This window comes from Geothrix sp. SG200 (genome assembly GCF_022808935.1).
Taxonomy (GTDB): domain Bacteria; phylum Acidobacteriota; class Holophagae; order Holophagales; family Holophagaceae; genus Geothrix; species Geothrix alkalitolerans.
Genome location: NZ_JAKZFR010000001.1, coordinates 337,443 through 393,770, shown reverse-complemented (window position 1 = coordinate 393,770; position 56,328 = coordinate 337,443). Strand labels below are relative to the sequence as shown.

The following is a 56,328-nucleotide window of genomic DNA, read 5'->3' as shown; positions in this document are numbered from 1 at the left end:
GCGGCATGCGCCAGCCGCGCTTCAAAGGTCCTCGTGGGGTGGTCCCCCTCCAGGCGGCGGCCCAGCACCAGGATGAGGTCCGAGGGCTCCACGGGGTCGCCGCCCGCCCCCTGGAGTACGCGCCGCATCCGCCACCAGACCGGCAAGCCCAGCAGCAGCACGGCTGAGCCCGAAGCCAGGAAGAAGGACGCCAATCCCCCCGGTCCCAGCTTCTGCAGGAAGGTGGACCGGGGCGGAGCGGTGTAGGGACGGTCCGGCGCCATGCTTCAGGATGCCATCCCAGCCGGCACTGGGATCAGCGGCGGATGGTGGGCGCCGCCAGGGGAGGCGGCGCGGGGGCCGGCGCGGGACGCAACGCCGGGGCGAGGGGTCGCACCGACTGGACCGGCTCTGGACCCTTGAACAGGATCTGGGCCGGGGCGCTCTTCGCCTTCCCCGCCAGCAGGCTCAGGGACAGGGGGCCGGGCATGGCGCGGCGGTAGCGGTCCGGGATCGTGACGTGCAGCACCTTCTCGCCCGCCTGGAGGCTGGCGCCATCGTCGTCCGCCGTCCGGCCCGCATCCTCGGCGGGGATGGCCAGGGCCTCTTCTCCGTTGAACACCACCTTCGGCACCTCCGGCCCCAGGTGCCTGGCGTAGATCCGGATGCGGAAGGCCGCGGCCCGGTCGCCCACCTTCAACTCCATCGGATTCAGGCGCGTGATCTGCGGCCCAGGGCCGATGATCCCTGGGATCGCGGCGCCCGGATTCGCGGTCCCGGCCTGGGCTCCAGGAGCGGCCGACCGGGCGGCGATCGCCGCGCCCGTCTGGGAGAGGGCGGGGACCGCGGGCCGGGCCGAGGTGCGGACCGGGAGGATGAAGGTGACCACCTTCTCCGGGGTGGCGCCGCTGTCGTCCATCACGGCGATCCGGAGCTGGCCGGGCCTGGCCAGGCGGTAGCGCTCCGGGATGGTCACGTGGATGAGGCCCTCGCCCCCCTTCGTGAAGCTGCCGTCATCGTCGTAGTAGTGGACGCGGTCCTCCGCGGGCACCGCGCCGCCCCGATCGCCGTTGAAGACCACCTTCAGCGCGTTGGGGCTCAGGTGGGTGCCGTAGATCTTCAGCCGGAAAGAGGGCTGGGACGCCCCGATCTGGATGTCGGAGGGGACGATGCGCGTGAGCGCCGCCGGCGCGCTGGGCGGGGGCGTCGTCACCGGCTTCACGGCGCCGGCGGGCGCCACGTCGATGGTCTTGATGGCGGACCAGGGGCTGCTCAGCTGGTGGGACCCGCTGGGGTCGCTCGCCCCGTCCGCGCCGGCCGACACCCAGAGCTTCACCTGGAGGTGGCTGCCCGGCTCGCTGAGGAAGCGCCCGGGATCCACCGCCAGCAGGATGACCGTGCTCGCGCAGGCGCCCAGCACCCGGGCGCCGTTCTCCCAGACCGCGGGCACCCAGGCGGTGGCCCGGTCGCCGCCGGGCGAGACGCCCCGCACGAAGATGTGCTGGTAGCCGCCCTCGGGCCCGGCGGGATGCCCGAGGTCGCCGTCCGGCGGCGCGAGGTTGGCGCCCGTGAGGGTGATCACCACGCGGCCGTAGGCATCCAGCCAGCCGGCGGACTGGGGGTAGACCATCTGGGGATCGGCCTTGGCCAGGATGGGCATGGGCAGATCCTGGGCAAACCCAAGGGTGGAGAGGGCCAGACCGAGGAAGGCGGCAACGAGGCGCATGGGGAACCTCCGGGCCAGAACGTACTTAAAGGGGTTTGCCCCTCAGCCGCGCTCCAAGAATAAAGGGATGAGCCCTGGAGCATATACGCGAAGCGCCCCGGGACTCAAGCCCCGGGGCGCTTGGAGTGCCTGGCCTCAGGCCTCGGTGCGCTTTTCCGACTTCTTTCTTTCGTTGGTGTCCAGCACGCGCTTGCGCATGCGGATGAAGTTGGGGGTGACCTCCACCAGCTCGTCGGCCTCGATGTACTCCAGGGCCTGCTCCAGGGTGTGCTCCCGGGGCGGGGTGAGGCGGGTGGCCTCGTCGCTGCCGCTGGCGCGCATGTTGGACAGCTTCTTGCCCTTGGCCACGTTCACCACCAGGTCGTTCTCGCGGGCGTGCTCGCCCACGATCATGCCCTCGTAGCAGCGGGTGTTCGGGTGGATGAAGATGACGCCGCGCTCCTCCAGGTTCATGAGCGCGAAACCCACGGCCTCGCACGACTCCATGCTGATGAGCACGCCGTTCTTGCGGCCCGGCAGCTCGCCCTTGTAGGGGCCGTAGTGGCTGAAGAGGCTGTGGAGGATGCCCTCGCCGCGGGTGTCGGTCATGAACTCGCTGCGGAAGCCGATGAGGCCGCGGCTGGGGATCTTGAAGTGCAGGCGCAGGCGACCGCCCTCGTTGCCCATGTCCTGCATCTCGGCCTTGCGGTTGCCCATGTGCTCCATCACCACGCCCATGAAGGCCTCGGGGATGTCGATGGTGACGTCCTCGTAGGGCTCCAGCTTCTCGCCGGTCTCGGGGTCCGTGTGGAGGATCACCTCGGGGCGGCTCACGCAGAGCTCGAAGCCCTCACGGCGCATGGTCTCGATGAGCACGGAGAGGTGCAGCTCGCCGCGGCCGCTCACCTTGAAGGAATCGGGGCTGTCGGTGTCCTCCACGCGCAGGGCCACATTGTGCTGCAGCTCCTTCTGGAGGCGCTCGCGGATGCGGCGGCTCTGCACGTGCTTGCCGTCCTGGCCCGCGAAGGGCCCGGCGTTCACCATGAACATCATGGAGATGGTGGGCTCGTCGATGTCCACGTAAGTCAGGGCCACGGGGCTCGCGGCGTCGGCGATGGTCTCGCCCACACGGATGTCGGGGATGCCCGCCAGAGCCACGATCTCGCCGGCGCTGGCCTCCGTCTGCTGGATTCGGGACAGGCCCTCGAAGCCATAGAGCTGGGTGACCTTGTGCTGCTGGACGCTACCGTCGCGCTTCACCACCCCCACGGTCTCGCCCACCTTGATGCGGCCGTTCACGATGCGGCCGATGCCGATCTGGCCGACGAAGTCGCTCCAGTCCATGAGGGTGACGAGCATCTGGAGGGGCGCGTCAGGGCTGCCCTTGGGATGGGGGCAGTGCTTGACGATGGTGTCGAAGAGCGGGTCCAGGTTCTCGCTGGCATCGTTCATGTCCAGCATGGCGTAGCCCTGCTTGGCGCTGGCGAAGACGCAGGGGAAGTCCAGCTGCTCCTCCGTGGCGCCCAGCTCGATGAGCAGGTCGAAGACCTGGTCCTGGGACCAGAGCGGGCGGGCGCCGGGGCGATCCACCTTGTTGATGACGACAATCGGGCGCAAACCGAGCGCCAGGGCCTTGCGGGTCACGAACTTGGTCTGGGGCATGGGGCCGTCGAAGGCGTCCACCACCAGCAGGACCGAATCCACCATGGAGAGCACGCGCTCCACCTCGCCGCCGAAGTCGGCGTGGCCGGGCGTGTCCACGATGTTGAAGCGGTAGCCGCCCCAGTGCAGGGAGGTCGTCTTGGCCAGGATGGTGATGCCGCGCTCGCGCTCCTGGTCGTTGCTGTCCATGGCCCGTTCCTGAACCCGCTGGTTGTCCCGGAACATGTGGGCGCCCTTGAACAGGGCGTCCACGAGGGTGGTCTTGCCATGGTCGACGTGGGCGATGATGGCGATGTTGCGGATCTTCTCGAGCGAGGTCATCTGGCTCCCGGCAGCCCGGGCACAAGCCAGGCAGAACCTTTGATTTTACCAGACGCGAGGCTGATTTCCGAGCCCTGATTGCAACCCCTTCCATTGTCGCGCCAGGGGTCTAAGATAAGCGGACCCTCACCGGGAGAACCCCATGCATATCAACGAACTGCTCACCGTGGTCTGCGAGCAGGGCGCCAGCGACCTCCACCTCAAGGTCGGCAACCACCCCATCGCCCGCATCAAGGGAAAACTCACGCCCATGACGCAGTTCAAGCGCCTGGTGCAGGAGGACACCATCGCCATGGCCTACGCCATCATGGCCAGCGACAAGCAGAAGGCGAAGTTCAAGGAGAACCTCGACCTCGACATCGCCTATTCGGTGCCGAGCCTCGGCCGCTTCCGCTGCAACATCTTCAACCAGCGCGGCACCGTCGGCCTCGTCCTCCGCGTGATCCCCCGGAAGATCTACACCATCGACGACCTGATGCTCCCCAAGGTCCTCAAGACCATCTGCCAGGAGCAGCGCGGCCTGGTGCTGGTGACGGGCACCACCGGCTCGGGCAAGTCCACGACCCTCGCCGCCATGATCGACCTGATCAACGCCACGCGGTCCGAGCACATCCTCACCATCGAGGACCCCATCGAGTACCTGCACCGGGACAACCTCAGCATCGTGAACCAGCGCGAGGTGGAGGCGGACTGCAAGACCTTCGCCACGGCCCTGCGCGCCGCCCTCCGCCAGGACCCGGACGTGATCCTCGTGGGCGAGATGCGCGACCTGGAGACCATCGAGACGGCCCTGCACGCCGCCGAGACCGGCCACCTGGTCTTCAGCACCCTGCACACCCTGGACGCCACCGAGACCATCAACCGCGTGATCTCCGTGTTCCCGCCCCACCACCAGAAGCAGATCCGCCTCCAGATGGCGGCCGTGCTCAAGGGCATCATCTCCCAGCGCCTGGTGCCCCGGGCCGACGGCCAGGGCCGCGTGCCCGCCGTGGAGGTCATGGTGGCCACGGAAACCGTGCGCACCTGCATCGAGGACAAGGACAAGACCAAGATGCTGAAGGATGTCATCGCGGCGGGCACGGCCCAGTACGGCATGCAGACCTTCGACCAGAGTCTCTACTTCCTGCTGCGCCAGGGTCTCATCACCGAGGAGGAGGCCCTGCTGCGTGCCACCAACGTGGGCGAGTTCAAGCTGCGCCTCGAAGGCGTCATGGCCACGGCGGACATGGCCCGGGCCAACATGGAACGCGGCATGTCCATCGCCCAGGGCGGAGGCCGGGAATCCGGCGCCCCGTCGGCCGCGCCCCAGGTCCAGCCCCCCGCCCCGGGCATGCCCATGGCCATGCCTCCGGGCACCGACGTGAAAATCACCCTGGCACGCTGACCGCCCTTCCCCTTATCCTGGCTCTCCCACCCCCGAACCGAGGTCGCCGATGATCAAGATCGACATCGCCAATTCGCTGATGAAGGTGCATCCCTGCTCCCGCGCCACCGCCCTCCAGGTGGTGGACCTCCTCACGGAGCGCCTCAAGGATGCCCTCCTGAACGGGCACCGCATCGAGATCCGGGGCTTCGGCGTCTTCGAGCCCCGCCCCCGCAAGCGCGGCATGGGCCGGAACATCAAGACCGGCGCCAGCGTCCAGATCCCCAAGGGCAAGAGCATCCGCTTCAAGCCCGGGAAGGACCTGCGGGAGATCGAGGTCGGGTAGCCTGCGCACCACGCTGGCGCGTTGCTCGGTAAAAAAGGCGGTGATCAGGCGAACTTGGCCGCTTCCGATTGGAGGCGGTCCAGGGCTTCGTCCACCTGGTCCTGGTGTGTGCGCGCGGCGAGGATGGCCAGGCGCAGGTGGAAGGCGCCGTTCAGCTTGGTGCCGCTGAGGAAGACCCGGCCCTCGGCCGTCAGGCGCTGGAGCAGGGCCTGATTGAAGGCGTCCGGATCGCCGGTCCTGGGCAGGAACCGGAAGGCCAGGACGCTCAGCTGGGGCGCGGGTCCCGGATCCACGCCGGGCATCTCCTGGAGGCGCCCGTAGGCGTGGCGGGCCAGAAGCAGCTTCTCCTCCAGGGCGGCCCGGAAGGCCGCCACGCCATGCACCTGGAGGGGCAGCCAGAGGCGCAGGGCCCGGGCGTGCTTGCTGAACTCCAGGGTGGTTTCCGAGGGGCTCAGCTCTTCCAGGTCCTCCGGCGGCGAGGGCAGGTAGTCCGCCTCGAAGGCGTGGGCTCGCCGCAGGGGCTCCAGGTGCCGTGTCAGCAGGGTCCCCAGGCCCAGGGGCGCGAAGAGGCCCTTGTGGGGGTCCAGCACCAGGCTGTCGCTGCGCTCCAGCCCCCGGAGGGCGGCCTTCCCCAGGTCCGTCAGGGCGAAGGAGGCCCCGTAGGCCCCGTCCGTGTGGAGCCACAGGCCGTGGCGGGCGGCCAGGTCGGCGCAGGCCTCCAGGGGGTCCACCGCCCCGGTGTTGGTGGTGCCGGCAGTGGGAACCAGGAGCCAGGGGCGCAGACCTGCCCGCAGATCCGCCTGGATCGCCGCCTCCAGCGCCTCCGGGCGCAGGCGGAAGTCGACATCCGTGGGGATCTCCCGCACGGGCGCCTCGCCCATGCCGGCCACCCGGAGGGCCTTCACGAGGCAGTGGTGGGCCTGGTCCGACAGATACACACAGGCCTTCGGGTAATCCGCCGCCTTGAGGCCCGCAGCCTCCCGGGCGGTGCAGATCCCGATGAGGTGGGCCATGCTGCCCCCCGCGGCCAGGTTGCCCGAGCTGCCCTCGGGCAGGCCCATCTCCCGGGCCAGCCAGCCGAGGACCTGGTTCTCCATGCGCACCGCCCCGGGCCCGGCGAAGAAATAGGCCGCGTAGCGGTTGGTGAGGGCCGCCAGCAGGTCGCCCAGGGCTCCCGTGAAGAGGGCGGAGGGCGGGATGAACGCCAGATGGCGGCCGGAGGCCCCGTTGGCCCCCACGCCATCCACATGCTCGGCCAGGGCACCCAGCACCTGGGGGAAGGGGCGCCCCGCCTCGGGGATGGGGAAGTCCGCCAGGCCCGCTCCGGGCCGATCCCGCTGTACGAAGGCCGGAGCCTCCGGCAGGGCCCGCAGGAACCCCTCCGCGTAGCCGTGCGTGGCCTCCCACAGCGCCACCCGCGCCTCCGGCCCGGGGTCCAGGCCTCGGGACAGAGATTCGAGATCCTTCAGACGGTCCAGCACGGTCGGCCCTCCGGGCGTCCGGAGCGGGCCGGACCCTTCAGCCTAGCAAACGGTAAGATGGAGGGCATGGAAGTTTGCCGCCGCCCCGACATCACCTACCCCACCCGCATCCCCATGAAGATCATCGGGCGCCAGGAAGAGCTGCGCCCCGACATGGTCATGGAACTGATCCTCGCCCACCTCGGCCCCCAGGCCGACGGCGACGAGCAGCACACCGCCAACTGCAAGGGCGCCTTCATCAGCTACACCTTCTGGGTCACCCTGCCGCATGCCCAGGCAGAGACCCCGCTGCGGGAGGCGATCCAGAAGCTGCCAGGGGTGGTGATGCAGCTGTAGGGCGAGGAGGCAAAATCGCTGCGCGATTTTCGTAGGCGCTCGGGGAAGGTATGCCCGTTCAGAGGGCTGATTGCTACCGTTCAGCGGAAACTGGCAGTTCGATAGGGGCTCCGGGCTACGATCGTCGCTGCCGTGGCAGAGAAGGATTAAGCCCATGCTTATCATGCATCCTTTCTATGTTTTCCTTGCGATCCTGCCATTCCTATCCTTGGCCGCAAAAGGTATTTCAGACAACACCAAGCCCGCTATGCCACGCGTCTTCATCCATTCACGTGGTGATGTCGCGGCTCAGCCCTTTATGGAAACCTGGAGGGAGGGAAATAGCATCCATTTTCGAGATGGGGCCTCGAATAAATCGTTCACCCTCCAGTCTGAAGTTCTCACCGAATCCACCTTCCATCCTCCCGCCCTGCTCGACGGCTGGGCGGGTTTCATCAAATATCGCCGGGGTGCCTGGTGGTTCCTCAGACCGGAGCGGGGGCACCTGCCAGAGCAACGTCTCTCCGAACTGTACCGTTTCGACCCTGAGTCCCGTTCCTGGAAGCTCCTGCACCGCCTGGAAGTCCGGGCCGCTCATTTCGAGGTCATGGACGAGGACAGCTTCCTCCTCTTCGGTGTCTTCGACCCAGTCAAGGGGCGCTATCACCTGGCGGGCACCCTGACCGGCGGGACCCTCGATCTTCTGGATGCGTGCCCTATCCAGAAGCGGTTCCCGGAGTTGTTCTGGAAAGCCTGCGTGACGGGCCTCGACGATCGCATGGCCTACGCCTATTTCCCGATGTCAGGGGATCTCTGCGGCTACGATCTGGATTCCCATACCCTCAGGCGGTTCCGGGTTCCTTGGCCTCTCCTCACGGATGAATCCCTCGACCAGGACATCGAGCGCGCCAAGCCATCTGGAAAAGACATCTTCATTTCGACGGTGGAGCATCCCAGCACTTCAGCCCAATGCTATTTCCTGCCCATCCAGGGCGGTAGCCAGATGGCCTTCATCTACAAATCCTTGGACGTTGAAGAGGAAAAGCAATTCGCGTTTTCAGACGGTTCACGTCCCGTCATCGAAAAGGTCGGCGCCATCATGCTGGTTCCTGACGATCCAAACCTGACCATCAATCTGACTCCCCCCTCTCAAAAATCCTTGGAGCGTTGGTGCTGGAGCAGTGTGGCCAATCGACTGGTCCCGATGGAGAGTCTCAAAAAAGCCCTCGCCAAAGCTCCTAGCACAACTGCTAAACCTGCCAAGCCCCAGCCCCCATCTCCGAAGACGAAGATCCACTAAGGCCACGAAAACCCCACAGCGGTTTTCGATTCCTACGCGCGGGCTGCGCCCGCGCGTAGGAATCGAATCTTCGGCGAAACTACGGCCGCAACGTCTCCATCATGCAGGAGTACGGGATTGTCTCCCGGACCCGCGGCGCGGGGCCCCGCCGGCCCGAGTCGGAGCAGGGCGCAGCCCTGCGGAGGCTGCCGCCCGCGATCGCGCAGCGGGAGCGGTGTCGTGACCGAGCGCTACGGCCTGAGTGTGCCCATCATGCGGGGATACGGAATGGTCTCCCTCACATGCGGCAGCTTGCAGATCCACGCCACGGCGCGCTCGAGGCCCATGCCGAAGCCGGCGTGGGGGACGCTGCCGTACTTGCGGACATCGAGATACCACTCGTAGTCCGCACGGCTTAGGCCCTCGTGCTCGATCTGGTCCAGGAGGTACTGGAGGCTGGAGGCGCGCTCGCCGCCGCCGATGACCTCGCCGTAGCCCTCGGGGGCCAGCAGGTCGGCGCCCAGGGCCAGGCGGGGATCCTGGGGGTCGGGCTCCATGTAGAAGGCCTTGAAGGCCTTGGGGAAGCGGTGCACCCAGAGGGGCTTGTCCGTGGCGTTCATGAGGATGGTCTCGTCGTCGTTGCCGAAATCCTCGCCCCAGTTGATGTCGCTGCCCAGAGCCTTCAGCTTCTCAACGGCCTCGGTGTAGGTCATGCGGTCGAAGGTGGTGTTGAGGGCGGTCTCCAGGGGCGCCGTGTCGCGCTCGAGGATCTTCAGCTCCTCCTGGCGGCCCTCCAGCACGCGCTGGATCAGGAACTTGGTCATGCGCTCGCCGAGCGCCATGACATCGTCCAGGTGGGCGAAGGCCACTTCGGGCTCCACCATCCAGAATTCCGTGAGGTGCCGCCGGGTCTTGCTCTTCTCGGCCCGGAAGGTGGGGCCGAAGCAGTAGGTCTTGCCGAAGGCCGCGATGCCCGGCTCCTGGTAGAGCTGGCCGGACTGGCTGAGGAAGGCCATGCCCTCATGGAAGTACTCGGTGCCGAAGAGCGTGCTGGTGCCCTCGCAGGCGCTTGGCGTGAGGATGGGCGCGTCCAGCAGCGTGAAGCCGTCGCCGTCGAAGAAGTCGCGGATGCCCTTCACCAGGGTGTGGCGGATGCGGAGGATGGCCCACTGGCGCTTGCTGCGCAGCCAGAGGTGCCGGTTCTCCATGAGGAACTCGGTGCCGTGCTCCTTGGGGGTGATGGGGAAGTCCACGCTGCCGCCGACGAGTTCCAGCGACTTCACCAGCAGCTCCGGCTGGCCGGTCTTGGGGTGCTGCTGCACCACGCCCGTCACCGTGATGGCCGATTCCTGGGTGAGCTTCCCGGCCAACTCGTAGCTCTCGGGGTCCGCCTCTGCGGCGCCGACGACGCACTGGACGAAGCCGGAGCCGTCCCGCAGCTCGATGAAGCGGGTCTTGCTGGTGCGGGCATTGCGGACCCAGCCCCGCAGCCGGACGGTCTCGCCGACCTGGCCGGCGAGGAATCGGACTTCGGTGAAGGGCTGGCTGGTCACGGGGGCTCCTGGGCCTAAACCTCTATTGTGCCCGGGGAAAGGAGCCGGCTCCAGGGTCCTATCCCAACAAGGAGTCGATCTTCTCCTTGAGCGATTCCTGCGTGAACGGCTTCACCACGTAGGTGCTCACGCCGGCCTCGAGGGCCTGGACGATGTCCTGGGTGGCGGCGTGGGTGGTGACCATGAGGATGGGCATGGTGGCGCCCCGGCTCCGCACGGCCCTAGCGAACGCGATCCCGTCCATCTCCGGCATGTCCCAGTCGGTGATGATGAGATCCACCCCGCCCCGGTCCAGCTGCTCCAGCCCGGACCGGCCGTTTTCGCCCTCCACCACGTCCGGGTGGCCCATGCGGACGAGGTTGCCGATGATGATGCGGCGCATCGTCGGGGAGTCATCCACCACGAGGATCTTCACGGGGGCTCCAGGGAAGGGTTGGCGCCCGGGGCGCTCCGGGCATTGTCTCCCAATCATGGGGGTTTGGAACGTCGTCAATTCTGGCCCCGGCGGCCCCCGGTCCGGGACCGGGCTGGGATAGACTGGGTCCCGTGCGCGCGCCCCGCGGGGGCGCACCCCGGAGGTTCCATGCCCGAAGCCCAAGGCCCCTGCCCCATGGACCCCGGCCAATTGGAAGCCACCCTCCGGCGCCTGGCCGAGGAACTGCTGGCCCACCTGCGGCCCGGGGAGGAGGTCGTCCTCCTGGGCATCCGCTCCCGGGGCCTGCCCCTGGCCGAGCGCCTGGCCACCCACCTCCGCACCGCCACCGGGGCCGAGGTGCCCGTGGGCGCCCTGGACATCACCCTCTACCGGGACGACCTCACCGAGATGGTGGGCAGCCCCATCGTCCGGCCCACGGAGATCCCCTTCACCCTGAAGGAGCGCACGGTGGTGCTGGTGGATGATGTGCTCTACACGGGTCGCACGGTGCGCGCCGCCCTCGACGCCCTGCTGGACCACGGCCGCCCCCGGCGGGTGATGCTGCTGGTGCTGGCGGACCGCAGCGGTCGGGAGCTGCCCATCCAGGCCGATCTCGCGGGCCTGCGGGTGGAGGTGCCGCCGGGCCATCGCGTGGCCGTGCGGCTGAAGGAAATCGATGGTGAAGACGGCGTGACCGTGGAGGCCTGCTGATGACGTCCGAACGCTACGTCTTCCCCCACAAGCACCTGCTGGGCATCGAGCCCCTCAGCCCCCAGGACATCACGGCGATCCTGGACCAGGCCCGGGCCTTCGAGGAGGTCTGCGAGCGCCCCAGCATCAAGATCGTGCCCGCCCTGCGCAAGAAGCTGGTGGTGAACCTCTTCTTCGAGAACAGCACCCGCACCCGCAACAGCTTCGAGATCGCGGAGAAGCGCCTCTCGGCGGAGATCATCAACTTCGACGCCGACACCAGCAGCCTGAACAAGGGCGAGACGCTCATCGACACGGCCATGAACCTGGAGGCCATGCACCCGGACCTCATCGTCATGCGCCACAGCGCCCCCGGGGCCCACGCCCTCCTGTCCCGGCACATGAAGGCCAGCATCGTGAACGCCGGGGACGGGGCCCACGAGCACCCCACCCAGGCCCTGCTGGACGCCTACACACTGCGGAAGCACTTCGGAGGCCTGGAGGGCCTGCGGGTGGCCATCGTGGGCGACATCCGCAACAGCCGCGTGGTACGCTCCAACCTCTGGCTCCTCACCCGCATGGGCGCCAAGGTGACGCTCGTCGGCCCCCCCACGCTGGTGCCCCAGGAGATGGCCGCCACCTGGCCCGGCATCCGGATCAGCCATGACTTCGATTCCGTGATCCCCGAGCAGGACGCCATCATGATGCTTCGGGCCCAGTTCGAGCGCGGCACTGGCGCCTACATCCCTGGCCAGGGCGAGTACAGCCGCTTCTTCCAGCTCAACCCGGCGCGCATGAAGCGCGCGAAGAAGAACGTGGTGGTGCTGCACCCCGGCCCCATCAACCGCGGCCTGGAGATCACCAGCGACGTGGCCGACGGCCCCAACAACCTGATCCTGGATCAGGTCACCAACGGCGTGCCGGTCCGCATGGCCGTGCTCTACCTGCTGTCCCACCCCCACGGCGAGCAGGTGCCGTGAGCGCCCTCCCGGCGGAGCGCATCTTCCATTCCATCCACCTGTTCCGAAAGGAGCGGGTCATGCTCGATGCGGACCTGGCGGCCCTCTACGGTGTAGAGACCCGGGCCCTCGTCCAGGCCGTCAAACGCAACGCCAGGCGATTTCCGGCCGACTTCATGTTCCAGCTTGATGGGGAGGAATGGGCCGACTTGAGATCACAAACGGTGATCTCAAGTGCCTGGGGCGGTCGCAGAACGGCTCCCTACGCATTCACCGAACATGGCATTGCCATGCTTTCGAGCGTTCTCAACAGCGACCAGGCCATCGCCGTGAACATCGAGATCATGCGAGCCTTCACGCGCCTCCGGGGCATTCTGGCTTCCCATGCCGATCTCGCCAGAAAGCTCGAAGCCCAGGAACGCAAGTATGATGGCCAGTTCCGGGTGGTATTTGAAGCGATCCGGGACTTGATGGAGCCACCCGTCCCAGCCAAGAAGCCCATCGGCTTCCGTCCGAGGAAGTGACCATGGCCGCCCCCGTCGAGATCCTCTCCCGCCTGCTCTGGGTCCGCGATGCCGCGGCCCTCCCCGACCAGGCCCTGGCAGACCAGCTGGGGCTGGAGGCCAAGGCCCTCGCGGCCCTGGTGACCGCCCAGCCCGACCGCTTCCCCGAGGCCCTGGTCTTCCACCTGACCGCCGAGGAGCGCCAGCGCATCCCGGATGCCCCCGTGCTGGCCTTCACCGAGGCCGGAGCCGCCCTGCTGACAGGCCTGGTGCCCGGACACGAGCCGGCCCTGCTCAAGCTCCTGCCCGCCTTCGCCGAGGCCCGGCACGTGATCACGGCCCAGGCGGAGCTGTCCTTGCGCGTCACGGCCCTGGAGCAGAAGCTGGATACGCTCATCAAGGTCATCCAGGGCGAGGAGGTGGAGGGCGCCCCGAAGCAGCGCCCCATCGGCTTCGTCAACGAAGAAGACCTGCCCCATGGGCTGAAGTCCGGGCAGCGCGGGAAAACAGAACGCGAAGAGCGCAAATAGAGCGAAGGACGCGAATGAAGGATCTGGCTCTCAAGGACGAGGTTTTCGCGGTGATCGGGGCCGCGATCGATGTCCATCGGCACCTAGGGGCCGGGTTCCTGGAATCGGTCTACGCTGAGGCGTTGGCGCGGGAGCTTGAGGCCAGGGACATCCCCTTTGAACGCGAAGTGAGCCTGGAGATCATGTACCGGGGAAAGCCCCTGTCCAAACGATTCCAGGCGGATTTGGTCGTCGGAGGCGTCCTGATCGTGGAGCTCAAGGCCGTCGCCAAGCTCGGTCTGCTGGAGCGAGCCCAGGTGGTGAACTACCTGAAGGCCACGGGGCTCCACGTTGGGCTTCTGATCAATTTTGGATCCCATCCGAAACTGGAATGGGAACGCGTCGTCCATCAAGTTCCAGAGTAGGATTCGCCTTCTTCGCCCCCTTCGCGCCCTTCGCGTTCCAAAGGCATTCATGATCCCCGGCCCCATCACCCTCCTCATCCTCGACGGCTTCGGCGATGGACCCCGGAACGCCTTCGACGCCACCTTCGTCGCCGCCATGCCGCGCTTCAACGCGCTGCGGAAGGCCTACGCCACCACCCAGCTCTTCACCAGCGGCGAGGCCGTGGGCCTGCCCGACGGGCAGTTCGGCAACTCGGAGGTGGGGCACATGAACCTGGGCGCGGGCCGCGTGGTATGGCAGGAGCTGACCCGCATCGACGCGGCCATCCGGCGGGGAACCTTCCGGGAGAATGCGGCCATGGGGGCCCTGCTGGCGGGGCTGAAGGCCTCCGGGAAGCGGCTCCACCTCATGGGCCTCGTGAGCGACGGCGGCGTGCACAGCCACCAGAACCACCTCGTGGCGCTGGCCCAGTGGGCCCAGGCCGAGGGCGTGCCCACCACCATCCACGCCATCACGGACGGCCGGGACACGGGCCAGAAGAGCGCCGACGGCTACCTCCAGTGGCTGGCCTTCCAGCTGCGGAACACGCCGCTGGTGACGATCGGCTCCGTCTGCGGGCGCTACACGGCCATGGACCGGGACAAGCGCTGGGAGCGCACGGAGCAGGCCTGGAAGCTCTACGTGGACGGCGAGGCCCCCCAGGCCGCGCCGGACGCCCTGGCCGCCATCCAGGCCGCCTACGCCCGCGGCGAGACGGACGAGTTCGTGGCCCCCACCAAGCTCGCCGCCTTCCACCCCATCGCCGATGGGGACGGCGTGCTGTGGTTCAACTTCCGCGCCGACCGGGCCCGCCAGATGTGCCATGCCCTGGTGCATCCGGACTTCAAGGGCTTCGCGCCGAAGCACCGGCCGGCGGTGAGGCTGGTCACCTTCACGGCTTACGACATCGAGCTGGATCCCTACGTCTCCGTGGCCTACCCGCCCCAGAGCCTGGAGCACATCCTGGGCGAGCTCATCTCCGCCCAGGGCTGGAAGCAGTTCCGCACGGCCGAAACCGAGAAGTACGCCCACGTCACCTACTTCTTCAACGGCGGCCGGGAGGCGCCCTTCGAGGCCGAGGAGCGCCGCCTGGTGCCCTCCCCCAAGGTGGCCACCTACGACCTGCAGCCCGAGATGAGCCTGGCCGACGTGAGCCAGGGCCTCGAATCCGCCATCCGCTCCCGCGAGTACCGGTTCCTGGTCTGCAACCTGGCCAACCCCGACATGATCGGCCACACCGGGGACCTGAAAGCCGCCGTGACCGCCTGCGAGGCCGTGGACGCCGCCGTGGGCCGCATCGCCGACGCCACCCTGGCCATGGGCGGCGCCCTCTTCATCACCGCCGACCACGGCAACTGCGAGTGCATGCGAGACGAAGGCGGCAATCCCCACACCTCGCACACCCTGAATCCGGTCCCCGCGGTCCTCGTGGCCCGGGGCTTCGAGGCCTTCCAGCTGCGAGCCGGAGGCGCCCTCAGCGACGTGGCCCCCACCCTCCTGAAGCTCTTCGGTCTGCCCCAGCCCCAGGCCATGGACGGCGCGAGCCTGTTCTGACGAGATCGCATGACCGACCGGCCCCGCCCCAGGCTCAGCCCGTCCACCTTCATCAAGGGCGTGGGGGCACTGCTGGTCCTGTTCAACCTCCTGGCCGCCTTCACCGCGGCGTGGCTGCTGGTCCTGAGTCACCGGCATTACGTGGAGCGCGCGGAGGCCGCGACGCAGAACCTGGCTGAGGTCCTGGAGGACAACGTGGAGGACACGGTCCACCGGATCGACCTGACCCTCCAGTCCATCCAGGACGAAGCCCACCAGGACCCGGGCCACCACCGGATCGGAGCCCTCGTCCAGACCCAGTTCCGGCGGGTGGGCCTGCTGACCTCCCTGCAGGTGGCGGATGCCACCGGCCGGGTCCTGCAGGCCGCCCCGGTCCAGGCCCCCGGAAACGTGGGGGACCAGCCTTTCTTCGCCCAGCTCAAGGCACTGGCCGGGGATGAGTTGGCCATCTCGCGGCCCGTCCGGGGGCCCTCGGGAGCCTGGGTCATCGTCCTGGCCCGCCGGATGGTCCGCGCCGATGGGCGGTTCGCGGGCGGGGTCTTCGCCATGCTCCCCACGGAGCAGCTGGCCCGGACCATGTCCCACCTGGATGTGGGCCGGCACGGATCCGTGTCCCTGCGGGGCCAGGATCTCAGCCTCCTGGCCCGGTACCCGGACTTCGAGGGCCAACAGCGGATGACCGGCACGACTCGGATCCAGGGAACCTACCTGCGGGCCGTGCAGGCAGGGAACAGCACCTTCCACTTCAGCGAGCGGTCGGTCCTGGATGGCGTGCACCGGACCTACGTCATGCGGAAGACCGGCCGGCCCGTGTTCTACATCCTCGTGGGCCTGGCCCAGTCCGAGTACCTCCGGACCTGGCGCCACCAGGCGGCCTTCGCCGCCGCGGCGGTCCTCGGCCTGGCCGCCCTCACCCTGGCCCTGGGCTGGCAGGCCCGCTCCTCCTGGATCCGCCAGATGGAGGATCAAGCCCAGCTGGCCGCCCAGGAGGCCAAGTACCGGTTGCTGGCCGAGAACCTCGGGGATGTCATCTGGTCCATGGACCCCGAGGGGCGGCTCACCTACATCAGCCCCTCCATCCTCCGCCAGCGGGGTTGGACCCCCGAAGAATTCATGGCCCTCGGTCCCGAGGAGCGAGCCCTTTCCCGGAAGGGCAGCGAAATCGTGCGGGAGCGCATGGCCCGGGCCCACCAGCTCCCCCCGGGGTCCCAACCCTTCGAGGATGACCTGATGCAGGCGACCGTGAGGCGCAGGGATGGCCGGGAGATCCAGGTCGAAGCGCAGTGGCGGATCGTCTGGGGCGAGGATGGACGCCTGCTGGGCTTCCAGGGCGTCACCCGCGACATCACGGAACGCCGGCGCATGGAGGCGGAGCGGGAGCGGCTGATCGAAGGGCTGACCCAGGCGCTGGCCGACGTGAAGCAGCTCAGCGGCATGCTCCCCATCTGCAGCAGCTGCAAGAAGGTCCGAGACGACCACGGCTACTGGAGCCAGATCGAGACCTACCTTTCCGAGCACACGGAAGCCACCTTCACCCACGGCGTCTGCCCCGACTGCGCCCAGAAGCTCAGGGATGAAATGCAGGCACTCCGTGCCCAGAGGACGGAAGGGGACGGATCATGAGCACGGAGCGACAGCGAAGGCTCCATGTCCACGAGCGCCAGCGAGCAGGAGGACTGCGCGGTGCGCTCGCCGATACATGGAGGGCCACTTTGCCGAAGGCGAAGCCCGAAGGGCGAGGCACCGGAGGTGCCGAGTGAGCATGCAGCGACAGCAAAGGCTCCATGTCCACGAGCGCGAGCGCGTGGGAGGACAGCGCGGTGCGCTGGCCGATACATGGAGGGCCACTTTGCCGAAGGCGAAGCCCGAAGGGCGAGGCACCGGAGGTGCCGAGTGAAGATCGCCTTCATCGGCACGCACGGCGTGGGCAAGACCACGCTCTGCTATGAGCTGGCCGCGGCCCTCAAGCGGGACGGGGTCCATGTGGACATCGTGAAGGAGGTGGCGCGCCTCTCGCCCCTGCCCATCAACCAGAAGACCTCCCTCGAGGCGCAGACCTGGATCTTCTTCACCCAGATGGCCGAGGAGATCCGTTCCGCCAGCCAGCATGACGTGGTGGTGTGCGACCGAAGCGTGCTCGACAACTACGCCTACATGATGCTGGCCTTCGGCCGCCAGCTGCCCATCGAGCGCTTCATGCACCACTGGATGAAGGGCTACGACCTGCTCTTCAAGGTGCCGTTCTCAGGGCACCTGGCGGCGGACGGCGTGCGGGACACGGACACTTTCTTCGCCGAGGCCATCGACAAGCTGGTGGACAAGCTCCTGGAGGAACGGTCCATCCCCTTCGAGCGCCTGGATCCCAAGGACCGGCCGGGCTGGATCCACCGGGTCAAGGAGGTCGTCCTGAGCCACCCCAAGGGCCAGAAACGGCTGCTTTAGCCAGAATGTGACCCAGGTCCCCCACTCCCCTCTGGAGGGAGCCTGACTCCGGGTAGATGATCAGGAGGTCGGGAGGTCCGTTATGGCCGAGACCAGCATCCTGTCCGTGCGCGGCGCCAGCTTCATGTTCCACCCCGCGGGCGCCCTGCCCCAGTTCACGCCCGAGGAGAGCAGCGAGGAGGCGCTCGCCATCGCCGAGGCCGCCCGCGACTTCGTCAGCGGCGAAGTCATGCCCCGGGACGAGGCGATCGACCATCTCGACCTCGACCTGAACCGCGAGCTGCTGCGCAAGGCCGGCGAGCTGGGCATCCTGGGCATCGAGATCCCCGAGGCCTACGGGGGCCTGGACCTGGAGAAGAAGACCGCCCTCCTGGTGCTGGAGGAGATGGCCAAGCAGGCCAGCTTCTCCACCAGCTACGGCGCCCACACCAGCATCGGCACCCTGCCCATCGTCTACTTCGGGAACCACGAGCAGAAGGCGAAGTACCTGCCGAAGCTCGCCAGCGGCGAGTGGGTGGCGGCCTACGCCCTGACCGAGGCCGGCAGCGGCTCCGACGCGCTGGGCGCCAAGGCCACCGCCGTGCTGGAGGACGGCCACTGGGTGCTGAACGGAACCAAGGCCTGGATCACCAACGCCGGCTTCGCGGATGTCTTCGTGGTCTTCGCCAAGGTCAACGGCACCCACCTCAGCGCGTTCATCGTGGAGCGCGCCGATCCTGGCGTGAGCACCGGCGCCGAGGAGAAGAAGCTCGGGATCAAGGGAAGCTCCACCCGCACGGTCATCCTCGACAACTGCCGCATCCCCGAGGACCGGATCCTGGGCGGCAAGGGCAAGGGCGCCCGCATCGCCTTCGGCATCCTGAACGTGGGCCGCTTCAAGCTGGGCGCCAGCTCCGCCGGGGCCGGCAAGCGCGTGCTCGAATACACCCTGAAGTACGCCGGAGAGCGCACCCAGTTCGGCAAACCCCTCACGGCCTTCGGCCTCATCCAGCAGAAGCTGGCCAACATGGCCGTGCGGATCTTCGTGGGCGAGAGCATGAACTTCCGCACCATCGGCTACCTGGACGAGGCCCTGGGCCACACGAGCTGGGAGAGCGAGACCGGCGGCGCCGACAAGATGAAGGCCATCGAGGAGTACGCCATGGAAGCCTCCATGGCCAAGGTGTGGGGCAGCGAGGCCCTCTTCGCCACCGCCGACGACGCCCTGCAGACCTTCGGCGGCGCCGGCTTCAGCGCCGAGTACCCGGCCGAGAAGATCTACCGCGACTGCCGCATCAACCGCATCTTCGAGGGCACCAACGAGATCAACCGTCTGCTCATCGCCCAGACCTTCCTCAAGCGCTGCAGTGGCACGGACGGCCTGCCCCTGGTGGAGGCCGGGACGGCCCCCGCCCAGGTGCCGGAGGACGGCCTGCTGGCCACCGTGGCCCTGGCCAAGGCCCGGGCTCTCCGCGTGATCGCCCGCGCCCAGGCGGAGCACGGACCGAAGATCCTCGACAACCAGGAGGCCGCGGCCCACATCAGCAACCTCCTTCTGGAGCTCTACGCCATGGAGTCCGCCGCCGTGCGCGCCGGGAAGATGGCCGCCAGCGGCCACCGCTGGGCCGCCCTGGCCAGGGACCTGGCCGAGGTCTACGCTCAGGAGGCCTGGAACCGGGTTCAGTCCGAGGCCCGCATGCTGGCCGGCGAGCTGGCCGCCGGAGCGGCCCTGGACGCCCTCATGGACGAGCTGCTGGCCATGCGCGCCCCGGCCCCGGCGCCGCTCTCCGTCCTGCGGAACCGCATCGCCCTGGCCCTCATGGATCAGGGGCGGTATCCCATCGGCTGATCGGCCGGCCAATCAGCTACTTGATCCCGGTGTGCAGGGCGGCGATGCCGCCCGTGAGGTTCGTCCAGCCGACCTCGCGGAACCCCGCAGTCCCTAGCTCGGAGGCCAGGGCCCGCTGATCCGGGAAGCCCCGGATGCTCTCGGGAAGGTAGGTGTAGGCCGAGGCGTCGCCGCTGATCCATGCGCCGATGCGGGGCAGCACCCGGAGGCTGTACCAGTCGTAGAGCGCCTTCAGGCCCGGAACCACCGGAGTGCTGAACTCCAGGATGGTGAGCTGGCCACCGGGCTTCAGCACCCGCAGGAACTCCGCATAGGCCAGGGGCCGCGCCTCCACGTTGCGGATGCCGTAGCAGATGGTGATGCCGTCGAAGGTGGCGTCCTTGAAGGGCAGCCGCTGGGCATCCGCGTCGCTGGAGGCCCAGATGCGGTCCGCCAGGCCCTTGCGCTGGAACTTGGCGGGCCCCAGGCGCAGCATGGCGTGGGTGAAGTCCGTGCTCACCACCTCGGCGCCGCGGCGGGCCAGGGCCACGCTGGAATCCCCGGTGCCCGCGGCCACGTCCAAGAAGCGCTTCCCGGGCGCGGCCCCGGCGCGGCGGGCCATGCGCCACCACCACCAGAAGTCCACGCCGCCCGAGAGCACATGGTTCAGGAGGTCGTACTTCCCGGCGATGGCCGAAAACATCTGCTGCACGTGACGGCCTTCCGGCATTCAACCTCCAGGGGTCATTCCATTGAACCAGAGAGGAGACCTACCGGAGGTATATCCCGTGGTACCGGCGTCAGGCCCAGCCTGGCGTCGGCACGAGGGGTCCGGGAGGACTCGCGAGCAGAGCGAGCAGGCGGTCCCCCCAGAGGGCGTTGACCGAAGGTAGAGGCTAGCCAAGAGCCACGGGGACCCCCATCGTGATCCCTACCCAATCTGGAGGACAGAGATGAGCACCGCCGCTGCAGAGCAGGTCAAGGGAGGCAGTTTCCTGCTGACCCCCATCGGGGCGCTGCCCCAGTTCACCGCCGAGGAGTTCGGCGATGACGCCAAGGAGTTCGCCCGGGCCGCCCGGGACTTCATCGAAGGCGAGGTCATCCCCAAGGACGAGGCCATCGACAAGCTCGACCTCCCCCTCACCATCGAGCTCATGAAGAAGGCCGGCGAGCTGGGCCTCCTGGGCCTGGAGATCCCCGAGGCCTACGAAGGCATGGACGTGGACAAGCGCACGGCCATGCTCGTGCTCGAGGAGATGAGCAAGCAGGGCAGCTTCGCCGTGAGCTACAGCGCCAACACCGGCATCGGCACCCTGCCCATCGTCTACTTCGGCACCGAGGCCCAGAAGAAGGCTTACCTGCCCAAGCTGGCCACGGGTGAGTGGCTGGCCGCCTACGCGCTGACGGAAGCCGGCAGCGGCTCCGACGCGCTCGGCGCGAAGGCCACGGCCGTGCTGGACGGGGACACCTGGGTGCTGAACGGCACCAAGATGTGGATCACCAACGCCGGCTTCGCGGATGTCTTCGTGATCTTCGCCAAGGTGGACGGCAAGGACTTCAGCGCCTTCATCGTCGAGAAGACGGACCCCGGCGTGAGCACGGGCGCCGAAGAGAAGAAGATGGGCATCAAGGGCAGCTCCACCCGCACCGTCATCCTGGAGAACTGCCGCATCCCCAAGGACCGCCTGCTGGGCGAGATCGGCAAGGGCCACAAGATCGCCTTCGGCATCCTGAACATCGGCCGGTTCAAGCTGGGCGTGGGCAGCCAGGGCGGCATGAAGCGCATCCTGGAATACACGATCAAGTACACCGGCGAGCGCCAGCAGTTCGGCAAGCCCATCAACTCCTTCGGGCTCATCCAGCAGAAGCTCGCGGATATGGCCACCAAGATCTTCGTGGCCGAGGCCCTGAACTTCCGCACCATCGGCTACCTCGACGACGCCCTCCACGCCACCAGCTGGGACAGCCCCACGGCCGGCGCCGACAAGATGGCCGCCATCGACGAGTACGCCATCGAGTGCAGCATCTCGAAGGTGTGGGCCAGCGAGGCCCTGTTCAACGTGGCGGACGAGGCCGTGCAGGCCTTCGGCGGCTACGGCTTCAGCGCCGAGTACCCGCCCGAGAAGGCCCAGCGCGACTGCCGCATCAACCGCATCTTCGAGGGCACCAACGAGATCAACCGCCTCCTCATCGCCGGCACGCTGCTCAAGCGCGCCATGAAGGGTGAGCTGCCGCTCATGCAGTTCGGCCAGCAGGTGGCCAAGGAGATCTCCAACCCGATCAAGGCCGAGAGCTTCACGGGCCCCCTCGCCCGCCTGAAGCACGGCGTGGAGCTCAGCAAGCGCCAGTGCATGCTGGCCGCGGGCCTGGCGGTGCAGGTGCTGGGCCAGAAGCTCGTGGACAACCAGGAGGTCATGGCCCGCATGAGCAACATGCTCATGGAGATCTACGCCATGGAGAGCGCCGTGGTGCGCGCCGAGCGCATGGTGGAGTCCGGCCACCGCTGGGCCCAGATCGCCCGCGACATGACCGAGCTCTACGTGAACGAGAGCTGGCACAAGGTCCACGGCGACGCCCGCATGCTCTGCGCGGACGTGGTCGAGGGCGAGGCCCTTCGCCACGCCCTGGCCGGCGTGAAGGCCTTCACCGAGTTCCACCCCACCAGCAGCGCCCGCCTGCGCGGCCGCATCGCCTCGGAACTGATCCAGAAGGGCTGCTACCCCGTCGAAGTGATCTGATTCTGCGTGACGGCAGACACGGAATGGGCCCCGACGGGGCCCATTCTGCATTCAGGGAATCAGTTCAGCGCCGGATCTCGCGGCCGCCGCCCCGTCCTTCACCGCCGGAGGGCCGGGAGGGCGCCTGGGTGGGTCGGGACTCGGGAGCCGACTCTCGGCGCTCTTCGCGGGGCGGATCGACCCGCGGCGCGGGGCGGTATTCCCGCTCTGCGGGCCGAGGCGAAGGGTCCGGGCGGCGCTCTTCGCGCTCGATCCGCTGCCGCGGCTCCACGGGGCGCTCCCGGGGGGCGGCTTCCAGGCGTCGGTCCGGGGCGGAAGGCCGGGACTCGTAGCCGCGTTCCCGGGGCTGGGACTCCCGAGGCTGGGACTCCCGGGGCTGGGGTTCCTGGCGCCGATCCTCCACGCGGGACCGGGGCTCCACGGGGCGTTCCCGCGTGACGGACTCCTGGCGCCGATCCTCGATGCGTCCGCGGGGATCCGCGCCGCGTTCCCGGGGAGCGGGTTCAGCCTTGCGGTCCTGGGTCGCGGGCAGCTCGCGTGCGCGGTCCCTCGGCCGGTCCTCGAAGCCCCGTCCGCGGGGGGAGGCGGCGGGACGATCGGCCCCCTGCTGGACCCTCCGGCCGCGATCCTCGAAGGGCACGCGGGTGACGGCTGCTCCCGGCGTCCCCGGGGTGCCGGGCCTGGCTCCGGCCGCGGCGGGGGGGAGTTCCCGGCGGATGATGGTCCGGCCGGTGGCGGCCTGGGCCTGGCGCTCATAGGCCGCGAGGCGCTGGCGGTTCACGTCGCGCTGGAAGACCGGCTGGATCTGGGACGGGTTGCGGAACTCGGTCGGCGAGACCACCAGCGGAGAGCGGCGCCAGGGAGGGGTCAGGTCGCGGCCGCCGCCGGTCCAGGTGGTGCTGCCGGTGGGACCGTTGAAGGTCCGGAGGACATTGGCGTCGGAGTAGATGCGCCCGCGGACGTTCACGACATTGATGTAGTTCACGGACACCACGTTCCACGCGTAGCCGCCGCCCCAGGCGCCATAACCCCAGTGGCAGGGGGTGTTGTAGTAGCCCAGGGGCGCCCAGCCGTAGTAGCCGGGCGTGTAGTTCCAGGCCACCCAGGCGGGGCTGTAGTAGATGCCGGGGATCCAGAACCAGCCCACGCCGAGGCTCCAGTGCCAGCGGCCGTGGTGATAGGCCACATAGGCCCAGGGCTCGTCGGAGACCCAGGTCATGCCGCCGGAGTAGGGCGCCCAGCGGCCATCGTAGTAGGGACGCCAGTCTTCGGCCACGCCGGCCGGCTGCCAGACCCAGCCGAACTCGTCGGAGTGGACCCAGCGGCCATGGTCGTCCAGCTCGTCTGCGTAGTAGCGGATCTCCGGGGGCACCCGGTCCCAGCTTTCGCCGCGCCGGATGACCACGGCCCGCTCGCTCCAGCGGTCGAAGTCGTCGCCATCGTAGGTGTTGAAGTCGCGAATGCGGTCCAGGCGGTCCTGGGGGCTGTAGACGGTGAGGCGCTCGCCGGCGGCGATCCGGTTCTCGTCCCGCTCGTTGGCGAAGGAGACGCGGCCGCTGTGGACCTTGAGCCGCACCACCTTGTCACGCTCGGCCTCGATGGTGAAGGATCCGCTGTCGAAGCAGGTGGCCGTGCCCGAAGGCGTGTCCACCCGGAATCGCGCATCGGAATGGCCGCCCAGCAGCACCCTCATCCGGCCGTAGTCCAGGCGCAGCAGGACTTGCTTCTCGCCCTTCCGGTCGGTGAAGAGGGCCGCGACGGTGAACCGGGTGGCGCCGCCGAAGGCGATCCGGGTGCCATCGCCCAGTTGCAGAACGCCACGACCGCGGCTTTCCACGACATCGCCCTCTCCGACGGGTGTGCCGCGGCTCAGGGTCTCGTCCACGTCGCCCTTGCGGATGCGGACTTCGCCCTCCAGGGCCCGAACCATGGCATAGCGTTCTGGAGCCTCGCCCTGGTAGGTTTCATCGTCCGCCGGGTTCTGATTGGCGGCCTGGGGAGCGGCGCTGAGGAGGGCAGCGGGAAGCAACAGGGCCGCGGCGTAACGTGAATGGGTGAAGGACGCGTTCATGGGACCTCCGCTGGATTGGATGCCGACGCCCATAGGGTCGGTTCCGGGGGCTACTGAGCCAGGGTCGTGCCAGTTTGGAAACCCTAGGCCCTTCCATTCTTTCAGTCCTTGGGGAAAGGGGCGAGGGCCGTGCCCAGCTTGGGGGCTTCGGCATGGGGGCCCAGGGCGGCCAGCCTCGGCAGCAGGCCCATCCAGGGGATGGACCACTGGCGGGGTGCGCCCTTTTCCACATCTCCAGCGGCCACTTCGAGGCGATCCGGGAGGAAGCGGATCCGCAGGTCGCGGCCCGGCGGCAGGGGCAGATGGACCACCCGGGCCGTGGCGGGATGCACCACGGTCAGGAAGCCTTCGCCATCCTCCAGCACCCAGAGCAGGCCCCGCAGGAAGGGGCGGAAATCATCGGCGGCCCAGCGGAGCCCGCCCAGCCCCTGTGTGAGCGGCGAATCCGTGGGGAAACTCCAGACGCCCCAGGCCGAGGCGAGCGGCACGCCGCCGTCACGCCAGGCCCGCAGGGGCCGCCCCGGCAGCCCCGCCTGCAGAAGGATCAGGCCCCGGGCGTCGCTGACCCGCAGGGTGCCATCTCCGCTCAGGTGCACGGTCATGGGCCCCTGCGAAGCCGCAGGAACGCCCGGCACGTCCGCCGGCGGCGCCCAGCGTTCCGCCTGCCAGGCGAGGGGGGAGGCCTGCTCCCAGGGCAGGCGCGGGCGGCCCTGCGCTCCCTGGGCGGCAGCGGGGGGAAGCTGGGGGGTGGCGGCGGCCAGCGCCGCCCCGGTCAGGAAGAGGGCGCCCAGCCGCACAGGGCCTCCAGGTTTCGGGTGGTCAGTTCAGCCAGCTTCAGGGAGGAGATCCCCCGCAGGCCGGCCACGGCCTCGGCGGTGTACCGCACGAAGCCCGGTTCGTTCGGCTTGCCCCGGTAGGGGACCGGCGCCAGGAAGGGCGCGTCCGTCTCCACCAGGATGCGATCCGCGGGGGCCCAGGCCGCCACGTCCCGCACCGCCTCGGCCTTCTTGAACGTGGCGATGCCTGAAAAGCTCAGGTAGAAGCCCAGGTCCAGGGCCTTCGCGGCGAAGGGCCGGTCCTCGCTGAAGCAGTGGATGATGCCCCGGACGGCGTCGGCGCCCTCCTCTTCCAGGATCCTCAGCGTGGCTTCGGGGGCGGAGCGGGTGTGGATCATGAGGGGTTTCCGAAGCGCCTTCGCCAGGCGGATCTGGGCGCGGAACACCGCCTCCTGCTCGTCCCTCGGACTCAGATCGTAATGCCAGTCCAGACCTGTCTCGCCCACGAAGCGCACGGCGGGGTCAGCCGCCAGGGCCTTCAGGGCGGGTTCCGTATCCTGAGACCACGTCTTGGCCTCGTGGGGATGCACGCCCAGGCTGGCCTGGACGCCTGGAATGCGCCGCGCAAGGTCAAGCACCGCGCGGGAATCCTCCAAATCGGTGCCAACGGCGATGAAGCCAGTCACCCCTTCTGCGCGTGCTCGTGCCAGCGTGGCCTCCACCTGGCCCTCAGCCAGGTAGGTTCCCGTGAGATGGCAGTGGGCGTCCACAAGCATGCTTTCATAGTCCCATGCCATCCAAGAATCACGTTGCGCGCTTCCGCGCCGATGATTCCATTGACCTCGGTTTCATGCGCTCAACATCCCTCGTATTCTTCGCCTGGCTCTGGCTGGGACTGGTCGGAGCCATCCTGCCCCTGGCGGGACAGCAGCCCGCGTTCCGGCGTTTCGGGCTGCGGGATGGCCTTCCGCAGAGCCAGGTGACGGCGCTGATCGAGGACCAGCACGGGTTCCTGTGGGTGGGCACCAACACCGGCGGCGTCGCCCGGCTGGGCGCCTCCGGCTTCCGGACTTTCGCGGCCCCGCAGGGACTCAAGGCCCTCTTCGTCTACGCCCTCATGGAATCCCCCTCCGGAAGCATCTGGGTGGGCAGCCAGGAAGGGGTCTCCGAGATCCGCGGCGACACGGTCCTGAACTACGGCCTCGCCGAAGGAGAAGGGGTCTTCGAGGGCCTGGCCCTCGGCCTGGATGACCAGGATCGCGTCCTCGTGGGCAATCGCCAGGGGCTGTTCCGGCTGGAGGAGGGGAAGTTCCTTCCGATCCGGCTGCCCGCACCCTGGCCCGGCGGCCCGATCCGGCGCCTGGTCCGGGACCGCGCCAAGGGCATCTGGATCCTTGGCAAGGATGGCGCCGTGGCCCGCTGGGATCCGCAGGGCCTCCGCATGTATTCCCTGTCCCCCAAGCATCCGGGCGGTCGGGTTCGAGACCTCCAGGTGGATGCTCGCGGACAGGCCTGGGTGCTGCTCGACGGCGCGCTGCTCCGCATGGACCGTGGCCGGTGGGTGAACGAGCCGCTGTCCGGTCTTCCCCGCGTTCCGCGGATGGTCAGCCTCCGGTTCAATGCCCAGGGCGAGGGATTCCAGATCTCCCTGGGCGGCGATGGCGTGCTGGTGCGGGAACCCGATGGGCGCAGCCGCATCCTCACCTCCGACAGCGGCCTTCCCCGGGACCGGATCTTCGTCGCCATGCGCGATCACCGGGGCGTGCTCTGGGTCGGTTCCGATGGCGACGGGCTGGCGGCCCAGGCGCTGCCGGAGCTGCTGACCATCGACAGTTCCGGCGTGATCCTGGGCAAGGATCTGGCCGCGGTCTCGGGCATCCTCGAGCTCGATCCCCAGAGGTACCTCCTCGCCGCCAGCACTGGCGTCTACCTGGTCGAGGACGGCCGCAACATCACCGCCCACTGGACCCAGCGCGACGGCCTGCCCGCCACCGAGACCTGGGGCATGCTCGCCGATGGCTCGGGCGGCGCCTGGGTGGGAACGGATCGCGGCCTCGCCCGCTGGAAGAACGGCCAGGTGTCGCCCGCCGGCCCGGCGCAGATGTCCAAGGCGGCGGTGCTGACCCTGGTGCGGAGCGGCACCGGCATCCTGGCGGGCACCGATCAGGGCCTGTTCGAGCTGGATGGCCAAGGGCGCCTGCTGTCCCACCACCGCCTGCCCCCCGAGGCCGGCAACGAGACCGTCTCGAACATCCTGCGCTACCAGGGCCGCCTCCTTCTGGCCACGGGCTACGGGCTGTGGGAACTGGTCGGCGGGAAGCTCCAGCGGGCCTTCCCGTACGCGCCCTTCGCCAGTTCCACCGTGACGGCCATGGCCGTCGATTCCCGGGGGCGGCTCTGGATCGGAACCATGAAAGGCCTCCACCTGTGGCGGGACGACCAGTGGACGACCTTCGGGCTCAACGAAGGCCTGCCGGACGAAGGGATCAATTTCATCGCCGACGTGGGGCGCGGTCACATGGCCTTCGGCCACAACAAGGGCGTAACGCTGCTGGAGGGCCGGAACCTCCACCACCTGAGCCGCAGCCAGGGCCTGATCTCCGAGGAGACCAACCACGACGGCTTCCTGCTGGATTCCAAGGGCCGCCTGTGGATCGGCATGATCGGGGGCGTCTGCATCCTGCAGGACGCCCTGTCGTTCCACAACACGCCCCTGCGGCCGCCCACCCTTCTCGATGTGCGGTGGCCCGGAGGTTCCCAGGCGCTTCCCGACAAGGCGACCGTTCCGCCGCGCCCGGACTACCTGGACCTCAGCTTCGACACCGGCGACCCGCTGGTGCCCTCCCAGCTCCACTACCAGGCCTGCCTCCAGGGCGTGGACGACGGATGGCAGCCCGTGAACCAGGGCCTCACGCTCCAGTACCGGAACCTCCGGGCGGGCCACTACGAGTTCTACCTGCGCGCCTCCAGCGATGGCGTGACCTGGGCCGAGGCGGCACCCGTCTCCATCGAAGTCCGTCCCGCCTGGTACGAGCGCTGGCTGATGCGCGGGCTGATCGCCCTGGCCCTGATCGGCCTGCTCGCCTGGGTGCTCTGGTGGCGCGGCCACAGCCTCGCCATGCGTTCCCGCGAGCTCGAAGAGACCATCGAGAACCGGACTCTCATGCTGGACCGGCAGAACCGCGCCCTGGAGCACGCCCACCAGCAGATCAAGCGCAGCCTCGAAAGCCGGCTGAAGCTGCTGGACATGGTCACGCACGACCTCCGCTCGCCCCTCACCACCATCCTCCTCACCCTGGACCGCCTGCGCGAGCTGATTCCCCGCGCCAACCTGAACCTGCTCGACGTGATGGAGCGGGAGGCGAACCGCATCGAGACGCTCCTGCGGAACCTCCTGGATCAGAGCCGCTCGGAGGCGCTGCTGCAGAGCCTCAAGCTGGTGCCCACCGTCCCCGCCGAGGTCACCGAGGGTTTCGAGGACGTGCTTCGGCTGAAGGCCGAGGCCAGGGGCCTCGCCTTCCACCTCGAGGTCTCCCCGGACGCAGGGCGGGCGCACATCCTCGCTGATACGGCCACCCTCCACCAGATCCTCCTGAACCTCTTCGAGAACGCCCTCAAGTTCACGCCGTCCGGAGGCGAGGTGGGCGTCAGGTCCTCGGTGGACTGGGAGGCCCGGATCTGGCGCCTCGAGGTCTGGGACACCGGGCGCGGGCTGGATGTCTCGAAGGTCGAGGAGCTGCTCATGCCCTTCCGGCAGACCCAGGCCGGCGATGCCGCCCATGGATGGGGGCTCGGCCTCTTCATCTGCCGCAGCCTCATCGACGCGCACCAGGGGGAGATGAAGATCGACAGCGAACCCGGCCGGGGCGCCCGCTTCATGGTGGAGCTCCCGCTGCAGGAAGCCTGATCCCTGTGACCGAGGGCATAAACCCCAGGCACGTCCGGGCCGTTCCGAGCATCCTGGGTGGACCCGGAGACTTTGTGCCCCCCTCTTTCCCCATGCCGATGAACAGCCAGCCCCCCCGGATGCTCAGGCTGAAGGACGGCCTCAAGGACGGCCTCGGCAGGGCCATCACCTACCTTCGGATCTCGGTGACTGAGCAGTGCAACCTGGCCTGCGTCTACTGCAAGCCGAGAACCGGAGCCCAGGAGCGCGCCGAACCCCCGGCCATGAGCCGGAACGAGCTGGTGCAGATCGCCCAGGTCTTCACCAGCCTGGGCATCCGGAAGGTGCGCCTCACGGGCGGCGAGCCCCTGATGCGCCGGGATCTGGAGACCATCGTCGCGGGCATCAGCCCCGAGGTGGAGGGCCGGGTGCACCTCACCACCAACGGCATCCACCTGGCCCGCCGGGCCAGGGGCCTGCGGGACGCCGGTCTTTGCGGGGTGAACGTGAGCCTGGACGCCGCGGAGCGCGGCTCCTTCGAGCGCCTCACCCGCAAGGATGGCCTGTCCCGCGTGCTGGCGGGGATCGAGGCGGCCCGGTCCGCCGGCCTCAAGACCAAGCTGAACGCGGTGGTCCTGAAGGGCTGGAACGAAGACCAGATCGTCCCCCTAGCCCGGCTGGCCCAGACGGAGGGCATCCAGGTGCGCTTCATCGAGTTCATGCCCTACCAGGGCAATGGCTGGGGGCGCGACCAGTTCATGCCCGCCGGCGAGATCTTGCGCATCGCCCAGGAAGGCCTCGGGATCTCCCTGGAGGAAGAGCCGGTGGTGGGCCTGGAGGAAGGTCCTGCGCGGATCTTCAAGCTGGCGGGGAGTGAAGGCAAGGTCGGCGTCATCTCGACCCTCAGCGCGGACTTCTGCGACCGCTGCAACCGCGTTCGGCTCACCAGCCGCGGCGAACTGAAGGCCTGCCTCTTCGGGAACAAGCCGGTGGATCTCCTGGAGCCCCTGCGGAACCACGCCTCGCACGAGGATCTCGCACGCCTCGTCCGCCAGGCCCTCACCGAGAAGCTGGATTGCCACCCCATGCGCCGCGGGGAGGCCCCGGTCCTCTCGAGTGGCATGTGGCAGGTGGGTGGATGAGCTCCCCGCGCGCCGGCCTGCTGCTTCTGAGCGGCGGCCAGGGACGCAGGATGGGCGAGGCCAAGCACACCCTGGCGCACCCGGCCGGCGGCTCCTGGGGGGCGCGCCTCGTCCAGGTCTTCGAGGCCGTGTTCCCGGGGGCGCCCGTCCAGGTGCTGGGAGAGCCCCTGCCGGACCGTCCCGGGTTGCCGGTGATCGACGATCCCCGGGAGGGACCTGCCCGGGCGCTGCAGACCTGGGCGGCCCTCGAGGCGCCCGCTGCCCGCCGCTGGTGGGTGCTGGCCTGCGACCAGGTGCGCTGGACGCCGGAGCGCCTGGAGGACTGGGCCCACCGCGCCGAGGCCGCCGATCCCCAGGCCCTCCACTGGGTGATGGCGCGCCACCGGGGCCACCTCCAGCCCCTGGGCGGCTGGATCGCCACCGCGCTTCGCCCGGCCCTCGCCGCCGCGACCTCCCGCTCGCTCATGGCCCTGGCGGAGTCCCTGCCGCACTTGGTCCTGCCCGCCGAGGGCCCCGAGTGGCTGGACGTGGATACGCCGGAAGAGCGGCGCGCCTTCGAGGATGAGGGCCAGGACCAGGGCTAAGGCTGGTGGCTGGTGACCGAGGAAAGCTCAGCCCAGGCGCTTGCGCACCAGACGCTCCACGGGCACGCCGCCCTTGAGGTGGCTCTCGATGATCTCGGGCACGTCCTCGGGCGTGACGTGGGCGTACCAGATGCCGTCGGGGTAGACCAGCACCGCCGGACCGATGGCGCAAAAGCCCACAGAGCCGCAGTGGATGCACTGCACCTCACCTTCACGGTTCCCCTTGTAGAACAGCAGCTTCTCCTCGATGAGGTGGGCCTTGAAGGCCTCCAGGACCGCCTCGGAACCATTGGCTGTGCAGCTCTTGGCGGTGCAGACCAGCACCTGCCGCTTCAGTGCGGGCCCCATCACCGGGGTCACCGCGGCGTCCTGCTCGGGGGTGGGGATGGATCGGGGTGCATCCATGGAGAACCTCGCAACCCTCAAGATAACAGTCCATTCCAGCGTCTATGGCCAGGTTCCAGATCCATGCCAATCGAAGGTTTTCGTTCAAATTACTTGGTGGTTATTTAATTATTGGTGACCATGGTCACGAACAACTTGACCTCGTTATCCACCCATTCATCCTCTATTCAGCGGCGCTCTCATCCGCGCCCGTAACAAGCTCCCACAGGATCCCCGGGATCCAGTGCCTTCGGCCTGCCTGGCCGGGCGCCATCCCTTCCTCACCCACCCCAGAAAGGACGTGCTCCATGCGGAACACCCTGAAGCTCCTCGCCGTGCTCGCGGCACTCACGGTGCCCCTCGCCGCTCAGGGCGGCAGCGACACCAAGGGCAAATTCTTCTTCAAGAAGACCTGCAAGTCCTGCCACACCCCCGGAAGCGCCGCCAAGGAGATCACCCCCCTCTCCAAGACCCAGGCCCAGTGGAAGGCCTACTTCGCCGCCGGCAAGCACAAGAAGGGCGCCGAGAAGATCGACTCCGTCGTGAAGCCCGAGCAGGTCAAGGACATCCAGACCTTCCTCGTGAACCACGCCTCCGATTCCCCTCAGCCCGAAACCTGCGGCGGCTGATCCCAGCCTCGCATCCGAACCCCTGCCCTTGAACCCCTCACCCCGGAGGCATACGTCATGAATTCCAGAATCGCGCTCGCCCTGGTCGCCATGCTGGCGCCCGCGGCCCTCAGCGCCCAGTCCGCCCAGGACCTGCAGAAGCAGATCGAGCAGTTGAAGGTCCAGCTCAAGGCCGTCGAAGAGAAGGCCGCCGCCGCACAGGAAGTGGACACCCGCCTGACCAAGGTCGAGACCAAGGTCGCCGGCGACAACATCCAGTGGGGCGGCGATCTTCGCACCCGCTTCGACAGCACCACCTGGCACTTCAAGCCCTACCAGGCCTTCATGGGCTTCGCCCAGAACCCGGCGACGGGCATGCCCATGCCGCTGACGCAGCAGGTCCCCGATCAGGACTGGAGCAACTCCGTCCAGTGGTCCACCCGTCTGCGCCTGAAGATGGGCATCACCATCAACGAGAACGCCAAGATCATGGGCCGCCTCGTGATGTACAAGGTCCATGGCGGCGCCGACGTGCCGACCTTCAACGGCTCGCCGAACACCGTCGCGAACTCCTTCAACTCCGGCAAGATCCCCAGCACCGACGTGCTGCGCGTCGAGCGCGCCAGCCTGGTCTACCACTTCAACTCGCTCGCCAGCATCCTGTCCATCGGTCGCCAGAACACCACGGATGGCCCGCCGTTCGAAGTCCGCGAGGGCGGTGAGCGCCAGGCCACGCCCCAGGCCCTGGCCGTGAATGCCACCATCGACGGTCTCGGCTGGAAGTTCCAGCTCGAGAAGCTCGGCCTGCCCGAAGGCACCCTGCTCGGCATCTGCTACGGCGTGGGCTACGAGTCCGGCTTCGGCGGCGGCGGCCTGGTGAAGACCAACGCGGCCCCCGTGGGCTTCAACTTCACCAACGTGGACATCAACACCACCACCGGCCAGCCGAACATGCAGAACGCCTCCATGCAGGTCGCCAGCATCGGCCCCCTGAAGGACACCACCGTCCTCGGCGCCATGTTCGACATGCCCCTGCTGTTCCAGATCGGCGAGAGCGTCCAGAGCGCCAACTTCTACCTGGGCTACAACCGCTTCGGGAACATGATGGACATCCCGTACGGCAGCCTGAACAACTTCCCGATCCCCGCCATGCCCGGGATCGGCGGCATGCCCGCCAGCCAGTACGTGACCGCCACCAACAACCTCGGCGACATGGACCAGTGGACCATGACCTGGAAGCACAAGGTGGGCGACCAGTTCACCTACTTCCTGAGCGGCGGCTACATCAAGAGCCATCCGAACGGCAAGGTGTCGCAGTACGGCGCCTACTGGGACTTCCCGGCCGTGATGCCTCCCGGATACCCCACCGGCACCCAGCAGCTCGCCGGCTTCGGCGGCCTCATGGGCGATCCCGATCACAGCCACACCGCCACGGCCTACTACGCCGGCATGCGCTGGGATCCCACCGAGAAGCTCGGGATCGGCGTCGAGTTCAACCACGGTTCGCCGCGCTGGTTCACCTACAACCCCGCCACCGGCGAGTACAGCGAGAAGCTGGGCACGCGCGGCGACGTGTGGGAAGGCTACATCCACTGGCGCTTCGCCAAGAACGCCGCCCTCCGCCTGGGCTACCTGGACTACAAGTACAGCCACGCCTTCAGCGGCTGGCAGATCGGCCCCGGCGCCATGCCTGGCCAGAGCTGGGAAGACGCCTACGACCTGAGCAAGAACCCCATGCTCCAGTACAGCTTCCCGGCCCGGGTGAAGAACACCTACGCCGCCATCGAAGTGACGTTCTAGAGACCTGAAACCGCGGGCCGGAGGGGCGACCCTCCGGCCCGTCCTCCACCACCCTTCCTCGCATCACCAGGGAGACCACGATGGGAACGATTCGCATGGATCGCCGGCTGTTCCTGAAAAGCGCGGGCGCCACCGCGGGGGCCGTCGCCGCCACACAGGTGGGATGCCTCAGATACTTCAAGAAGGGGCGCAGCTCCGCCGCAGAAACGAAGGAGATCCCGACGACCTGCGAGTTGTGCCCGAACAAGTGTTCGGCCATTGCCGTGGTCGAGGGCGGCTTCGTCAAGAAGCTGAACCCCAACCCCGAGAACCCCAAGTCCCGCGACATGCTGTGCGCCCGCGGCAACGCGGCCATCAAGCAGGTCTACGATCCCGACCGCATCAAGCAGCCCATGATCCGCGTGGGCGCCCGGGGCGAGGGCAAGTGGAAGCCCGTGAGCTGGGACGAGGCCTTCGACTTCGCGGCCAAGAAGCTGTCCGAGGTGAAGGACAAGTACGGTCCGCAGGGCACTCTCTGGTCCTCCACCGAGGGCTTCCAGGAGGTCTTCTTCAAGAACCTGGGCCTGGCCTTCGGCTCTCCCAACATCGTGCGCCATCCGACGCTGTGCCTCGCCTCGGTGAACCTGGCCTACAGCGCCACCTTCGGCACGGTCCCGAGCTTCGACCTGCTGAACAGCAAGTTCGTCATCATGTCCGGCGCCAACCGCTTCGAGAGCATCATCACGCCCGACACGATGGACCTCATCGGCGGCGTGATGGAGCGCAAGGCCAAGCTGGTCTACCTCGACCCCCGCTTCACCGTCACCGCCGCCAAGGCTGACGAGTGGTACCCCATCAAGCCCGGCTCCGACCTGGCCTTCATCCTCGCCATGATCCACGTGATCATCAAGGAGGGCCGCCACAGCAAGGACTTCGTCGCCACCTACACCACCGGCTTCGACCAGCTCGCCGAGCACGTGAAGCAGTACACGCCGGAGTGGGCCGAGAAGGAGACCGAGATCCCCGCCGCGGACATCGTCCGCATCGCCCGCGAGTTCGCTGATGCGGGCGCCCGGGCCCTCTACTACGCGGGCCGCCGGTCCTCGTGGTACCAGAACGACTTCCAGATGCGCCGCGCCCAGGCCATCCTCAACGCCATCGTCGGCAACTGGGACCAGATGGGCGGCATGGTGCCCAACGCCAAGCTGCCGAAGGGCGAGTTCCTGTTCATGCCCTGGGACGAGCCCAAGGCCGCCCGGGTGGACGAGATCGAGACCGCCTTCCCTCTCGCCGCCAAGGGCGACGGCGTCTACCTCAAGCTCCGCGAGAACGTCCTCAGCGGGAAGCCCTACCCCGTGAAGGGCTGGATGGTCTACAAGCAGGACCCCATGAACTCCCTGCCCGACCAGGCCAAGACCATGAAGATGATCGAGCAGATGGACTTCATCGGCGTCATCGACCTGCAGATGAGCGACATGGCCTGGTATGCGGACGTGGTCTTCCCCGAGAGCGCCTACCTGGAGCGCACGGATCCCGTGGAGGTGATGCCCGGCATCTGGCCCGCCGTGGTCTACCGCCAGCAGGTGGTCAAGCCCATCCACGACACGAAGCCGAACCTCGAGATCGTCCAGGGCCTCGCCAAGCGACTGGGCCTCAGCGACTACTTCGACTACACCATCGACCAGTGGGTCGAGGCGGAGTTCAAGGACCTGCCCATCCCCATGGCCGCCGAGCACATGAAGAAGCACGGCGTCTGGGCCGCCAGCGGCCAGCCCAGCTATGGCAAGACCCTGAACCCGGAGCACCGCTTCGTCACCAAGAGCGGCAAGATCGAGCTCTTCTCGGAGCGCCTCCAGGAGGCCGGCCACGACCCCCTGCCTGTCTACACGGCCCAGCCCCAGCCCCGGAACGACCAGTTCCGACTCATCCTGGGCCGCGTGGGCTACTTCACCCACGCCAACCAGTCCAACAACGTCTGGCTGCACGAGTTCATGAAGGAGAACGACCTCTGGATCAATCCCAAGCCCGCTGAGCGGCTCGGGATCAAGGATGGCAGCTACATCACGGTCACCAGCAGCGTGGGCAGCGTGAAGCTCAAGGCCCGCGTCACCGAGGAGATCCGCCCGGACTGCGTGTTCATGCTCCACGGCTTCGGCAAAAAGTCGAAGATGCAGAGCCTCGTCTACAACGTGGGCGCCAGCGATGCCGTGATCCTCGAGACCGCCTGGGACAAGGTCTCCGGGAACGCGGCCTTCCACGAAACCTTCGTCAAAGTCGCGAACGCCTGAGGAGGGTGAACCATGGCCATCAAGAAGAAGCGCTACGCCCTCGTCATCGACTCCAGGAAATGCATCAACTGCAAGGCCTGCGTCGTGGCTTGCAAGGCCGAGAACAAGGTTCCCGTGGGCAACTTCCGGAACCGCATCAACGAGGAGCGGAAGGGCGAGTACCCCAAGCTGAGCATCAACTTCGAGCCTGAGCAGTGCCACCACTGCGCGGATCCCTCCTGCGTCCGCGTGTGCCCCACCGGGGCCTCCTGGCAGCGCAAGGACGGCATCGTCCTCGTGAACTACGACGAATGCATCGGCTGCCGCTACTGCATGGTCGCCTGCCCCTACGACGCCCGCTACTTCAACGAGGAAGAGGGCGTGGTGGACAAGTGCACCTTCTGCAGCCACCGCGTGGACAAGGGCGACATCCCGGCCTGCGTCGAGACCTGCCCCTCCAAGGTGCGCGTCTTCGGCGATCTGGAGGATCCCACCGCCCGGATCCACGAGCTGCTCTCCACGCGGCGCTACCGCGTGAAGGAACCCCAGACGGGCAACGGCCCCCAACTCTATTACCTGCTCTAGGAGGAAGCCATGCACGAGTTCAATTGGGGTCTCCTCATCGTCGTCTACCTGTTCCTGGGTGGCCTTTCCGCGGGGCTGTTCTTCGCCGCGGGCCTGGCGAACTACCTGACCGTCGACGACAAGCCCGTCTACGCCAAGGTCGCCCGCATGGGCGCCCTCCTGGCCCCCTGGCCCGTGGCCATTGGCTCCGGCCTGCTCATCCTCGACCTGGGGAACTGGTACCGCTTCTACAAGCTGTTCCTGCACTTCCGCTGGCAGAGCCCGATGTCCATCGGCTCCTACCTGCTGACCATCTTCACCCTCATCGCCTTCGTCTACCTCTTCGCCTGGCTGAAGGAGGATGAGCGCAAGTGGATCTTCAGCAAGATCCCCGCGACCTGGAAGCAGGTGCATCGTCTGAACGTGGACATCTCCTCCTGGCGCGAGAAGATCGCCATGGTGGGCTTCCCCTTCTCCATCGGCGTGGGCATCTACACCGGCGTGCTGCTGGGCGCCGTCTCGGCCCGGCCGTTCTGGAACACCAACCTGGTGGCCCAGATGTTCCTGTTCTCCGCCCTCTCCAGCGGCTCCGCGGCCCTGCTGCTCGCCATGCTGCTGGACCGGAAGAACCCCATCGAGAAGCACGAGACCAAGTTCCTGGTAACCCTGGATGTGGTGTTCATCTCCCTGGAGCTGTTCATCATCCTGCCCTACATCATCCACGGGCAGCTCTCGTCCCAGGCCGTGAAGGACGCCCTGACCCTCATCCTCGGCGGTCCCTACACCGTGGTCTTCTGGGTGTTCTTCCTCTTCCTGGGCCTCCTGGTGCCCCTGGCCATCGAGGTCTACGAACTCTTCCCCAGCATCTTCAAGGGCCACGAATTCCACGGCAGCCGCCGCATGGCCCTGACCGCCGCGGGCCTCGTGCTCTTCGGAGGCTTCCTGCTCCGCTACATCTTCGTCTACGCTGGCCAGGTGAGCAGCTTCCACCGGATGGGAATGCTGCGCTAGGAAGGATCACCCATGTCGCTCGCGCTCCAGGCAGACCTCGCCCAGATCCTCGCCGAAGCCTTCCTGGAGCCCGACGCCGACCTCAAGGAGGGGCTGAAGCAGCTGCTGGACGGCTGCTCCAGCCCCTCCCTGGCGTCTCCCCTCGGCCGGATGGCGGAGTCCGCCCTCTCCGCGGAGGACCAGCCCGTGGAATACGCCCGGCTGTTCCTCCACGCCAAGGACTCGGACACGGTCCACCTCTTCGAGTCCGTCCAGGCCCGGGGCCACCACATGGCCCCCGAGGTGCTGGAGCCCCTCAAGGCCATCTACGACGAGGCCGACATCAGCCTCCAGGAGGATCTCGGCATCCCGCCCGACCACCTGGGCCTGGAGCTTTCCTGCCTCAGCTACCTCCTGGCCCAGGTGATCGAAGGCGACCTGGCGGAGCGCGACCGGTACGTGGAACTGGCCCAACGCCTGATTCAGAAGCACCTGCGCCCCTTCACGGCGGTGGTGGCCGAACAGCTGCCCCAGGTGCAGGCCCATCCCTACTACCTGGCCGCTTCGGAACTGGCCGCGGCCCTGCTGCCGGAAGCCGAGAAGGCGCTGGCGGAAATCTAGCCAACCCCCTGCTGGACAAAGGCTTGCCCCGCGTCCAGCATGGAGCCATGACTGTCCCCACGACCATCCTCCTGGTGGATGACGAGCCGGGCATCCGGCGGTCCCTGGGCGAAGCCCTCAAGGATGAGGGCTACCACGTGGTGAAGGCCGAGCGGGGCGAGCAGGCCATCGACCTGCTCCACAACCCGGATGGCGAGGGCATCCAGCTCATGCTGCTCGATGTCTGGCTGCCGGGCCAGGACGGCCTGGAGACCCTGAAGCAGGCCAAGCAGATCCGCTCCGACCTGCCCGTGGTGATGATCTCCGGCCACGCCAGCATCGACACGGCCCTCCAGGCCACCAAGCTGGGCGCCTTCGACTTCCTTGAGAAGCCCATCGACCTGGACCGCCTGCTGCTGGTGACCGGCAACGCCCTGCGGCAGTCCCGGCTGGAGCAGGAGAACCAGAGGCTGCACGCCGCGGTGGAGGGCGGGCGCTTCTTCCTGGCGGACAGCCCCGCCATGAAGCGGCTCATGGCCGACGTGGCTCTCGTGGCCCCCACGGAAGGCCGCGTGCTGCTCACCGGCGAGAACGGCAGCGGCAAGGAGGAGGTGGCGCGCCTCATCCACCAGCAGAGCCCCCGCAAGGACGCGCCCTTCGTGGAGGTGAACTGCGCCGCCATCCCCGAGGAGCTCATCGAGAGCGAACTGTTCGGCCACCAGAAGGGCGCCTTCACGGGCGCCGTCCGCGACCAGAAGGGCAAGTTCCGCGAGGCCGACGGCGGGACGCTGTTCCTCGACGAAGTCGGCGACATGTCGCTCAAGACCCAGGCGAAGGTCCTGCGCGCCCTCCAGGAGGGCCGCGTGGAGCCCGTGGGTGGGGGCGGGGCCGTGGGCGTGGACGTGCGCGTCATCGCCGCCACCAACAAGGACCTGGCCGGCGAGATCACCAAGGGTCGCTTCCGCGAGGACCTGTATTTCCGTCTGGCCGTCGTACCCCTGCGCATCCCCCCCCTGCGCGAGCGGCCCGAGGACATCCTGCCGCTGGCGGAGGCGTTCATCAGCCGCATCGGCCGCCAGTACGGGCGTCCGCCCAGGCACCTGGGCCCCGAGGCCAAGGACACCCTCCTGCGCCACGACTGGCCGGGCAACGTGCGCGAGCTGAAGAACCTCATGGAGCGCGCCGTCATCCTGGGGCGCGGCGCCGAGATCGGCCCCCGCGACCTGGGCGCCCTGGCCGCCCGGCATCTGGCCGAGCCCGATCCCTTCTCGTTCCCGGAGTTCCCCAGCCTCAAGGAGGCCCGCGACTGGTTCGAGGCCCAGTACCTGCAGCGGGAAATGAAGCTCCAGAGCGGCAACATGACCCGCGTGGCCGAGCGCGTGGGCGTGGACCGCTCCAACCTCTACAAGCGCCTCAAGGCCCTGGGCATCGAGCCCAGGGAGAGCTAGGCAGCGCGCCATGGCCGAGAAGACGTGGTTCAAGAACTCGCGACCATGTGGGTCGCGGAGCAGGCTCCGGGGGAGCCTGCGGAGCGGGGTCCCCACAGGGAGTGAATCACGACGGTCGGAGGCGGGCCGTGAGTGACAAGAAGTGGTTCAAGATCGGTGAAGCCGCCCTGCTCATCGGCGTCGGTCCCAAGGACCTGCGGTACTGGGAAGACGTCATCCCCGACATCAAGCCCCGGCGCAGCAAGGGCAACCTCCGCTACTACCATGTGGACGAACTGCCCCGCCTGAGGCGCATCAAGGCCTGGCTGGCCGAAGGCCTCACCGTGGCCGACTGCGCGGAGCTTCTGGCCCATGGCCACCTCGTACAGCGCCTCGATCTCGGCCTCGACGCGGAGGAGCTTCCCGCGGCCCCCGCCGTGAAGCCCAAGCCCACGATCCCCCGGCTTCTGCGGACGAGCTCCGACCTCCAGCCCATCCTCAAGTCCGTGCGCGCCCTGTACGAACGGCTGTCCCATCCAGTCAAACCTTGACCTGAGGCCCCACCCGGTCTAGAGTCAATGGTTCACGGCGCGTGGCGCAGCCTGGTAGCGCACTACCTTGGGGTGGTAGGGGTCGGAGGTTCGAATCCTCTCGCGCCGACCAAAACACCAGAAAATGGGGCCCAATCGGGCCCCTTTTTCTGGTGTCTCGATCCTTCAGATCGAGAGGATTCGAACCTCAGGCCGGGGGTGCCCGGTTCGGCAGGCGCCACTCTCCACCTGACGCACCCTCCCCCGGAGGGCGCTCCCGCTCGTTCCTCGCGGAGGTGGAGCCTCTGTGGCGCCGGAGCGAGACCGGCGGCTGGCGCGGCCAGGCGCAGTTCGAATCCGGCCTCGATGGGTCGATCCCAAATGCGGAGCACGGCCCACCTCCGAGTAGGATCGCGGAGACAGTGCGGGATGCGGTCAGGAGCCGAACCCACGGCTGGATATGATGGGGTCCAGCATGGACACCTCAACCCCCGACACCCGCACCGCCCTGCTTCTGGCCGCCCTGGCCTGCTTCGCCGATCACGGGTTCGACGGCACGAGCATGCGCATGATCGCGGAGCGGGCGGGGCGTCCCCTGTCTCTGCTCTCCCACTACTTCGGCAACAAGGAGGGGCTGTACCTGGAGGTGTTCAAGCTCCTCCTGGAAAGCACGGGCCGCCAGGCGGGACCCGCCACTCCGCCCGTGACCCTGGATCCGCAGGACCGGGCCGGGGCCATCCGCCTGCTGCGGGAGCAGATCCACCTCATGTACGAGCAGGGCGCACCGGCCTCGCCCGCACGGCAGCCCATGGAGGAGTGGGGGGCCCGGCTGTGGGTGCAGGAGTTCCGGTCACCCCGGCCCAGCCTCCACCCCCTGTTCCGCCAGTACATCGGGCCGACTGCCGAGGCCATCGCAACCTGTCTCCGCATCCTGCGGCCCGACCTGAACCCGGCCCAGGTCGCCTTCCTCGGCATCACGATCATCGGCCAGGTCGTCGGGCACCGGTCCATGTCCGGCATCAACCGGGTGCTGTGGGGCGACCACCCCCCGTTCGGGAGCCCCTTCCAGGAGGCCGAGCTGCTCGTGGAGTTCTGCCTCCATGGGCTGCAGACCGTCCCCCCACGGTGAAACAGGAAGGCCGGGGAACTCGTCTCCCGGCCTCCAGCTGGCGCAGGGACCTCAGAATCGGTAGAGGAAGCTGGCGTTCACCGTGGGAGAAGTCACCTCAGGCTTGGCGCCGAGCAGCTCGGGCTTGTACTTCCCCTAGACGTACCTGAGCTCGGCCCCGAGGTGGGGGGTGAACCTGTAGCCCACGGCAGCAGCGCCGTGGACTGCATTCGGAGTGTCGCTGTCGCCCATGCCCGGGAGATCCACCTCGAATTTGGCCATGCCGAGGCCGAGCCCGGCCCTGAGGTAGGCTCCCTGGTCGACCTTCCCGGAGAAGAAGTGGTGGTGGTCGGCCCCGAGCTGGAGCATCTGGACCGTGCGCCCGCTCCTGTCGAAGGAGGTGTAGTCCAGGCGAGGAACGATGGCGTGCCCGCCGGAGAAGGCGATCTGCATGAGTGCGCCCAGGCCGTAGCCAAGGGACTTGTCCAGCAGGTCCTTGTCGCAGAGGTCGCCGGTGGGATGGGTCAGGGTGGCTTGGAGGCCGTTCGTCAGGTCCTGGGCTGCGAGCGGGGCGCTGGCCAACGCGGCGGCGGTCAGGCAGAGCGCCAGGGGAAGGCTCGATCTCATGGGAATCTCCTTGCCGCCCCGATGTGGGGCGGGTCTCGGGAACCAGCCGGGCGAGGCCAGGCGGTGTTCATCGGTCCAAGGACCGGCGAACAAATTTAAATTGATAGGTCGATTGACCAATTTGAATATTCTTTTGTAAAACGAAAATGATTGAATATATACTTGATTTAACCAATATTGATCAAATAATAAAAATTAATTCAAATCACTTGCCTTTCTTGTTCGCTTGATCAATTCTACTGTTCGGTCGAACGACTCAGGCCCAACCCCATGACCCCATCCGACACCGCTGTTCCCGCCGACACCCGCGAGGCCCTCCTCGAGGCGGCCCTGGCCTGCTTCGCCAGGTACGGCTACGAGGCCACCTCCATCCGCCTCGTGGCCTCCATGGCCGGGAAGAACGCCTCCCTCATCTCCTACTACTTCAAGGGCAAGGAGGGGATGTACCGGGAGGTCTTCCGGTACCTCCTCGCCCACTTCGCCGCCAAGTCCCCCGATCTCGGCCCGGAGGATGGGGCCGCCTTCCCGGACGGGCGGAGCCGGCTCCGTGCCCACATCCTCTGGGTCCTCCGCGAGGTGGACGCCCACCGGGACGCCTCGGATCCCCTGCGGGAACCGGCCTCGCGGCTGCTGCTGAGTGAGATCCAGTCGCCTCGCCACGAGGTCAAGGACCTCCTCCAGGCCCACCTGGAACCCTTCGTGCGCGAAGGCCGCGCCTGCATCCAGGCCCTGCGCCCCGATCTGCCGCCTGCGGACGTGGACTTCTGGGGGATCACCCTCCACGGCGCCTGCGTGCACCACGCGCTGATGTCAGAGGTCCACCACATGGCCTGGGACTCGGTCGACCCATCCCCTTCCCTCGAAGCCATGGCCGACCGCCTGGCGGATTTTGCTTACCACGGTCTTCAATCCTGCTGATACTGGCGGTCCCGAACCGTTGCCCGGCCACCGCGACCAGATTTTTCTCAGCCCTTCCTGGAGCACCCCCATGCAGACTCCCTATCGAGGCGGAATGATCGTCGTCGCCGGCGCCCTGATGGCAGGTGCGCTGACCATCGGTTGCGGCAAGAAGGAACAGGCGAAGGCCACACCCGAGGTCTCCGTGGTGACCCTGCAGCCGGAAAAGGTCGCGATCACCTCCGAGCTGCCGGGACGGACGTCCGCGTTCCTCGTGGCCGAGGTCCACCCCCAGGTGAACGGCATCGTCCAGCAGCGGCTCTTCACCGAGGGGGCCGACGTGAAGCAGGGCGACGTGCTCTACCAGATCGACCCCAGGCCCTACCAGGCCGCCTACGACACGGCCGCCGCCGCGCTCGCCCGGGCCGAGGCCAACCTGCCCGCCATCCGGAAGCGCGCCGAGCGGTTCAAGGAACTGCTCGCGGTCCACGCCGTGGGCCAGCAGGACTACGATGACGCGGCCGCGGCCCTCAAGCAGTCCGAGGCCGAGGTCCAGTCGCTGAAGGCGGGCGTCGAGTCCGCCCGCATCAACCTCGGCTACACCCGCATCATCGCGCCGATCTCGGGGCGGACGGGCAAGTCCAGCGTGACGCCCGGCGCCCTGGCCGCGGCCTACCAGGGCCCGGCCTTCACCACCATCCAGCAGCTGGACCAGGTCTACGTGGATTCGCCCCAGTCCAGCGCCATCCTGCTCGGCATCCAGCGGAACCTGGCCGCCAACCGCATCAAGGGCAGCGCGGATTCCGCCCGCGTGAAGCTGCTGCTGGAGGACGGCACGCCCTATCCCCAGGCGGGGATCCTGAAGTTCTCGGATGTGACCGTGGATCCCAGCACGGGCTCGCAGCTCCTGCGCATGGTCTTCCCGAATCCTCGCCACATCCTGCTGCCGGGCATGTACGTGCGCGCCATCGTCGAGGAGGGCGTGGCCGAACAGGCCATCCTGGTGCCCCAGCAGGGCGTTACCCGCGATCCCAAGGGGAACGCCATCGCCATGGTGGTGGGCCCGTCCGACAAGATCGAGCAGCGGACCCTCAAGGTGGACCGCGCCATCGGCTCGAAGTGGCTGGTCCTTGAAGGGCTCGCCGCCGGGGACCGCGTGGTCGTGGAAGGCCTGCAGAAGATCCGCCCGGGCACGGCCGTGAAGGTCGTGCCAGCGCCGACCTCCACCTCGGCCCCCGCTCCCGCGGCTGGCAAGTAGAGGAGCCGTCCATGGTCAATTTCTTCATCGACCGGCCGATCTTCGCCTGGGTGGTGGCCATCGTCATGATGCTGGCGGGCCTGCTGGCCATCAAGACCCTGCCCATCTCCCAGTACCCGCCCGTGGCTCCGCCCTCCATCTCCGTGGATGCCTTCTACCCCGGCGCCTCCGCGAAGACCGTGGAGAACACCGTCACCCAGATCATCGAGCAGAAGATGACGGGCCTGGACCGCCTGCTCTACATGTCCGCCTCCAGCGACTCGGCGGGCCACGGCAGCGTCACGCTCACCTTCCAGCCCGGCACCGATCCCGACGCCGCCTGGGCCAAGGTGCAGAACAAGCTGGAGCTGGCCAAGCCCCTGATGCCCCAGGTCGTCCAGCAGATGGGCATCGCCGTCACGAAATCCACCAAGAACATCTTCATGATCCTGTCCATCACCTCGACGGACGGCAGCATGAACGCCGAGGACCTGCGCGACTACCTGGCCTCCAACGTGGAGAACGTCATCAGCCGTGTGGAGGGCGTCGGCGAGGTGCTGTCCTTCGGCACCCAGTACGCCATGCGCATCTGGCTGAACCCGGACAAGATGGTCGGCTACCACATCACCCCCGACGACATCCGGCAGGCCGTGAAGGCCTACAACGCCCAGATCTCCGCCGGCCAGGCGGGCGGCCTGCCGGCCGTCAAGGGCCAGCGCCTGAACGTGACCGTGAACGTGCAGGAGCTCCTCCAGACACCCGAGCAGTTCGCGGCCATCCCCCTGCGCATCAACCCCGACGGCTCCACCATCCGCCTGCGGGACGTGGCCCGAACGGAGCTGGGCACCGAATCCTACGAGAGCGACACGCGGCTCAACGGCCAGCCCGCCGCCGGCATGCTCATCCGCCTCGCCTCCGGCGCCAACGCGCTGGACACCTCGAAGCTCATCAAGGCCAAGCTCAACGAGCTCTCCCCCTATTTCCCGCCGGGCGTGAAGGTCGACTACCCCTACGAGACCACCCCCTTCGTGTCCGTGGCCATCAACGAAGTCGTGAAGACCCTCATCGAGGCCGTGATCCTCGTCTTCCTGGTGATGCTGCTCTTCCTGGGGAACTTCCGCGCCACCCTGATCCCCACCATCGCCGTCCCCGTGGTGCTCCTGGGCACCTTCGCCATCCTCCAGTACGTGGGCATGTCCATCAACATGCTCACCATGTTCGCCATGGTGCTGGCCATCGGCCTGCTGGTGGACGACGCCATCGTCGTGGTGGAGAACGTCGAGCGCATCATGCACGAGGAGGGCCTGCCGCCCCTGGCGGCCACCCGGAAGTCCATGGGCCAGATCACCAGCGCCCTGGTGGGCATCGGCCTGGTGCTGTCCGCCGTGTTCGGCCCCATGGCCTTCTTCGGCGGGTCCACGGGCATCATCTTCCGCCAGTTCTCCTTCACCCTCATCACCGCCATGATGCTCTCCGTGGTGGTGGCCCTGGTCCTCACGCCCTCCCTCTGCGTCACCTTCCTGAAGCCTGTCGAGAAGGGCCACGAGGCCGCCGAGAAGGGGTGGAAGGTCACGCGCCCCTTCTTCCTCTGGTTCGACCGGGCCTACTACAAGCTGAACCACATCTTCGTGGGCCAGCTGGAGCGCGTGCTCTCCAAGTGGGGCCGCTACGTCGTCATCTACGGCGTGATCGTGGCCGGCATGGGGGTCCTCTTCATGCGCCTGCCCACCGCCTTCCTGCCCGAGGAGGACCAGGGCATCATCATGACCCTCGTCCAGCTCCCCGCCGGATCCACGCTGGAGCAGACCCAGAAGGTCTTGTCCGAGGTCCAGCACTACTTCCAGGACGATGAGAAGGAGGCGGTCGCCTCCTGCCTGACCGTGGGCGGGTTCAGCGTGGCCGGCCGCGGCCAGAACAACGGCATGGCCTTCGTCAAGCTCAAGGACTGGCACCTCCGGGACCGCTCCGAGCTGAAGGCGGAGGCCGTCATCCGACGGGCCATGCGCACCTTCTCCTCGCGCCGGGACTCCATGGTCTTCGCCGTGGCGCCTCCCGCCATCCTGGAGCTCGGCAACGCCACGGGCTTCGACTTCCAGCTGCAGGACCGCGCGGGCGTCGGCCACGCCAAGCTCATGGAGGCCCGCAACCAGCTGCTGGGCCTGACGGCGCAGGATCCCAACCTCAAGGCCGTGCGCCCCAACGGGCTGGACGACCAGCCCGAGTACAACGTCAAGCTCAACCAGGACCGGGCCGGCGCGCTGGGCGTTCCCCTGCCGGTCATCAGCGATACCCTCGCCAGCGCCTGGGGCGGCTCCTACGTGAACGACTTCATCAACCGCGGCCGGGTCAAGCGCGTCTACATGCAGGCCGACGCGCCCTTCCGCATGCAGCTGGAGGACCTGAACAAGCTCTACGTCAGGAACACCGCCGGCGCGATGGTCCCGTTCTCGGCCTTCTCCGCCGGGGAATGGAGCTACGGATCCCCCAACCTCCAGCGCTACAACAGCTTCCCATCCGTGAACATCCAGGGCGAGCCCGCGGCGGGCAAGAGCACCGGCGACGCCATGCTGGCCATGGAATCGCTCGCCAAGAAGCTCCCCGCCGGCATCGGCTTCGAGTGGACGGGCCTCTCCTACCAGGAACGGCAGGCGGGCGCCCAGGCTCCGGCCCTCTACGCGGTCTCGATCCTAGTGATCTTCCTGTGCCTCGCGGCCCTCTACGAGAGCTGGACGATCCCCTTCTCGATCCTGCTGATCCTGCCCCTGGGGATCTTCGGCGCCGTCCTGGCCACCTGGTCGCGGGGCATGTCCAGCGACGTCTACTTCCAGATCGGCCTGCTGACCACCCTGGGCCTCACCGCCAAGAACGCCATCCTCATCGTGCAGTTCGCCGAGGAGCAGATCGCCCAGGGCGCCGGCCTCTTCGAGGCGGCCATGGAAGCCTCCCGCCTGCGGCTCCGGCCCATCCTGATGACCTCCCTGGCCTTCACTTTCGGCGTGCTGCCCATGGCCCTCACCCGGGGCGCGGGCGCGGCGGCCCAGAACGCCATCGGGACCGGTGTGGTCGGCGGCATGCTGTCGGCCACCTTCATCGCCATCTTCTACATCCCCCTGTCCTTCCTCCTGGTGAGTCAGCTGTTCAGGAAGAAGGGCCAGGAGCCCGCCCCGGCCCAGGCCGCGGTTTCCGAGGAGGGGCAGCCATGATGTCGCCCAAAGCCTGGCCCAGCCTTCCCACCGCTCTGGCCCTCGCCTTGGCCATGTCCGGCTGCGTCTCCATGGCCCCGAGGTACCGGACGCCCGAGCCGCCCGTGCCGAAAGCCTGGCCGGAGGGCCCCGCCTACAAGGGCGCCACTGCCCCGGGCCAGCCGGCCGCGGACCTCCCCTGGCAGGCCTTCTTCGCGGACGAGCGGCTGCGGAAGGTGCTCGACCTCGCCCTGCGCAACAACCGGGACCTCCGGATCGCGGCCCTGAGCACCGAGAAGGCGCGGGCCTACTACCGGATCCAGCGGGCCGAGCTGCTCCCCACGGTCAACGCGGTCGGCTACGGCACCCGCCAGCGGCTGCCCGCCAGCGTCTCCGGCACCGGCCAGCGCATCGTGGCCGAGCAGTACGCCGCCAACGTGGGCATCAGCGCCTGGGAACTGGATTTCTTCGGGCGTGTCCGAAGCCTCAAGAACCGGGCCCTGGAGCAGTACCTCGCCACGGAGCAGGCCCGCAACAGCGCCCAGGTCTCCCTGCTGGCGGAAGTGGCCAACGTCTACCTCGCCCTCGCCGCGGATCGCGAGAGCCTGAAGCTCGCCCAGGAGACCCTCGCGAACCAGGAGGCGGCCTACCGGATCGTCCGCCGGCAGTACGAGGTGGGCGTCGTCTCCGAGATCGACTCGTACCGTGCCCAGGTGAGCGTGGAGACCGCGCGGGGCGACATGGCCCGGTACACCCGCACCGTGGCCATGGACCAGAACGCGCTGCAGCTCCTGGTGGGCTCGTCGGTGCCCGCGGAATGGCTGCCCGACGCCCTGAGCAGCGTGACCGCCCTGACCGACGTCGCCCCGGACCTGCCCTCCGAGGTGCTGGCCCGCCGGCCGGACATCCTCATGGCCGAGAACCAGCTCAAGGCCGCCAATGCCAACATCGGCGCGGCCCGGGCGGCCTTCTTCCCCCGGATCTCCCTCACCACGAACCTCGGCACCATGGACCGCCAGCTCTCCGGGCTGTTCCAGTCCGGCTCCGACGCCTGGACCTTCTCGCCCCAGATCGTCCTCCCGATCTTCGACACGGGCGCGCGGCGGGCCAACCTCAAGGCGGCGAACGCCGACCGCGACATCGCCTTGGCCCAGTACGAGAAGGCCATCCAGGTGGCCTTCCGGGAAGTGGCCGACGCCCTGGCCCAGCGGGGCACCCTCGACGACCAGCTGGCGGCGCAGGAATCGCTCACGCAGGCCCTCGAGGGCACCTATCGCCTCGCCCAGGCCCGCTACACCGCGGGCATCGACGGCTACCTGGGGGTCCTGGACGCCCAGCGGTCCACCTACGCCGCGCAACAGGGCCTCATCGCCCTCCGGCAGGCCAGGTATGGCAACCTCGTCAGCCTCTACAAGGTCCTGGGCGGGGGCTGGGACCGCCCCGGCCGACCCGCGCCCGCGCCTGCGAAGGCCCCCGCAGCGCCAGGCTCCTGACCTGACGCGTCGAGTTCCAGGCCCTGCGGTGGCCCCTCCGGGCAGGCCTGGCTGCGGCCCAGCTCCGCCTCGCGGATGGCCTGGGCGGCGGCGTGGCTGGAGTCAGACGCGAGGATGGTGCCTTCGGAGCTGGCGAGGCGCACCGCCACGCCGTGGTCGTACCCGCTGGGCTGGCGGGTGATCATGGGGCAGGAGGCCGGGTCAATGGCCTCTCACCATCGGCACGAAGCGCACCGGCAGCACCCCCTGGCGCCTCAGCCCCGTGGCCGTCTTCCGCAGCAGGTACAGCTCCTGGGCCCCCCACTGGGAACCCACGGGGATGATCATGCGGCCACCCACCTTGAGCTGGTCCACCAGCGCCCTGGGCACGTCTTCGGGCGCGCAGGTGACGATGATGGCGTCGAAGGGCGCCGCCTCGGGCCAGCCAAGGTAGCCGTCCCCGGCGCGGACCTTCACATTGGTGTAGCCGAGCCGCTTCAGGTCGGCCTCGGCACGCTGGGCCAGGGGCTCCACGATCTCCATGGTGTAGACCTCGGCCACCAGGCCCGCCAGCACGGCGGCTTGGTACCCCGACCCTGTGCCGATCTCCAGCACCCGGTCTTCGGGCCGCGGCGCCAGCGCCGCCGTCATGAAAGCCACGATGTAGGGCTGGGAGATGGTCTGGCCGTAGCCGATGGCCAGGGGCCAGTCCTCGTAGGCCTGGCCGCGCTGGGCGGCCGGGACGAATTCGTGCCGGGGCACCCGGCCCATGGCTTCGAGCACCCGGGGATCGGCCACGCCCCGGGCCACGATCTGCTCGCGCACCATGCGCATCCGGGCCTGCGCGAGCACCGCATCCGCCACCGGAGCAGCGGGCCGGGCGGGTTCCGGGTCACAGCCTCCGAGGGTCAGCATCAAGGTCACTCCCAGATGCCATCGCATGGTTCGAAGGTACCCCGTACGGGGGTCTGCGCCAGCGCGCATCCCGGGCAGGCCCGGGATGCGCGTAGGGCAATAGCTTGGCATCAGCCGAGGGTGAGCTCGAGCTGCCCGGCCAGGCCGCCGGTCCAGCTCCGCAGGCGCCAGGCCAGGATCAGGGCCTTGGCCTTCGCGGCCCCCGGGAAGGCCTGGCTGAAGGTCACGGCGGTCACCTGCCCGGAGGCGTCCACCTTGAGCTCCAGGTCCGTGGCGGAGGGAAGTCCCGCCAGCGCCGCCGCCAGGGCCGGGTCCATCAGCCGGGCCTCCAGCTCGCCCCTCAGGTGCCGAGGATCCGAGGTCCCCGTGAGGCCCGAGAAGGCCAGGATCCGGAGCCGGGGCGCGGCCTTGGCCTCCTTGGCCCGCTCGCGCCGGGACTGATCCTGGGCCACGACTCCCGCCGCCGCGGCGGCAGGCGCCTCCAGGGACATCATCCGCGGCGCCGGGGCGTAGGCCATGGCCTTGGTCGCCGCGCCGCCCATGCTGCCCACGGCCGCGTCGGACACGCCTTCGGGCAGCGGCAGGGGCTGGGTGACGGTGGTGGACGTGCCGTTCGCATTGCGCACCTGGGTGTCCACCGCCACGAAGGAGGTGTAGGCCGTCAGCAGGTGGTAGGCCAGGCCCAGCCGCGTCACCTCGGCCTTGCGACCTTCGTCCGCGCCGAACTGGTCGTAGTCCGACAGGGCCTGGATGCGCTGGCGCGCCCAGAGCTGGCGCAGGGCGCCGTGGTCGCGGTCCTTCACCTTCCCCACGTCGAAGGTCTGGCTCCAGGGGCCGGCGGCGGTCATGCCCGACAGCGTGACCGTGCCCTTGGCCTCGCCGGCCCACTTGCCCAGGCAGATGACAGGCCGGTCCGCCAGCACATCGGGAAGCTGCAGGGGCTCGAGGTCCTGGATGCGGAACCCGTTCGTGGTGAGCTTCACGTTCGTGAGCACCGGCGACGACACGTAGGCGCGGAAGCGCTCCGCCTCGGCCGCGGCCTGCTCGGGCCTGGTGATGACGAAGGCCTCGCCCTGTCCCGCGTGGGCCATGCCTTCGATGAGGTGGCGGTTCACGGAGCTGCCGATGCCGAAGGCGAAGAGGTTGGCGGCGCCCAGGTTCTTGCGGATGAGGTCGAAGACCTGGCCGTCGGCGCTGATGTAGCCGTCCGTGGAGACCACGAAGGTGCGCGAGATGCCGGGCACCCGGGGCAGGCCCAGGGCCTTGCGCAGCGCACTGCCCAGCTCCGTGCCGCCGCCGCCGTGCTGGGAGCCCACGAAGGCGAGGGCCTGCGCGGTGGCCTCGGGCGTGGCGTGCTGCGACCCCTTGGGCGACCAGAAGGCCGAGGTGCCCTCGAAGACCATCACGTTGAAGAGGTCCTGGGGCCGCAGGCCCTGGATCATCTCCTTCATGAGCACCTTGGAGACTTCGATGGGGAAGCCCATCTGGCTGCCGGAGACGTCCATGATGAAGACGTACTCGCGGGGCGGCAGGTCCTTCGGCGTGACGCGCTTGGGCGGCTGGGCCATGAGCAGGAAGGTGTTCTCGTCCTTGCCCTGGTTGAGCAGCAGCCCCGATTGCACGGCATTTCCCGCCAGCTGGTACTTCACGATGACGTCGCGGTTGCCGCCGTGGGCTTCGGAGGGATCCAGCCGCAGCGTGGCGTCCGCCTTGCCGTCGTAGGCGATGGAGGTCTTGTGCGTGTCGCAGGCCATGCGCTGGATGGGCAGGCCCGCGGACAGCTTCACCTCCAGGTCGAAGGTGGTGGCGGGCTTCTCGCCAGCGTGGGTGTAGGGGTTGGCCACCCACGCTTCGCCGGTGGAGGAATCCGTACCGGCCTTCCCGGCATACCGCGGTCCCACCACCGTGGGATACACGAAGCTGTAGGTGCCGTCCGTGGGCACCAGCAGCTCGGTGTAGCGGAGCTCCACGCGGATCTCGTCGCCGGGCAGGATGTTCGCCACGTTCATCTGGAAGACGTTGGGCCGGTGCTGCTCCAGCAGGGAGGCGCTGCGGCCCTCCTGCTTGGCCCGCTCGTAGTCGGCCCGGGCCTGGCCGCGCTCCTTGATCTGGGCCTTCAGCACCCGCTCGCCGATGCGCATGGTCATCCCGTAGACCGCCGAGCGCGTGGAGCCCGGAAACACGTAGAGGGCCTCCAGGGGCTTCGTGCCCGTGTTGCGGTAGACCTGGGTCACCGTCACGTCGGCGATGACACCGGCGATGGCCACCTTGGCGGAGGTGGATTTCAGCGGCAGCTGGTCCAGGGCGGCATCCTCACCCTTCACGAAGAAGTAGGGCGAGAGGGTCCGGTCCGCGGAGGCCTCGCCCTGGGGGTCGGGCCGGAAGGCCAAGGGGTGCATGGGACGGCTGCGGGCGCAGGCCAGGGGCGTCAGCCCGGTCCAGCAGGCGAGCATGAGGGCGGTGGCGCGGTGCGACATGGGATCCTCCCGGTGACCGCGCGTCGGCGCGGTTCAGGAGGGAATGCCGCCGCCCCCAGGTCCCTTTCACCGATCCGGATCTTTTTTCTCGGAGGGGAAGATCCGCGCCCGGAAACCCGCCAGGGGGCCGGCTTCCGGCAGCTTCGCGGGGTCCGCGACCGGATGGGCCAGCGCGTAGAGGTCCAGGGCATCCCCCGCCTTCAGGCGCACCAGGTAGCGGCGCTGCGCCTCCCGGACTTCCTGGAGCGCCACGGCGCGATCCTGGAGGACTTCCACACCCCCGCCCCCGCGCCTGAGGAGCCACACCTGCGTCTGCGGCGGAGCGGTCACGGTCACCAGGGTGGTACCGTCCGCCTGGGGTGTGAGGGTCCAGGTGGGAACCGCCAGGGCCGTGGCTCCGCTGGACCAGCCCTCGGCCTTGGCCAGCTTCGCGGCTTTGGCCCGAGCCAGGTTCGGAGCCTGGGGCGCGGCGGACAGGGCCTCCGTCACCGCCTGCGGAGCAAGGCGATCCTGCGGAGCCAGGCGATCCGGCGGGGCCGCGACCGCCCCCTGGGCACGGTCCTGGACCACCGGGACCGGCCGTGGGGCAGGTGCGGCTACCGGCACTGGTACTGGCACCGGCACCGGTACAGGCACGGGTGGGGGCGGCGGGGCCGCGGGCGCGGAGGCGGAGGCGGAGGAGATGCCGGCGGAGATGCCGGCGGCCGGCGGGGGCGCGGCCTCCTGCGCGGGAGCTTTCTGGGGGTTTGGCGGGGTCTGGGCCGGGGCGCGTCGCTCGAGCCTGGATCCAGCGGCCGGTTCCGCGGGCGCCTCCGGAGCAGCCTCGAAGGACAGGGCCTTCGGGCTCGCGGGCGCCTGCCGAACCGAAGGTGGCGCCTGCTGGGCCGGGGTCGGCGCCTGCTGGGCCGGAGGTGGGGTCTGGGGGTTCCGCAGCCAGGTCAGGCCCGCCAGGGAGGCCATCAGCACCCCGGCCGCCGTGCCGAGCACGCCGGGCCGCCGCCAGAAGGGCACGACCTTCGCCGAAGCTGGATTCCGGGCCGGGTTCGGGGCCGCGAGGGCGGCGAGCACCTGGGCCCGCGCGGCGGGATCCGCCAGCAGCTCCCGCAGGGCCTCCTCGTCGGCCAGGGCGTCGAAGAGGTCCTGGTGCGCCAGGGCGGCCTCGAACAGGGTGCGGCGCTCCTCGGCGGTGAGGGTGCCGGTGGCGTACCCGCCCAGGAGCTTCTCGGCCGTGGCGCGCTTCATGACGCCCCCCTTCCCGGCCCTTCCCACCGGCCGCCCAGGGCTTCGAGCAGCTGCTTCCGGCAGCGGTGGTCCCAGGTGTAGACGGTGTTGAGCGTGGCGGCGCCCAGCAGGCCCTGAATCTCGGGGAAGCTGCGCCCCTCCAGCTTCAGCCGGAACAGCTCGCGGCAGCGCTCGCCGAGGCTGGCGATGCCGCCCATGAGACGGGTGAGCAGCTCCTTCCGCTCCAGCATGGCCGCGGGATCCGGCGCGTCCGAGGCGGGCGGGAAGGTATCCACGTCCACGGCGTCGAACTCGCCCCGGCGGGCCGCCTTGCGGAAGTGGGCCCCCAGCTTGAAGCGCAGGATCTGGAAGGCCAGGGGGACCAGGTCCTCCGCCCGCTCCAGATGGCCGTACTTCGTGTGGATGAGCACCAGCACCTCCTGCGCCAGGTCCTCCGCATGGGCGCCTGCACCCCGGGATGCCGCGAAGGCGACGATCCTTTCACGGAGGCGGGCCAGGACCTCAGACCGCCCCGGCACCGCCGCGTCCCCCGCCTCCCCGTCGGGGATCGGGAGGGCGGAAGTCATCGGGAGGTCGGGATCCATGGCGGGGATGGGGCGCGCTCCATCCTGGCAGGAAAACTGCCAAGACTGATTGGCCGGCAAGATAGAATACGCGCTGGTCCTAATCTAAGCATGGCCCGTCCCACCTCACGCCGAGAACCCCATGCCCCTGGCACTGTCCATCTTCCTGGTCCTCCTCGCCTCCCTCCTCTCCGGGGTGCTGGGCGCCCTGGTGGCGGGCCTGTGGTACCGGCGGCGGCCCCGGGCGGGGGGTCCCGTCGATCCCGACTGCCAGCACCAGCTGGAGGCCCTGGCCCGGGCCCGGGAGGCCAGCGAACGGGCGAACGCCGAGCTTCGGCGGGCGCTGGACCAGCTGGAACGCACGGCCGCCACGGATCGCCTCACCGGAACCTGGAACCGCCGCTGGCTCGAGGACGGCGCCGCCCAGCTCATCGCCGCGGCCGGCCGCGGCGATGCGCCCATCAGCCTCATCCTGTACGACCTGGACCACTTCAAGCGCGTGAACGACTCCTTCGGCCACGAAGTGGGCGATGAGGTGCTCAGGTCCGTCACGGAGGCCGTCCGCGGCCAGCTGCGCGCCTCGGACGCGCTGGCCCGCTGGGGCGGCGAGGAGTTCATCGCGCTCTGCCCGGCCACCACCCTGGCGGGGGCCACCATCCTGGCCGAGAAGATCCGCCAGGCCGTGGAGGCCCGCGTCACCCCGCAGGTCGGCGTGGTGACCATCAGCCTGGGCGTGGCCCAGCGCCAGGAGAAGGAACCCCTGGAAGGCTGGATCCGCCGCGCCGACGAGGCCCTCTACCGGGCCAAGGCCCGGGGCCGGAACCAGACCGAGGCCTCCCTGGAGGTGGGCGTGGCCGCCGGGGAAGACCGGCCATCGTTCCTGGCCCTCGTCTGGGACCCGGCCCTGGCCTGCGGCGAGGCCCTGATCGACCACCAGCACCAGGAGCTCTACCGCCTCTCCAACGCCCTCCTGGCCTCCATCAACCAGGGCCGGTATCCCGAGGAGACCAAGCTCCACATGCAGCTCCTCATCGCCCACGTGGCCCAGCATTTCCACGACGAGGAGGCCATCCTGATCCGGGTGGGGTATCCGAAATTCACCGCCCACGCCCAGGAGCACGGCCGCCTCCTCGCCAAGGCCAAGGTCCTCCAGCAGCAGATGGGAGGCGACAGCACGGACCTTCCGGCCATCCTCGGGTTCCTGGCCCTCGACCTGGTCAAGGGGCACATCCTCGGCTCGGACCGGGACTTCTACAAATACCTGGCCCAGGACTGACGCCCCCGCCCGGCGGGTACACTGGTTCCATGTCTGAACGCCTGATCCTGCTCACCAACGACGATGGCCTCTGGGCCCCGGGGCTGGCGGTCCTGGCCCGAGTGGCGTCCCGCTTCGGCCGGGTGGTCACCGTGGCCCCCGACCGCAACCGCTCGGCCATCTCCTCGGCCTTGAGCCTGCACAACATCCTCCGCCTGCACGAGATCGGCCCCGACCGCCACGCCTGCGACGGCACCCCCGTGGACTGCGTGCTGCTGGGCGTCTGCGAGGTGCTGGACCGCCGCCCGGACTGGGTGCTCTCCGGCATCAACCACGGCTTCAACCTGGGCGAGGACGTGTTCTATTCCGGCACCGTGGGCGCGGCCTTCGAAGGCCGCCTCCAGGGCGCGCGCGCCGCGGCCTTCTCCATCGATCCCCGGGGCTCCCTGGAGCAGGCGGAGCCCTGGATCGGCCGCTTCCTCGAGCGCTGGGAAACCATGGACCTGCCGGCCAACCGCATCTGGAACGTGAACTTCCCCAAGGGCGAGCCCCAGGGCTTCCGCCTCACGGGCCAGGACAGCCGCGCCTACCACGACCTGGTGGAGCGCCGGGCGGATCCCCGGAACACCCCCTACTTCTGGATCGGCGGCGACGCGGGCCCCACCTACGCCAAGGCCCCCGGCAGCGACGCCGAAGCCGTGTTCGAGGGCTTCGCCAGCGTCACGCCCCTGCGGCTCGACCTGGGCTGCCCCGAGACCCTGGCGCGGCAGGCCGACTTCGACTCGGCCTTCAACGGGCCAACGGGAGCGTAGCCCATGCCCTTCCGCTTCCGCGTCCATGGCGCCGTCCAGGGCGTGGGCTACCGCCGCTTCGCCGAGCGGGAGGCCCGGGCGCTCGACCTCGCAGGCTGGGTGCGCAATGAGCTGGATGGATCGGTGAGCGGCGAAGTGGAAGGCCCCGACACCGCCCTGGCGGCCTTCCGCGCCCGCCTGGCGGAAGGCCCGGCCTTCGCGGCCGTGGGGCGGCTGGACTGGGAGGCCCTGGATGTGCGATCCTCGCTTCCCCTTCCTTTCCAGATCATCAGGTAGCCATGACCCTCACGACTCCCCTCACCGCCTTCGTCCGCGATGTTCCGGACTTTCCGAAAGCCGGAATCCTCTTCCGGGACATCACGCCCCTGCTGTCGCACGCCGAGGCGTTCGGCGAGGCCGTGGAGGCCATGTCCCAGCCCGTGCTCACCCTCCAGCCCACCCACGTGCTGGGCCTGGAATCCCGGGGCTTCATCTTCGGCAGCGCCCTGGCCCAGAAGCTGGGCGTGGGCTTCGTGCCCGCCCGCAAGCCCGGCAAGCTGCCCATGCCCACCCACAAGGAGGCCTACGGCCTCGAGTACGGCAGCGATGCCCTGGAGATCCACAAGGATGCCTTCGGCCCCGGCGACCGGGTGCTCATCGTGGACGACGTCATGGCCACGGGCGGCACCGCCGCCGCCGCCCAGCGCCTCGTGAACCGCACCGGCGCCCAGCCCGTGGCCCTCACGGTCTTCATCGAACTGACCTCCCTGCCCGGCCGCGAGAAGGTCGAGGGGCTGCCCGTCTTCAGCGTGCTTCGCTACTGAAGAAAAGGCGGAACGCGAAGCGCGCGAAGAACCGCGCGAAGACCGCGAATGGATGCTTAGTCAAA

The 56,328-nt window shown here is 68.6% G+C and carries 51 protein-coding genes and 1 tRNA gene (1 of these 52 cut by a window edge); 35 read left to right on the top strand and 17 right to left on the bottom strand.

The window, feature by feature from the left end; all coding sequences use genetic code 11:
* The 3 genes from ML539_RS01790 to typA all read right to left on the bottom strand — a co-directional run.
* Nucleotides 1–263 carry the start of a YdcF family protein gene (locus ML539_RS01790; RefSeq protein WP_243320099.1) on the bottom strand. Its footprint begins 439 nt before the window's first position, so only the first 263 of its 702 coding nucleotides appear in the window; it begins with the start codon at nt 261–263; its stop codon lies beyond the left edge, outside the window.
* 32 nt (nt 264–295) lie between these two features.
* Nucleotides 296–1,705: a hypothetical protein gene (locus ML539_RS01785; RefSeq protein WP_243320097.1), complete on the bottom strand. Its 1,410-nt coding sequence runs from the start codon at nt 1,703–1,705 to the stop codon at nt 296–298.
* Nucleotides 1,706–1,840: 135 nt separating this feature from the next.
* Complete coding sequence (gene typA / locus ML539_RS01780; RefSeq protein WP_243320096.1) at nt 1,841–3,667, bottom strand: translational GTPase TypA; 1,827 nt, start codon at nt 3,665–3,667, stop codon at nt 1,841–1,843.
* A gap of 142 nt (nt 3,668–3,809) precedes the next feature.
* Here typA and ML539_RS01775 point away from each other — a divergent pair, with 142 nt between their 5' ends.
* Together ML539_RS01775 and ML539_RS01770 are read left to right on the top strand one after the other, a co-directional pair.
* Complete coding sequence (locus tag ML539_RS01775) at nt 3,810–5,051, top strand: type IV pilus twitching motility protein PilT (protein ID WP_243320094.1); 1,242 nt, start codon at nt 3,810–3,812, stop codon at nt 5,049–5,051.
* A gap of 49 nt (nt 5,052–5,100) precedes the next feature.
* Nucleotides 5,101–5,376: an HU family DNA-binding protein gene (locus tag ML539_RS01770; RefSeq protein ID WP_243286548.1), complete on the top strand. Its 276-nt coding sequence runs from the start codon at nt 5,101–5,103 to the stop codon at nt 5,374–5,376.
* A 44-nt stretch (nt 5,377–5,420) separates the two neighbouring features.
* Here the strand turns inward: ML539_RS01770 and ML539_RS01765 are convergent, their stop codons facing one another.
* Nucleotides 5,421–6,857, bottom strand: a complete 1,437-nt coding sequence (locus ML539_RS01765) for an aminotransferase class V-fold PLP-dependent enzyme (protein WP_243320092.1) — start codon at nt 6,855–6,857, stop codon at nt 5,421–5,423.
* A gap of 66 nt (nt 6,858–6,923) precedes the next feature.
* Here ML539_RS01765 and ML539_RS01760 point away from each other — a divergent pair, with 66 nt between their 5' ends.
* Nucleotides 6,924–7,193, top strand: a complete 270-nt coding sequence (locus ML539_RS01760; protein WP_243320090.1) for a DUF493 family protein — start codon at nt 6,924–6,926, stop codon at nt 7,191–7,193.
* Between the two features lie 154 nt (nt 7,194–7,347).
* Entirely contained in the window at nt 7,348–8,472 is a 1,125-nt protein-coding gene (locus ML539_RS01755; protein ID WP_243320088.1) for a hypothetical protein, read from the top strand.
* A gap of 230 nt (nt 8,473–8,702) precedes the next feature.
* On the opposite strand, the gene asnS is transcribed toward ML539_RS01755, so the two are convergent.
* Nucleotides 8,703–10,004 carry an asparagine--tRNA ligase gene (gene asnS, locus ML539_RS01750; protein ID WP_243320086.1) on the bottom strand — a complete coding sequence of 434 codons (1,302 nt, stop codon included), beginning with the start codon at nt 10,002–10,004 and terminating at the stop codon, nt 8,703–8,705.
* A 58-nt stretch (nt 10,005–10,062) separates the two neighbouring features.
* The gene (locus tag ML539_RS01745) at nt 10,063–10,419 is read right to left on the bottom strand and encodes a response regulator (protein WP_243320084.1); all 357 of its coding nucleotides are present in this window, start codon (nt 10,417–10,419) and stop codon (nt 10,063–10,065) included.
* Nucleotides 10,420–10,587: 168 nt separating this feature from the next.
* Between ML539_RS01745 and pyrR the strand changes: the two genes are divergently transcribed.
* The 9 genes from pyrR (at nt 10,588) to ML539_RS01700 (ending at nt 19,348) form a co-directional block, all read left to right on the top strand.
* Entirely contained in the window at nt 10,588–11,130 is a 543-nt protein-coding gene (gene pyrR, locus ML539_RS01740; protein ID WP_243320082.1) for a bifunctional pyr operon transcriptional regulator/uracil phosphoribosyltransferase PyrR, read from the top strand.
* Nucleotides 11,130–12,089, top strand: a complete 960-nt coding sequence (locus tag ML539_RS01735; protein ID WP_243320080.1) for an aspartate carbamoyltransferase catalytic subunit — start codon at nt 11,130–11,132, stop codon at nt 12,087–12,089. Before pyrR ends, ML539_RS01735 begins: the two co-directional genes overlap by 1 nt.
* Nucleotides 12,086–12,592, top strand: a complete 507-nt coding sequence (locus ML539_RS01730) for an ORF6N domain-containing protein (RefSeq protein WP_347710728.1) — start codon at nt 12,086–12,088, stop codon at nt 12,590–12,592. The genes ML539_RS01735 and ML539_RS01730 overlap by 4 nt, the downstream gene beginning before the upstream one ends.
* 2 nt (nt 12,593–12,594) lie before the next feature.
* A complete protein-coding gene (locus ML539_RS01725; protein WP_243320076.1) occupies nt 12,595–13,101 on the top strand; it encodes an ORF6N domain-containing protein in 507 nt (168 codons plus the stop codon).
* Between the two features lie 14 nt (nt 13,102–13,115).
* The gene (locus tag ML539_RS01720) at nt 13,116–13,505 is read left to right on the top strand and encodes a GxxExxY protein (protein ID WP_243320074.1); all 390 of its coding nucleotides are present in this window, start codon (nt 13,116–13,118) and stop codon (nt 13,503–13,505) included.
* A gap of 49 nt (nt 13,506–13,554) precedes the next feature.
* Nucleotides 13,555–15,078 carry a 2,3-bisphosphoglycerate-independent phosphoglycerate mutase gene (gene gpmI, locus ML539_RS01715; RefSeq protein ID WP_243320072.1) on the top strand — a complete coding sequence of 508 codons (1,524 nt, stop codon included), beginning with the start codon at nt 13,555–13,557 and terminating at the stop codon, nt 15,076–15,078.
* Nucleotides 15,079–15,087: 9 nt separating this feature from the next.
* Nucleotides 15,088–16,701 carry a PAS domain S-box protein gene (locus ML539_RS01710; RefSeq protein ID WP_243320070.1) on the top strand — a complete coding sequence of 538 codons (1,614 nt, stop codon included), beginning with the start codon at nt 15,088–15,090 and terminating at the stop codon, nt 16,699–16,701.
* A 270-nt stretch (nt 16,702–16,971) separates the two neighbouring features.
* Nucleotides 16,972–17,520: an ATP-binding protein gene (locus ML539_RS01705; protein WP_243320068.1), complete on the top strand. Its 549-nt coding sequence runs from the start codon at nt 16,972–16,974 to the stop codon at nt 17,518–17,520.
* Between the two features lie 82 nt (nt 17,521–17,602).
* The gene (locus ML539_RS01700) at nt 17,603–19,348 is read left to right on the top strand and encodes an acyl-CoA dehydrogenase family protein (RefSeq protein WP_243320066.1); all 1,746 of its coding nucleotides are present in this window, start codon (nt 17,603–17,605) and stop codon (nt 19,346–19,348) included.
* A 16-nt stretch (nt 19,349–19,364) separates the two neighbouring features.
* Here the strand turns inward: ML539_RS01700 and ML539_RS01695 are convergent, their stop codons facing one another.
* Complete coding sequence (locus ML539_RS01695; RefSeq protein WP_243320053.1) at nt 19,365–20,057, bottom strand: class I SAM-dependent methyltransferase; 693 nt, start codon at nt 20,055–20,057, stop codon at nt 19,365–19,367.
* Nucleotides 20,058–20,280: 223 nt separating this feature from the next.
* Here ML539_RS01695 and ML539_RS01690 point away from each other — a divergent pair, with 223 nt between their 5' ends.
* Nucleotides 20,281–22,065: an acyl-CoA dehydrogenase family protein gene (locus ML539_RS01690; RefSeq protein ID WP_243294297.1), complete on the top strand. Its 1,785-nt coding sequence runs from the start codon at nt 20,281–20,283 to the stop codon at nt 22,063–22,065.
* A gap of 64 nt (nt 22,066–22,129) precedes the next feature.
* On the opposite strand, the gene ML539_RS01685 is transcribed toward ML539_RS01690, so the two are convergent.
* The 3 genes from ML539_RS01685 to ML539_RS01675 all read right to left on the bottom strand — a co-directional run bounded on the left by ML539_RS01685 (nt 22,130) and on the right by ML539_RS01675 (nt 25,688).
* Nucleotides 22,130–24,136 carry a FecR family protein gene (locus ML539_RS01685; RefSeq protein ID WP_243320051.1) on the bottom strand — a complete coding sequence of 669 codons (2,007 nt, stop codon included), beginning with the start codon at nt 24,134–24,136 and terminating at the stop codon, nt 22,130–22,132.
* A gap of 101 nt (nt 24,137–24,237) precedes the next feature.
* Nucleotides 24,238–24,933: a hypothetical protein gene (locus tag ML539_RS01680; RefSeq protein ID WP_243320049.1), complete on the bottom strand. Its 696-nt coding sequence runs from the start codon at nt 24,931–24,933 to the stop codon at nt 24,238–24,240.
* Complete coding sequence (locus ML539_RS01675) at nt 24,909–25,688, bottom strand: TatD family hydrolase (protein ID WP_243320047.1); 780 nt, start codon at nt 25,686–25,688, stop codon at nt 24,909–24,911. The genes ML539_RS01680 and ML539_RS01675 overlap by 25 nt, the downstream gene beginning before the upstream one ends.
* Before the next feature lie 74 nt (nt 25,689–25,762).
* Between ML539_RS01675 and ML539_RS01670 the strand changes: the two genes are divergently transcribed.
* The 3 genes from ML539_RS01670 to ML539_RS01660 all read left to right on the top strand — a co-directional run bounded on the left by ML539_RS01670 (nt 25,763) and on the right by ML539_RS01660 (nt 30,524).
* Nucleotides 25,763–28,819 (top strand): sensor histidine kinase, encoded by a 3,057-nt coding sequence (locus ML539_RS01670; RefSeq protein WP_243320045.1) that lies wholly within the window; start codon nt 25,763–25,765, stop codon nt 28,817–28,819.
* A gap of 98 nt (nt 28,820–28,917) precedes the next feature.
* Complete coding sequence (moaA, locus tag ML539_RS01665) at nt 28,918–29,940, top strand: GTP 3',8-cyclase MoaA (protein WP_243320043.1); 1,023 nt, start codon at nt 28,918–28,920, stop codon at nt 29,938–29,940.
* Entirely contained in the window at nt 29,937–30,524 is a 588-nt protein-coding gene (locus tag ML539_RS01660; RefSeq protein WP_243320041.1) for an NTP transferase domain-containing protein, read from the top strand. Before moaA ends, ML539_RS01660 begins: the two co-directional genes overlap by 4 nt.
* 27 nt (nt 30,525–30,551) lie before the next feature.
* On the opposite strand, the gene ML539_RS01655 is transcribed toward ML539_RS01660, so the two are convergent.
* Entirely contained in the window at nt 30,552–30,929 is a 378-nt protein-coding gene (locus tag ML539_RS01655; RefSeq protein ID WP_243320039.1) for a (2Fe-2S) ferredoxin domain-containing protein, read from the bottom strand.
* A gap of 287 nt (nt 30,930–31,216) precedes the next feature.
* On the opposite strand from ML539_RS01655, the gene ML539_RS01650 reads away from it, so the two are divergent.
* The 10 genes from ML539_RS01650 (at nt 31,217) to ML539_RS01605 (ending at nt 40,802) form a co-directional block, all read left to right on the top strand.
* On the top strand, nt 31,217–31,537 hold the full coding sequence (locus ML539_RS01650; RefSeq protein WP_243286568.1) for a cytochrome c: 321 nt from the start codon (nt 31,217–31,219) through the stop codon (nt 31,535–31,537).
* Between the two features lie 57 nt (nt 31,538–31,594).
* On the top strand, nt 31,595–33,316 hold the full coding sequence (locus ML539_RS01645; RefSeq protein WP_243320038.1) for a DUF3373 family protein: 1,722 nt from the start codon (nt 31,595–31,597) through the stop codon (nt 33,314–33,316).
* A gap of 80 nt (nt 33,317–33,396) precedes the next feature.
* Entirely contained in the window at nt 33,397–35,583 is a 2,187-nt protein-coding gene (locus tag ML539_RS01640) for a molybdopterin-dependent oxidoreductase (protein ID WP_243320036.1), read from the top strand.
* Nucleotides 35,584–35,595: 12 nt separating this feature from the next.
* Nucleotides 35,596–36,147 (top strand): 4Fe-4S dicluster domain-containing protein, encoded by a 552-nt coding sequence (locus ML539_RS01635; RefSeq protein ID WP_243286571.1) that lies wholly within the window; start codon nt 35,596–35,598, stop codon nt 36,145–36,147.
* A gap of 9 nt (nt 36,148–36,156) precedes the next feature.
* On the top strand, nt 36,157–37,137 hold the full coding sequence (gene nrfD, locus ML539_RS01630; protein WP_243320034.1) for an NrfD/PsrC family molybdoenzyme membrane anchor subunit: 981 nt from the start codon (nt 36,157–36,159) through the stop codon (nt 37,135–37,137).
* Between the two features lie 12 nt (nt 37,138–37,149).
* Nucleotides 37,150–37,737 (top strand): molecular chaperone TorD family protein, encoded by a 588-nt coding sequence (locus ML539_RS01625; RefSeq protein ID WP_243320032.1) that lies wholly within the window; start codon nt 37,150–37,152, stop codon nt 37,735–37,737.
* A 47-nt stretch (nt 37,738–37,784) separates the two neighbouring features.
* Nucleotides 37,785–39,164, top strand: a complete 1,380-nt coding sequence (locus tag ML539_RS01620) for a sigma-54 dependent transcriptional regulator (RefSeq protein ID WP_243320030.1) — start codon at nt 37,785–37,787, stop codon at nt 39,162–39,164.
* Between the two features lie 128 nt (nt 39,165–39,292).
* Nucleotides 39,293–39,694 carry a MerR family transcriptional regulator gene (locus ML539_RS01615; protein WP_243320029.1) on the top strand — a complete coding sequence of 134 codons (402 nt, stop codon included), beginning with the start codon at nt 39,293–39,295 and terminating at the stop codon, nt 39,692–39,694.
* A gap of 35 nt (nt 39,695–39,729) precedes the next feature.
* Nucleotides 39,730–39,806 (top strand) — tRNA-Pro (locus ML539_RS01610).
* A gap of 342 nt (nt 39,807–40,148) precedes the next feature.
* Nucleotides 40,149–40,802: a TetR/AcrR family transcriptional regulator gene (locus tag ML539_RS01605; protein ID WP_243320027.1), complete on the top strand. Its 654-nt coding sequence runs from the start codon at nt 40,149–40,151 to the stop codon at nt 40,800–40,802.
* A gap of 135 nt (nt 40,803–40,937) precedes the next feature.
* Here the strand turns inward: ML539_RS01605 and ML539_RS01600 are convergent, their stop codons facing one another.
* Nucleotides 40,938–41,408, bottom strand: a complete 471-nt coding sequence (locus tag ML539_RS01600) for an outer membrane beta-barrel protein (RefSeq protein ID WP_243320025.1) — start codon at nt 41,406–41,408, stop codon at nt 40,938–40,940.
* A gap of 270 nt (nt 41,409–41,678) precedes the next feature.
* Here ML539_RS01600 and ML539_RS01595 point away from each other — a divergent pair, with 270 nt between their 5' ends.
* The 4 genes from ML539_RS01595 (at nt 41,679) to adeC (ending at nt 48,217) form a co-directional block, all read left to right on the top strand.
* Entirely contained in the window at nt 41,679–42,326 is a 648-nt protein-coding gene (locus ML539_RS01595) for a TetR/AcrR family transcriptional regulator (RefSeq protein ID WP_243320022.1), read from the top strand.
* A 70-nt stretch (nt 42,327–42,396) separates the two neighbouring features.
* Entirely contained in the window at nt 42,397–43,563 is a 1,167-nt protein-coding gene (locus ML539_RS01590; protein ID WP_347710727.1) for an efflux RND transporter periplasmic adaptor subunit, read from the top strand.
* Between the two features lie 11 nt (nt 43,564–43,574).
* On the top strand, nt 43,575–46,745 hold the full coding sequence (locus ML539_RS01585) for an efflux RND transporter permease subunit (protein ID WP_243320018.1): 3,171 nt from the start codon (nt 43,575–43,577) through the stop codon (nt 46,743–46,745).
* Nucleotides 46,742–48,217: an AdeC/AdeK/OprM family multidrug efflux complex outer membrane factor gene (gene adeC / locus ML539_RS01580; protein ID WP_279341420.1), complete on the top strand. Its 1,476-nt coding sequence runs from the start codon at nt 46,742–46,744 to the stop codon at nt 48,215–48,217. The genes ML539_RS01585 and adeC overlap by 4 nt, the downstream gene beginning before the upstream one ends.
* Here the strand turns inward: adeC and ML539_RS01575 are convergent.
* The 5 genes from ML539_RS01575 to ML539_RS01555 all read right to left on the bottom strand — a co-directional run bounded on the left by ML539_RS01575 (nt 48,133) and on the right by ML539_RS01555 (nt 53,414).
* Nucleotides 48,133–48,402: a hypothetical protein gene (locus tag ML539_RS01575; protein ID WP_243320016.1), complete on the bottom strand. Its 270-nt coding sequence runs from the start codon at nt 48,400–48,402 to the stop codon at nt 48,133–48,135. The genes adeC and ML539_RS01575 overlap by 85 nt on opposite strands.
* 16 nt (nt 48,403–48,418) lie before the next feature.
* Entirely contained in the window at nt 48,419–49,030 is a 612-nt protein-coding gene (locus tag ML539_RS01570) for a protein-L-isoaspartate(D-aspartate) O-methyltransferase (protein WP_347710735.1), read from the bottom strand.
* Nucleotides 49,031–49,221: 191 nt separating this feature from the next.
* Nucleotides 49,222–51,588, bottom strand: coding sequence for a VIT and VWA domain-containing protein (locus ML539_RS01565; RefSeq protein WP_243320013.1), 2,367 nt, complete (start codon nt 51,586–51,588; stop codon nt 49,222–49,224).
* Nucleotides 51,589–51,654: 66 nt separating this feature from the next.
* Complete coding sequence (locus tag ML539_RS01560) at nt 51,655–52,830, bottom strand: hypothetical protein (protein WP_243320011.1); 1,176 nt, start codon at nt 52,828–52,830, stop codon at nt 51,655–51,657.
* The gene (locus tag ML539_RS01555) at nt 52,827–53,414 is read right to left on the bottom strand and encodes an RNA polymerase sigma factor (RefSeq protein ID WP_243320009.1); all 588 of its coding nucleotides are present in this window, start codon (nt 53,412–53,414) and stop codon (nt 52,827–52,829) included. The genes ML539_RS01560 and ML539_RS01555 overlap by 4 nt, the downstream gene beginning before the upstream one ends.
* A 121-nt stretch (nt 53,415–53,535) precedes the next feature.
* Here ML539_RS01555 and ML539_RS01550 point away from each other — a divergent pair, with 121 nt between their 5' ends.
* From ML539_RS01550 to ML539_RS01535, 4 genes are read left to right on the top strand one after another with little or no spacing between them, the layout of a single operon-like run.
* On the top strand, nt 53,536–54,669 hold the full coding sequence (locus ML539_RS01550) for a diguanylate cyclase (RefSeq protein ID WP_243320007.1): 1,134 nt from the start codon (nt 53,536–53,538) through the stop codon (nt 54,667–54,669).
* A 29-nt stretch (nt 54,670–54,698) separates the two neighbouring features.
* Nucleotides 54,699–55,460 (top strand): 5'/3'-nucleotidase SurE, encoded by a 762-nt coding sequence (surE, locus tag ML539_RS01545; protein WP_243320005.1) that lies wholly within the window; start codon nt 54,699–54,701, stop codon nt 55,458–55,460.
* Nucleotides 55,461–55,463: 3 nt separating this feature from the next.
* Nucleotides 55,464–55,736 carry an acylphosphatase gene (locus ML539_RS01540; RefSeq protein WP_243320002.1) on the top strand — a complete coding sequence of 91 codons (273 nt, stop codon included), beginning with the start codon at nt 55,464–55,466 and terminating at the stop codon, nt 55,734–55,736.
* Between the two features lie 2 nt (nt 55,737–55,738).
* A complete protein-coding gene (locus tag ML539_RS01535; protein ID WP_243286589.1) occupies nt 55,739–56,263 on the top strand; it encodes an adenine phosphoribosyltransferase in 525 nt (174 codons plus the stop codon).
* Nucleotides 56,264–56,328: the final 65 nt, after the last annotated feature.

Bases quoted from the DNA above. Each gene is read 5' to 3' on its own strand.
- ML539_RS01785 (WP_243320097.1), bottom strand. From the start codon at position 1,705: ATGCGCCTCGTTGCCGCCTTCCTCGGTCTGGCCCTCTCCACCCTTGGG.
- typA (WP_243320096.1), bottom strand. From the start codon at position 3,667: ATGACCTCGCTCGAGAAGATCCGCAACATCGCCATCATCGCCCACGTC.
- ML539_RS01775 (WP_243320094.1), top strand. From the start codon at position 3,810: ATGCATATCAACGAACTGCTCACCGTGGTCTGCGAGCAGGGCGCCAGC.
- ML539_RS01770 (WP_243286548.1), top strand. From the start codon at position 5,101: ATGATCAAGATCGACATCGCCAATTCGCTGATGAAGGTGCATCCCTGC.
- ML539_RS01760 (WP_243320090.1), top strand. From the start codon at position 6,924: ATGGAAGTTTGCCGCCGCCCCGACATCACCTACCCCACCCGCATCCCC.
- ML539_RS01755 (WP_243320088.1), top strand. From the start codon at position 7,348: ATGCTTATCATGCATCCTTTCTATGTTTTCCTTGCGATCCTGCCATTC.
- pyrR (WP_243320082.1), top strand. From the start codon at position 10,588: ATGCCCGAAGCCCAAGGCCCCTGCCCCATGGACCCCGGCCAATTGGAA.
- ML539_RS01735 (WP_243320080.1), top strand. From the start codon at position 11,130: ATGACGTCCGAACGCTACGTCTTCCCCCACAAGCACCTGCTGGGCATC.
- ML539_RS01725 (WP_243320076.1), top strand. From the start codon at position 12,595: ATGGCCGCCCCCGTCGAGATCCTCTCCCGCCTGCTCTGGGTCCGCGAT.
- ML539_RS01720 (WP_243320074.1), top strand. From the start codon at position 13,116: ATGAAGGATCTGGCTCTCAAGGACGAGGTTTTCGCGGTGATCGGGGCC.
- gpmI (WP_243320072.1), top strand. From the start codon at position 13,555: ATGATCCCCGGCCCCATCACCCTCCTCATCCTCGACGGCTTCGGCGAT.
- ML539_RS01710 (WP_243320070.1), top strand. From the start codon at position 15,088: ATGACCGACCGGCCCCGCCCCAGGCTCAGCCCGTCCACCTTCATCAAG.
- ML539_RS01700 (WP_243320066.1), top strand. From the start codon at position 17,603: ATGGCCGAGACCAGCATCCTGTCCGTGCGCGGCGCCAGCTTCATGTTC.
- ML539_RS01695 (WP_243320053.1), bottom strand. From the start codon at position 20,057: ATGCCGGAAGGCCGTCACGTGCAGCAGATGTTTTCGGCCATCGCCGGG.
- ML539_RS01690 (WP_243294297.1), top strand. From the start codon at position 20,281: ATGAGCACCGCCGCTGCAGAGCAGGTCAAGGGAGGCAGTTTCCTGCTG.
- ML539_RS01685 (WP_243320051.1), bottom strand. From the start codon at position 24,136: ATGAACGCGTCCTTCACCCATTCACGTTACGCCGCGGCCCTGTTGCTT.
- ML539_RS01675 (WP_243320047.1), bottom strand. From the start codon at position 25,688: ATGCTTGTGGACGCCCACTGCCATCTCACGGGAACCTACCTGGCTGAG.
- ML539_RS01670 (WP_243320045.1), top strand. From the start codon at position 25,763: ATGCGCTCAACATCCCTCGTATTCTTCGCCTGGCTCTGGCTGGGACTG.
- moaA (WP_243320043.1), top strand. From the start codon at position 28,918: ATGAACAGCCAGCCCCCCCGGATGCTCAGGCTGAAGGACGGCCTCAAG.
- ML539_RS01660 (WP_243320041.1), top strand. From the start codon at position 29,937: ATGAGCTCCCCGCGCGCCGGCCTGCTGCTTCTGAGCGGCGGCCAGGGA.
- ML539_RS01655 (WP_243320039.1), bottom strand. From the start codon at position 30,929: ATGGATGCACCCCGATCCATCCCCACCCCCGAGCAGGACGCCGCGGTG.
- ML539_RS01650 (WP_243286568.1), top strand. From the start codon at position 31,217: ATGCGGAACACCCTGAAGCTCCTCGCCGTGCTCGCGGCACTCACGGTG.
- ML539_RS01645 (WP_243320038.1), top strand. From the start codon at position 31,595: ATGAATTCCAGAATCGCGCTCGCCCTGGTCGCCATGCTGGCGCCCGCG.
- ML539_RS01640 (WP_243320036.1), top strand. From the start codon at position 33,397: ATGGGAACGATTCGCATGGATCGCCGGCTGTTCCTGAAAAGCGCGGGC.
- ML539_RS01635 (WP_243286571.1), top strand. From the start codon at position 35,596: ATGGCCATCAAGAAGAAGCGCTACGCCCTCGTCATCGACTCCAGGAAA.
- nrfD (WP_243320034.1), top strand. From the start codon at position 36,157: ATGCACGAGTTCAATTGGGGTCTCCTCATCGTCGTCTACCTGTTCCTG.
- ML539_RS01625 (WP_243320032.1), top strand. From the start codon at position 37,150: ATGTCGCTCGCGCTCCAGGCAGACCTCGCCCAGATCCTCGCCGAAGCC.
- ML539_RS01620 (WP_243320030.1), top strand. From the start codon at position 37,785: ATGACTGTCCCCACGACCATCCTCCTGGTGGATGACGAGCCGGGCATC.
- ML539_RS01605 (WP_243320027.1), top strand. From the start codon at position 40,149: ATGGACACCTCAACCCCCGACACCCGCACCGCCCTGCTTCTGGCCGCC.
- ML539_RS01600 (WP_243320025.1), bottom strand. From the start codon at position 41,408: ATGAGATCGAGCCTTCCCCTGGCGCTCTGCCTGACCGCCGCCGCGTTG.
- ML539_RS01595 (WP_243320022.1), top strand. From the start codon at position 41,679: ATGACCCCATCCGACACCGCTGTTCCCGCCGACACCCGCGAGGCCCTC.
- ML539_RS01590 (WP_347710727.1), top strand. From the start codon at position 42,397: ATGCAGACTCCCTATCGAGGCGGAATGATCGTCGTCGCCGGCGCCCTG.
- ML539_RS01585 (WP_243320018.1), top strand. From the start codon at position 43,575: ATGGTCAATTTCTTCATCGACCGGCCGATCTTCGCCTGGGTGGTGGCC.
- adeC (WP_279341420.1), top strand. From the start codon at position 46,742: ATGATGTCGCCCAAAGCCTGGCCCAGCCTTCCCACCGCTCTGGCCCTC.
- ML539_RS01575 (WP_243320016.1), bottom strand. From the start codon at position 48,402: ATGATCACCCGCCAGCCCAGCGGGTACGACCACGGCGTGGCGGTGCGC.
- ML539_RS01570 (WP_347710735.1), bottom strand. From the start codon at position 49,030: ATGCGCATGGTGCGCGAGCAGATCGTGGCCCGGGGCGTGGCCGATCCC.
- ML539_RS01565 (WP_243320013.1), bottom strand. From the start codon at position 51,588: ATGTCGCACCGCGCCACCGCCCTCATGCTCGCCTGCTGGACCGGGCTG.
- ML539_RS01560 (WP_243320011.1), bottom strand. From the start codon at position 52,830: ATGAAGCGCGCCACGGCCGAGAAGCTCCTGGGCGGGTACGCCACCGGC.
- ML539_RS01555 (WP_243320009.1), bottom strand. From the start codon at position 53,414: ATGGATCCCGACCTCCCGATGACTTCCGCCCTCCCGATCCCCGACGGG.
- ML539_RS01550 (WP_243320007.1), top strand. From the start codon at position 53,536: ATGCCCCTGGCACTGTCCATCTTCCTGGTCCTCCTCGCCTCCCTCCTC.
- surE (WP_243320005.1), top strand. From the start codon at position 54,699: ATGTCTGAACGCCTGATCCTGCTCACCAACGACGATGGCCTCTGGGCC.
- ML539_RS01540 (WP_243320002.1), top strand. From the start codon at position 55,464: ATGCCCTTCCGCTTCCGCGTCCATGGCGCCGTCCAGGGCGTGGGCTAC.
- ML539_RS01535 (WP_243286589.1), top strand. From the start codon at position 55,739: ATGACCCTCACGACTCCCCTCACCGCCTTCGTCCGCGATGTTCCGGAC.